Raw genomic sequence first — 47,595 nt, forward strand, 5'->3', positions numbered from 1 at the left:
GCCGCCATTTCCGCAGCAGCACCAAACGATGATCAGCAGGATGATGATCCAGCAGCAGTTGCCGCCACCAAAGCCATTATTGCACATATCGGGACCTCCTATGAAATGTAGACCGACCGGAGCGGTCTCAATCCATAGTATGCGGTCCTGTGCCGGGTGTGCGGGCGGATTTCACAAACGCCAGCCGGGGACCTGTCCCCGGGCCGCGTCCCACTCCGCCCGGGTGAAGACGCCCTTCTCCTCCAGGCGCTCCCCCAGGGTCCCGCCGTCGGGCAGGACGGCCTCCAGGGCGTAGTAGGAGAGATAGGCCAGCTCCGCCCGCAGGAAGGGGTCCCGCTGGAGCATGGCCACCTCCCCCTCCGTCAGCACGCCGCAGTCCCGGGCCCGGGTCAGAGTGTCCGCCAGGTTCGTATTGGCGGCGGAGCTGTACCCCATGGCCCGGAGGACGAACTCCGTGTACTGATAGGCATTCACCGCCCCGGCGGGGCGGAAGCTGGTGGCGCTGTACCCGTTGGTATAGCCCATGGCATAGGCGTAGCCCACGTACTTCTCCGCCTGGCTGCCCCGCTGGATGTCGGTGAAGGGGGTGGTCCCGGTCCAGGCCAGGGCCTGCTGTTCCTCCCCCAGCACCCGGATGAACATGATGAGGGCCTGGAGCCGGGTGGGCGCCGCCTCCAGGTCGAAGCCCTGGCCGTATCCAGTGAAGCTGCCCTGGAACAGGTGCAGTGTCTTCAGCGCGGCGGCGGCGGCGTTATAGTCCACCTCCCCGGAGTAGGTGAAGGCGTAGGGGCCCTGGTAGTCCACCACGGCGGTCTTGCTGGTGACGGTGAACACGGCGCTGGTGTCCTCCGCCGCCAGATAGCGGTGCCCGGTGGAGAGGGTGGCGCCGCTGGGCACCGTGGTCCCGGCGGAGACGTCCACCACCGTGCCCGTGGTGCAGTGGACCTGCACGCTGCCCGCCAGCACCAGCACCCCGGTGCCGGTGCTGCCCAGCAGGGCGTCTCCCGCCTTCAGGCGGGTCTCCGCCCAGACGGCGGCCGTCTCCCCGGCGCCGCCGCCGTCCGCCGCCCCCTCCAGCAGCGCCTGGTCGGACGCGTCCAGCCGCCGGTCGATCTGGCGGTCCAAGGTGTCCGAAAAGGTGCCCGCCAGGTAGGACAGGGAGGCCAGGGGGTCGCCGCTGCCGCCGGCGGCCAGGGCCGCCGCCCCAAGCACCAAGCACGCCAGCAGCAAAAGTGCGGTCTTTTTGATCATATGTATCCCAAATCCTTTCGTCAGCCCGGCGCCGCAGCGGCGGCGTCAGCGGTTGGCAATGCGGTAGCTGAGGGTGAGGAGGCTGTCCGCAAAGTGGATGTTCTCAAACTTCACGTCCGGCTCGCTGCTGGACAGCTCCACGTTCGTGAAGTTCCAGAACCCCCGGACCCCCAGGCTGATGAGGCGGTTGGCCGTCTCCTGGGCCACGGACTGGGGGATGGTCAGCACCACCACGTCCACGGGGTGCTCCCGGATGTAGCTCTCCAGATCCCGCATGGCGTAAATCGGCACGCCGTTCACCGTGGTCCCCGCCACCGTGGGGGCCACGTCGAAGGCGGCGTCCACGGTAAAGCCGCTCTGGGAAAACCGGAAGTTCTGCAACAGCGCGTGGCCCAGGTTGCCCACGCCGATCATGATGAGGTGGTGGTTGTTGTCCACGCCCAGAATGTGGCCGATCTCGGAGCGCAGCTCCTCCACATTATAGCCGTAGCCCTGCTGGCCAAACTCGCCGAAGCAGCTGAAATCCTGGCGAATCTGGGAGGCGGTGATGTTCATCTCCTGCCCCAGGGAATGGGAGGAAATGCGCACAACACCGCGGGCGCACAATTCCGTCAGCTGGCGGTAATAGCGGGGCAGGCGCCGAACCACAGCGTCGGAAATATTCTCTTTTTTCAAGTGACTCACTCCCGTTCAAAGGTTTCCCTCGGTTTTCCCCTAGTTTAGACCAAAAGTTTCGACTTGTCAAATTTTTTAACAATCTTCCGGGAGAAAATTTTTTGCAGCCCCTTCCACGGGAAAAAAGGACCGCCTACGGCGGTCCTTTTCGGGGCTTCGGTTCAGTTTTTCAGGCTGTGGAGCGGCGCGGGGATGCGGCCGCCCCGGGCGATGAAGGCGGCGCTGGACTCCCGGTGGACCGGCATCACCGGGGCACTGCCCAGCAGCCCGCCCATCTCGATGGTGTCCCCCACGGTCTTGCCGGGGGTGGGCAGCAGGCGCACGGCGGTGGTCTTGCAGTTCACCATGCCGATGGCCGCCTCGTCGGCGATGATGGCGGAGAGGGTCTCGGCCGGGGTGTCGCCGGGGACGGCGATCATGTCCAGCCCCACGGAGCACACGCAGGTCATGGCCTCCAGCTTGTCCAGGCACAGCGTCCCCGCCTTGGCGGCGGCGATCATGCCCTCGTCCTCGCTGACGGGGATGAAGGCGCCGGAGAGGCCGCCCACGCTGGACGACGCCATGACGCCCCCCTTCTTCACCGCATCGTTCAGCAGCGCCAGGGCCGCCGTGGTGCCGTGGGTGCCGCAGGTCTCCAGGCCCATCTCCTCCAGGATGCGGGCCACGCTGTCCCCGACGGCGGGGGTGGGGGCCAGGCTCAAATCCACGATGCCGAAGGGGGTGTCCAGCCGGCGGCTGGCCTCCTGGGCCACCAGCTGGCCCATGCGGGTGATCCGGAAGGCGGTCTTTTTCACCGTCTCCGCCACCACGTCGAAGGGCTGGCCCTTCACCGCCTGGAGGGCGTGGTACACCACGCCGGGGCCGGAGACCCCCACGTTGATGACCTTCTCCGCCTCGCCCACGCCGTGGAAGGCGCCGGCCATGAAGGGGTTGTCCTCCACGGCGTTGCAGAACACCACCAGCTTGGCGCAGCCCAGGCCGTCCCGGGACGCAGTGGCCCGGGCGGTCTCCTTGATGATCCGGCCCATGAGGGCCACGGCGTCCATGTTGATGCCCGCCTTGGTGGAGCCCACGTTGACAGAGGCGCACACCAGCTCCGTCCGGGCCATGGCCTCGGGAATGGAGCGGATCAGCCGCTCGTCCGCCGCCGTCAGCCCCTTCTGCACCAGGGCGGAGTAGCCGCCGATGAAGTTGACGCCGCAGGTCTTGGCCGCCCGGTCCAGGGCCTCGGCGAAGGGCACGTAGTCCTCCGTGTCGCTGGCCCCGGCCACCAGGGCCATGGGGGTGACGGAGATGCGCTTGTTGACGATGGGGATGCCGAACTCCTGCTCGATGTCCTCGCCGGTGCGCACCAGCTTTTCGGCATACCGGGTGATCTTCTCGTAAATCTTCTCACAGGCCCGCCGGGGGTTCGGGTCGCAGCAGCTGAGCAGGGAGATGCCCATGGTGATGGTGCGGATGTCCAGGTGCTGCTGGTCGATCATCTCAATGGTGGAGAGGATGTCCTTCTGACTGAGCATATCCACTCCTCCTCAAATGGCGTGCATGGCGTTGAAAATCTCCTCCCGCTGGATGCGGATGGAGAGCCCCATCTCCCCGCCCAGCTCCGCCAGGGCGGCGCTGAGGTCCCCGAAGGGGGCGCTGGCGGCGCTGAGGTCCACGGCCATGACCATGGTGAAGGAGCCTTGCAGGATGGTCTGGGAGATGTCCAGGATGTTGACGTTGAAGCCGGCCAGCCGGTTGCAGATGGCGGCGATGATGCCCACCCGGTCCTGGCCCACGACGGTAACGATGGCGTTCATAATGTTCCTCCTTAAAAAACGGGACGGAATGGCTGATGGTGTCACAATGCCCCCCGGGGGCGGGGGAAACGGCGCGCCTCCCCCGGGGAAGGGCCCGCCGGGCCGCGGAAATGCGCCCCCGGCGGGCCGCAGGGCGTCCGGGGGGCTTTGCCCCCCGGACGGTCTCATGCCTCGTCGAAGAACTTGGCGTGGATGGCCTTCACCGCCCGGTTCACGTCCTCCTCGTCCAGCAGGACGGAGACCCGGATTTCGGAGGTGTTGATCATCTGGATGTTGATGCCCGCCTCATAGAGGGCCTCGAACATCCGGGCGGCCACGCCGCAGTTGCTCATCAGCCCGGCGCCCACGATGGACACCTTGCCGATGCTGTCGTCGGATTCAATGTGGTCGAAGCGCAGAGCCTCCCGGTGCTCGTTGAGGATATCCTCCGTCTCCGCCAGGTCCTTTTTGTGGACGGTGAAGGTGATGTCCTTGGTCTCCTGACGGCCGATGGACTGCAAAATCACGTCCACATTGATGTTGTGCTTGCTCAAAAGATCGAACACCTGGAAGGCGACGCCGGGGTTGTGCTGCAGGCCGATCAGGGCGACCCGGGCAATGCTGGTATCCTTCGCCACACCGGCGATGTTGGTTTTCTCCACTTTGGTGACCTCCTTAACTTTCGTTCCAGGCTTCCGTTCCAGGCTGGAAACAACTTCCAAATTCACTCTGAACTTCTTGGCCAGCTCCACGCTGCGGTTGTGGAGCACCTGGGCGCCCTGGGACGCCAGCTCCAGCATCTCGTCGTAGGTGATCTCGTCCAGCTTGCGGGCGTTGGGCACGATGCGGGGATCGGTGGTGTACACGCCGTCCACGTCGGTGTAAATCTGGCACAGGTCCGCCCGGAAGGCGGCGGCCAGGGCCACGGCGCTGGTGTCGGACCCGCCCCGGCCCAGGGTGGTGACGTCGCCCTGCCGGTCCACGCCCTGGAAGCCGGTGACGATGACGATGCGGTGCTGATCCAGCTCCGCCTGGACCCGCTCGGAGTCGATTTTCCGGATGCGGGCGTCGGAGTGGATGTTGGTGGACTGAATGCCCACCTGCCAGGCCGCCAAAGATACGCAGGGCAGCCCCATGGCCTCCAGCGCCATGGCGCACAGGGATACGGAGATCTGCTCGCCGGTGGAGAGCAGCATATCCATCTCCCGCTTGGAGGCGTGGGGATTGATCTCCTCCGCCTTGGCGATGAGCTCGTCGGTGGTGTCGCCCTGGGCGGACAGCACCACGATCACATCGTTGCCCTCTAAGTAGGTCTCCGCAATGATACCGGCCACATTCCGGATGCGCTTGGCGTCTTTCACGGAGCTGCCGCCGAATTTTTGTACGATCAGACTCATAGTGTTTCCTTCTTTGCTTCAGATTGAGTACCCCTCCGCCCCATCATACGCGGGCCCGGAGCATTTGGGAATCAGGCCAGCACCCGCATACAGGCCAGCACGTTCAAAAAGCGGGACTGCTGCCGGGCCTCCAGGCCGCTGATGCGGTCCGTCAGGAAGGCGGTCTCGCCGTCCTCACTGAGGACCTCCACCTGGCCGAAGGCCATGGCGGCGTCGGTGAGGCTGCCCTCGATGCGGAAATAGTACCGGGTGTGGAGCTCCTGGGGACTCTGGAAGCCCTCGCCGTCCGCCGACCAGCCGATCTCCTCCCGCCGGGGGCTGGACTGAAGGCACTCCATCACGTCCGCCACGCAGGCGGAGGCGGTGGGCAGCTCCCCGGCGCCCTTGCCGTAAAACATCACGTCGCCGGTGGCGTTGCCCCGGACCATGACGGCGTTGAACACGTCCTCCACGCTGGCCAGCGGGTTGTCCTCGGGGATGAGGTGGGGCGCCACGTAGGCCGTCCGGCCCCCGCCGGGCAGCCGCACCGCCCGGCCCAGCAGCTTGATGCGGTATCCGGCCCGCTGGGCCACCTTCACGTCCCGGAGGGACAGCTTGGTGATGCCCTCCATGGGCACGGCGGCGGGGTCCACCTGGTGGCCGAAGGCCAGGTCCGCCAGGATGCAGATCTTCCGCCCGGCGTCGATGCCCTCCACGTCGGCGGTGGGGTCCGCCTCGGCGTAGCCCTTGGCCTGGGCCTCCCGCAGGGCGTCGGAGAAAAAGGCGCCGCTGCGGACCATACGGGTGAGGATATAGTTGGTGGTACCGTTCAAAATGCCGTACACCTCGTCGATGCGGTTGGCGGCCATGCACTGGGTCAGGGGGTGGAGGATGGGGATGCCGCCGCCCACGCTGGCCTCAAAGAGGTAGCTGACGCCCTTCTTCCTGGCCAGCTCCAACAGCTCGCAGCCCCGCTCCGCCACCAATTGCTTGTTGGCGGTGACCACGTGCTTGCCCGCCAGCAGCGCCCGCCTGGTGTACTCGTAGGCGGCGCCCACGCCGCCGATGGTCTCCACCACCACCCGGATGGCGTCGTCCTCCTCCACCTTCGTGAAGTCGTCTGTCATCAATTGGCGGTAGGGGCCGTCCTTGAAATGCCGCACCAGGACGGTCTTCACCTGGAGGGGCTCCCCCAGCTTCCGCTCAATCTGCTTGGCGTTTTCCGCCACCACCTTGGCAACCCCCGTTCCCACGGTGCCAAGGCCCAGGATCGCAATCTGTATCATCGCTCGTTTCCTCTTTCTCTCAGCCTGCCAGAATCTCGAATTTCACCACGCCGTCCAGTCCCCCCACGTCGGCCAGGAGCTGTTCCAGGGACTCCGCCATGTCGCTGGTCTCGGCGGAGATGGTCACCGCCGCGCAGCCGTTGGTGGGGATGCTCTGGTTGATGGTGAGGATGTTTGCCCCGGAGGTGGCGAACACCGACAGCACCCGGCTCAGCACGCCGGAGGTGTCCTTCAGCATGGCATAGAAGGTGATGATATGCTCCGACTTCATGTCGTTGAAGGGCTGCACGGCGTCCTTGTACTTGTAGAACGCGCTGCGGCTGATGCCCGCCAACCGGGTGGCCGCGCCCACGGTCTCCACCTCGCCGGTCTGCATCATCCGCTTGGCCTCCGCCACCTTGATGAAAATCTCCGGCAGCGCCTCCGCCGCCACAATGTAATACTTGATCGCCTTGCCCATTTCGTCCGCCTCCTACGGTCATTTGTCTTTACATGTTGCTCATAATACCATACTTTTCTCCCCGGCACAACCGAAGGCGCGCATTTTCTTTTGGAGAAAACGGGGAATCTGGCGGCGGAATGTCCGCCCCAGGTGGGCAAATTGACAGTCCGGGGGCCCGCGCCCCCTGCCGGGGACGAAGAGGACCGTCCCCGGGGCAAAATGAGAGGCCGCCCTCCGGCGGCCTCCCCCACGCTTATTGTTCCGCCCGGTAGACGGCCTTCATGCCCAGATACGTCTCGTAGCAGTCCAGCTTCGCCACCGTCTCAAAGGGCGCGTGCATGCTGAGCACCGGCACCCCGGCGTCCAGGGTGGTGATGTTCCGGTTGGCCATATACATGGCCACGGTCCCGCCGCCGCCGGCGTCCACCTTCCCCAGCTCCGCGATCTGCCAGAGGACGCCCGCCTCGTCAAACAGCCGCCGCACGTAGGCCACGGTCTCCGCGTCGGCGTCGGAGGCGCCGGACTTGCCCCGGGCGCCGGTGTACTTGCAAAGGCCGATGCCGTAGTTGAGATAGGCGGCGTTCCGCTTCTCGTACACCTCCCCGAAGTCCGGGTCGTAGGCCGCCGTCACGTCGGCGCTGAGGCAGAAGGACTGCTCAAAGCACACCCGCACCGGCACGTCCTGGGCGGCACACAGGTCCTCCATGAAGGTGTCGAAGGCGGCGGACTGCATTCCCGTCACGCCGTCGGAGCCGATCTCCTCCTTGTCCGCCAGGATGCACACGGCGGTCTTGGCGGGGGTCTCCTCCAGGTCCAGCAGGGCTTTCAGCGCGGCGTAGGCGCACACCCGGTCGTCGTGGCCGTAGGCGCCCAGCATGCTGCGGTCCAGGCCGATGTCGCAGGCCTTCACCGCGGGCACCGCCTCCAGCTCGGCGGAGGCGAAGTCGTCCTCCGTGATGCTGTACTTCTCGTGGAGCAGCTGCATCACCGCCAGCTTCACCCGGCCGGTGTCCTCCTCGTCCCCGATGGGGCGGCTGCCCAGCAGCAGGTTCAGCGTCTCGCCGGGGATGGCCTCTCCCAGGGGCTTCTTGTTCTGCTCCATCCCCAGGTGGGGCAGCAAATCCGTGATGACCAGCCGGGGGTCCCCCGGGTCGGCGCCGATGTTCACCTGCACGCTGCCGCCGTTTTTCAGCGCCACCACGCCGTGGAGCTCCAGGGGGATGGTGACCCACTGGTACTTGCGGATCCCGCCGTAGTAATGGGTTTTGAAATAGGCCAGCTCCCCCTCCTCATAGAGAGGGGTGGGCTTCAGGTCCAGCCGGGGGGAGTCGATGTGGGCGGCGGCGATCTGGGCGCCCTCCGCCAGGCTCTTGCGGCCGATATGGGCCAGCATCACCGCCTTGCCCCGGTTCAGGACATACAGCTTATCGCCGCTTTGGACCGCCATGCCCCGGACATAGGGCCGGTAGCCCGCCGCCTCCGCCAGACGGACGGTCTCAGCGGCGCACAGCCGCTCCGTCTTTCCGGCGTCCAGGAAGGCCGCGTAGCCGGCGCAGTAGGCCGCCGCGGCGTCCTGATCCTGCCGGCTCACCCGGTCATAGCCGTTTTTCCGGCTGGTGAGCAGCCGCTTTTTCAGTTCCTTGATCTCCTCAGACATTCCGTCGTTCCTCCTATAAGCTCTTGATTCAAACCGCCCCGTGGCGCTTCTCCTCCCGGATGGACTCCACCATCCGCTGGAAGTACAGCCGGGCGTCCGCCTGGAAGGCCTCCGCCGTGTCGGCGGCGTTGGCCAGCTCGCCGTCGCATTTGCCGCGGTAGTACTCGTCCGGCTTCTGGGCGGAGATCCGCAGCCGGGCGTACTGCTCGGTGATGCCGTCCCGGGCCATGATCCGCCGGACCCGCAGCTCCATGGGCGCCGTCACGGCGACGGTGCGGTCGCACAGCCGGTCCAGCCCGCTCTCCAGCAGGTTGATGGCGTCGATGGCGTAAAGGCCGTCCTCCAGCCCCTCCACCCGCCGCTCCAGCTCCGGCACCAGGAAACGGTACACAATGGCGTTGAGCTGCTCCAGCCGGTCCTTTTTGGCAAAGACCTCCTGGCCCAGCTTCTGCCGGTCCAGCTCCCCGCTGGCCCGGAACACACCAGGGAACTTCTCGTTGATGGCGTTGCGCAGTTCCTCGCTCTGGGCCAGCATCTCGTGATAAGCGGCATCGCAGTCGATGACGGTGCCGCCCAGCTCCCGGATGGCGTTGAGGGCGCTGGTCTTCCCCGCGCCGGTGCCGCCGGTGATGCCCAGCACCACCCGCTGGCTGTCCGCCTCCACCACCCGGAAGCCGGCGGCCTTTTTCAGCCGGTTGCCGATGGCCAGGCCCAGGCCCCGGTTGTCGGGGCACTGGGTGTAAATCTCCGTCACACCGCTGCCGTCAAAGGTCCTAAGGGCGTCGAACACCCGCTGGGCCTGCACCAGCTTGTCGCCGCTGGGGCCCAGGGTGTGGACCTCCCGCCCCTGGAACAAGTGGGCGTACTCCTCGAAGCAGATGACGCCGGAGGTGGGGCCCGCCCGCCGCTGAATCTCCCGGGCGGAGGCCGCCGGCGCGCCGGTGACCACTGTGACGGGGGCCTGGGGGGCGTAGTGGCGGTACTTCATGCCGGGGGCCTTGGGGGTCTCCCCCTCCGAGAGGGCGCCGGTCACCGCCTTGTCCACGGCCACGTGGCCGATCAGCCGCTCCAAATCCTCCAGCGGCAGCCCGCCGGGCCGCAGCAGCCGGGGGGGCTCGCAGGTCAAATCCAGGATGGTGGACTCCACCCCCACGGTGCAGGGGCCGCCGTCCACCACGCCCTCGATCTTGCCGTCCATGTCCTCCAGCACGTCCTGGGCCGTGGTGCAGCTGGGTCGGCCGGAGGTGTTGGCGCTGGGGGCGGCAATGGGGATGCCCGCCTCCCGGATGATGGCCAGCGTGACGGGGTGGTTGGGACAGCGCATGGCCACGGTGTCCAGCCCCGCCGTGGTCTCGTCGGGGACGATGGGCCTGCGCTTGAGGATCATCGTCAGGGGGCCGGGCCAGAACTTCCGGGCCAGCACGTAGGCGATGGGCGGGATGTCCGCGCAGTACCGGGGCAGCCACTGGGGCCCGGTGACGTGGAGGATCAGGGGGTTATCCTGGGGGCGGCCCTTGGCCTCAAAAATCCGCCGCACGGCGGCGCCGTCCAGGCCGTTGGCCCCCAGGCCGTAGACCGTCTCCGTGGGAATGCCCACCAAGCCCCCCTCCCGCAGAATCTTGGCGGCGGCGGAGATCTTGTCCTCAATCTCCTTTTGCTGCCCCTTGGTGTCCCGCAAGTCGTAATAGATCGTCTGCATCATAAGTTCTCGCCTCTATCTCTCTTCACCGGGCGCTCTGCCCGCCCGTTTTTTCCAATCGTCCTTCCATCGTCCCGTACCGTAAATCGCCCAGCACAGCGCCAGCGCAAACAGCGGCAGCAACAGCACGGCGAATAGGCCGGCATCCGCCGCATAGGGGTTCTCCGCCGCGCCGAACTGCGCCACGCACTGCGTCCCCTGCCGCCACAGCCACACCAGAACGGCCTCGCACCCGCCGATCAGCAGGGTGGGCCCCAGGCCAGCAGGCACAGCGCGGCGCGGACCCGGCGCCTCACTCCGGGGCCTCCGCCCCGTTTTGCAGCCGTTCCGCCTGGCTGGCCGTCACCAGGGCATCGATCAGCTCGTCCAGGGCGCCGTCCATCACGGCGTCGAGTTTGTAGAGCGTCAAGCCGATGCGGTGGTCCGTGACCCGCCCCTGGGGGAAGTTGTAGGTGCGAATGCGCTCCGAGCGGTCCCCGCTGCCCACTTGGCTCCGCCGCTGGGCGGCGGTGGCGGCGGCCTGCTTCTCCCGCTCCAGCTCGTAGAGCCGGGAGCGCAGCACCTTCATGGCCTTGTCCTTGTTCTTATACTGGCTCCGCTCGTCCTGGCACTCCACCACCAGCCCCGTGGGCAAATGGGTGATGCGGATGGCGGACTCCGTCTTGTTCACGTGCTGCCCGCCGGCGCCGGAGGCCCGGTAGGTGTCGATCTGGAGGTCCTTCGGGTCCACAGCGCACTCCACCTCCTCCGCCTCCGGCAGCACCGCCACCGTGGCGGCGCTGGTGTGGATGCGGCCGCCGGACTCCGTCTCCGGCACCCGCTGGACCCGGTGGACGCCGCTCTCGTATTTCAGCCGGGAGAAGGCGCCCTCCCCCTCGATGAGGAGGCTGCACTCCTTCACGCCGCCCAGCTCCGTCCCGTTCAGGGACACGATGTCCGCCTTCCAGCCCCGGTCCTGGGCGTACATGGTGTACATCCGCAGCAAGGACGCGGCAAACAGCGCCCCCTCCTCGCCGCCGACGCCGCTGCGCAGCTCCATGATGACGCTGCGGTGGTCGTCGGGGTCTCTGGGCAGCAGCAGGCGGCGCAGCTCCTGCTCCAGCCGCTCCTGCTCCTCCCGGGCCCGGGTCCACTCCTCCTGGGCCAGCTCCCGGAAGTCCGGATCCCGGAGCAGCGCCTCCGCCTCCGTCCGGGCCCGCTCCGCCTGTTCCCAGGCCCGCCAGGCCTCCGCCACGGGGGTCAGGTCTTTCAGCTCCCGGTTGATGCGCCGCAGACGCTCCGCGTCGCCGTACACCGCCGGGTCCGCCAATTGGGCCTCCAGGTCCTCATACCGCAGCGCCAGCGCCTTCAGTTTTTCCAGCATGGGCTCCCTCCTCTCCAAAATCTGCCGAAAAGGGGGCGGCGCCTACTGCTGGTCCAAAAAATCCCGCACCTGGCGGAGGAACTCCTCCCGCCAGAAGGCGTAGCCCACAGAGTCCACCCGCAGCGACACGGCGGCCGCGTGGCCGCAGGGGGCGTAAAGGTCCATCTGCTCGTAGACCTCCTCGCTCTTCTCCTCGCTGCCCCGGGTGACCACGTAGGCGGCGTTTTTCAGCTTTCCGCCGTGCTTTTTCAAAAAGGCCCTGGTCACGCTGCTGCACCGCCCGGCCCACACCGGGGTGGCCACGATCACCAGGCGGTACTCCCCCAGGGGCCGCGCCGTCTCAAAGGGCAGCAGGGGCGCCGTGGTGCGGCGCATGGCGTCCAGCCCGCAGCGGAGCCAGCCCTTCCACCCGCTCCGGTCCACCTCGTCCCGCAGCTCCACCAGCTCGGCGCCCAAATCCGCCGCGATCTCCTCCGCGGCCTTTTTGGTATTGCCCGTTCTGGAATAATACATACATAAGACGTCTTTCATCATGCGTTACCTCAATCAAACACCAGGGTCTTCCCCAGGGCGAAGAATTCTCTCACATAGTAGTTGACGGACAGCAGCCGCCAGGGGACCTGGGCGGGGAGGTCGAAGACGGAGAGCCCCGCCCGCTCCGCGATGAGGTGGGCCCGGAAGCAGTGGAAGTCGCTGGTGACCACGGCGATCACCGCCGTGTCCGTGTCCACCCCCGCCTCCTGCAGCAGGGCCTTGGAGTAGGCGAAGTTCTCCGCCGTGGAGGTGGAGCGGTCCTCCAGCAGCAGCCTGCCGCCGTCGATGCCCTGGGCCGTCAGCCCCCGGCGCATGGCCTCCGCCTCCGAGATGTCCTCCCCCGGCCCCTGGCCGCCGGACAGCACCGCCGGCACCTCCGGGTGCCGCGCCAGATAGGCCGCCGCCGCGTCGATGCGGGTCTGAAGAATCAGGGAGGGCGTCTGGCCGTTGACCCCCGCCCCCAGGACGATCACCGCGTCCGCCGGGAGGGCGGCGTTGTCCCGCTCCCCGTGGGAGAGCAGCATCCCCTCCACGAGCAAAAACAGCAGCAGTCCCGCCGCCAGCACGCCGCCAAACAGCCGCCGGACCAGTTTTCCCGTCCGGCTGCGGGCCGCCCAGCGGCCCAACCCCACCGCCGCGGCGCACACGCCCGCCAGCGCTAGGGACAGCCAGCCGGAAAACCGGGCCCCGGGGAACACCCACAGGCACAGCCCCGCCGACACCAGAAACAGCGCCGCCAGGGCCCACAGGCCCTGTTCTCCCCTATTCAGAAATATCCGCCGCCGGGCCGTCATTCCCCGGCCTCCTCGCTGAGCTGCTCCCACTTTCCGTACAGGGCGTCCAGCTCCTCCTGGGCAGCCTCCTTCTCCTGGACCAGGCCGCTCAGCTTCTCATAGTCGCAGGCGGCCGCCTCCATGTCCGCCTCCAGGGCGGCGATCCGCTCCTCCGCCCGGGCGATGTCCCGCTCGCAGATGGTCAGCTGCTTCCGGGCGGCCTGCTGGGCCTTGTTGCCCCGGGCGGGGCGCTCCGCCGCGGGCTTCTCCCTCGCGGGCTTCGGCACCTCGGCCCGCTCCGCCTCCTCCTGGGCCTTCATGGCCCGGTACTGGGCAAAGCCCATGGGGTAGTCGGTGATGGTGCCCTCCGACAGCTCCCAGATGCGGGTGGCGAAGCGGTTGATGAAATACCGGTCGTGGGAGACGAAGAGCAGCGTCCCATCGTAGGCCTCCACCGCCTCCTCGATCCACTCCCGGGAGTCGATGTCCAGGTGGTTGGTGGGCTCGTCCAGAATCAGGAAGTTGATCTCGTCGTCCATCAGCATGCACAGCCGCAGGCGGCTCTGTTCGCCGCCGGAGAGGACGGACACCGGCTTGAGCACGTCCTCCCCCCGGAAGTCGTAGGCCGCCAGCCGGTTCCGGGCGCTCTGGGCGGACAGGCCCTTTTTGGCGGCCATCATGTTCTCCACCAGGTTCCAGTCCGGGTGGTCGAAGTGCATGATCTGGGGCAGGTAGGCCAGGCGCACCTGGGGTCCGGTGCGGATGCGGCCATCGTCGGGATACAGCTCCCCCACGATCATCTTGATGAGGGTGGACTTGCCGGTGCCGTTGTCCCCGATGAGGGCGATGCGCTCCCCGCCCTCGATCTTGAGGCTGATGCCGTCGAACAGCCGCTTGTCCCCGTAGGACTTGGCCAGGCCCCGCAGCCCCAGCACCTCGTCCCCGTGGAACTCAGTGGTGGCGAAGCGGGCGTCCATCTTCCGGGCCTTGGTGGGCTTTTCCGTGGTCCGCATCCGCTGAATCCGCCGCTCCATGGAGATGGCCCGGCGGTAGGTCTTGTCCATGCCCTGGAAGGCCCACAGCCGCAGCTGCTCCGCCGCCTTCTCCAGCTGCTGGATTTTGGCCTGCTCCTTTTCAAACTGCTTCATCCGCTCCTGGAAACGGCGCTCCTTCTCCACGGCGTAAAAGCTGTAATTCCCGCTGTAGAACTCCGCCTTCCCGTCCTGAATCTCAATGACCCGGGTAACGGCGCGGTCCAGGAAATAGCGGTCGTGGGAGATGGTGACCACCGTCCCCTGGAAGCGCCGGATATACTCCTCCAGCCACTCCGTGGCGTGGAGGTCCAGGTGGTTGGTGGGCTCGTCCAGCAGCAGGATGTCCGTGTCCTCCAGGATGAGGCGGCCCAGGTTCACCCGGGTCTTCTCCCCGCCGGAGAGGCTGTCGAAGAGCTGGCGGCGCATCTCGGCGGAGATGGACAGGCCCTGGGCGATCTTGTTTACCGCCACGTCCGTGTCGTACCCGCCGAAGACCTCAAACTTCTCGCCCAGGGCGCCGTAGCGCCGCAGCAGCGCCGGGTCACTCTCCCCCGCCGCCATACGGCCCGCCAGGGCCTCCATCTCCTCCGCCAGGGCGTGGAGCCGGGCGAAGGCGGAGCGCAGCACGTCCTCCACGGTGTATCCCGCCGGATACACCGGAATCTGGGAGATCAGCCCCACCCGGCGCCCCTGGCCCAGGGAGACCTGGCCCTCGTCATAGTCCAGCTCCCCCGTCAATATTTTGAACAGGGTGGTCTTGCCGGCGCCGTTGCGGCCCAGCAGACCCACCCGCTCGCCCTGGTCAATCTGAAAGGTGAGGCCGTCCAGCACGTTGTGCCCCACCTCAAAGGATTTCACCAGGCCGTTTACCTGTATCTCAATCATAACGCTTCCGCAGTTGGTCCACCAGCGCGCCGAAGTGCATGGCGTGGGACGCCTTCACCAGCATGGCGGTACCGGGCAGCAGCTGTTCTCCCAGCTCTGCGGCGGCCTCCTCTTTCGTTGCAAAATGGAATACCTCGCCGCCGCTCTGGGCGGCGCCGTCGGCAATTTTCACGGCCTTGGCGCCGATGGCCACCACCAGGTCGATGCCCAGCATGGCCGCCAGGGCGCCCATGTTGTAGTGGGCCTGATCCGTCAGGTCGCCCAGCTCCCCCATGTCCCCCAGCACCGCCACCCGCCGCTCGCAGCCGGTTTTGGCCAGCACCTCCAGCGCCGCGGTGACGGACTGGGGGTTGGCGTTGTAGCAGTCGTCCAGCAGCACCCGGCCCTCCGGCAGGCGGACCACCCGCATCCGGGACCCCGCCGGCTCATAGGCCGCCGCGCCCCGCACGATCTCGTCGTGGCTCAGCCCCAGCTCCTCTCCCACCGCCACGGCGATGGAGGCGGAATAGGCCATGTAGGCCCCGGGGGCGGGGACGGACAGGGCGTAGGTGTCCCGCGGGGTGGCCACGGTGCAGGTGATGCCCTCCACGCCGTGGTCCGCGATCTCCACAATCCGGACCTGGCAGTGCTCCGACTGGCCGCAGCGGACGGTGCGGAAGGGCACCTTCACCGTGTCCAGCAGGGCGTCGTCCCCGTTGAGGATCGCCAGGCCCCCCTCCTTCAAATGCTGAAAGATCTCGCACTTGGCATGGAGGATGCCCTCCCGGCTGCCCAGGTGGGCGATGTGGGCGTCCCCGATGTTGGAGATCACCGCCACGTCCGGCCGCACCATCTCCCCCAGGTAGGCGATCTCCCCAGCGTGGTTCATGCCGGTCTCAATCACCGCCGCCTGGTGCTCCGGCGCCAGGCCCAGCAGCGTCAGGGGGGTACCGATGTCGTTGTTGAAGTTCTCCGGGGTCTTCAAAACCCGCAGCTTCGCCCCTAAGACGGCGGCGATCATCTCCTTCGTGGTGGTCTTGCCCACGCTGCCGGTGATCTGGACGAAGGGGATGGAGAATCGATTTCGGCAGGCGGCCGCCAGGTCCCGCAGGGCCAGCCGGGTGTCGTCCACCTTGATGTAAAATTTGTCCGCCCGCAGGTCCCGGGGCAGCCGGGCGCAGAGGCAGCCGGCTGCTCCGGCGTCCAGGGCGGCGTCGATGAAGTCGTGCCCGTCGAAAATCTCCCCCACCCAAGGCAAGAACAGGCACCCCGGTGTCAGCTTCCGGCTGTCGGTGCAAACGGCGCCGACGGCGGGCACCCCCTCCCGGGGATTCCACCACACGCCGTTCACGGCGGCGGCAATCTCTTTGACTGTCATGGGCTGCATCTCACGCCCTCCTCTTCAGCGCATAGGATTGGCGCACGATCTCCTCGCACAGCTCCCCGTAGCTCATGCCCACGGCGGCGGCCTCCTTGGGCACCAGGCTGGCGGCGGTCATCCCCGGCAGGGAGTTCACCTCCAGGCACCAAAAGCGCCCCTGGCCGTCCATCAGGAAGTCGGTGCGGGAGTATACCTCCAGCCCCAGCGTCCGGTGGAGCTTCAGCGCCAGCTCCCCCATGGCCGCCTGCTGCTCCGCCGTGATGGGGGCGGGGCACAGCTCCCGGGCGCCCCCGGCCTGGTACTTGGCGGCATAGTCGAACTCCCGCTCCGCCGGCACAATCTCCACCGCCGGCAGCGCCCGCTCGCCCAGGACGCCCACCGTCAGCTCCCGGCCGTAAATCCGCTCCTCCCAGAGCACCTTGCCCCCGAAGGCGCGCACCTGCTCCAGCGCCTGCGCCAGCGCCTCCCGGTCCTCCGGCAGGAAAACGCCCAGGGAGGAGCCGCCGCCGCTGGTCTTGATGACGCAGGGCATGGGCAGCTCCGCCGCCAGGCGCGGAATCTCGCCGGGGCCGTATTCCAGCAGCCGCCACCGGGGGGTGGGAATGCCGGCGGCGTCCATCATCCGCTTGGTCATCACCTTATCCATGGCCAGGCCGGAGCCCAGATACCCGCTGCCGGTGTACCGGATGCCCAGAAGATCAAAGGCGGCCTGAACCCGGCCGTCCTCGCCGTCCTGGCCGTGGAGGCCCAGGAACACCAGGTCCGCAAGGCCGCACAGCTCCAGCACGCGGGGGCCGAACAGCCCCGCGCCGCCGCCTCTGCGCCGGGCCCGCACTGCATCCAGATCCGGGGCCTGGGCCTCGATTTTGGCGTCGGGGCACAGGCCGTCCGCCGCGTCAAACAGGGACTCCAAATCCTCCGGCTCCTCCTCCGGCCCCAAAAACAGGTCCACCAGGATGGCCCGGTGGCCCCGCTCCCGCAGGGCCCGGCACACGGTGGCCCCCGTCACCAGGGAGACCGCCCGCTCCGTGGAGAGGCCCCCCGCCAATACAACGATCTTCATAGCTCACGATTCCTTCCGCAGCATGTTGCTATCCATACCGATCCTATTATAATCCGTATCAGTTTAGCACAAACCGCCTGGGAATACAACCGCAAAAGCAAGGGCCAGCCCTCCGAAAAAGCGCAGATGCTTTTTCAGAGGGCTGGCGAAATCCACCAATCAGCCCAGCCAGCCGAAGAGGCCCCCGGCCTCCTCCCCGTCCAGCAGGGTCTTGGCGGCGGAGAGCATCCGGGCCGCGTCCGCCCGAGTGACGGCGCTTCCCAGTTCCCCGCTGCCGAAGCTCCCGGCGGAGAGCACGCTCACCGCCTCCATGTTGCCCACGGCCTGGGCCGCCCAGGAGGGCACGGCCTCCCGGTCCGCGTACCACACGTCCAGCTCCACGTCTCCCAGGTTCAGCACCCGGTCCAGCACGGTGGCGGCCTCGTTGAAGGTGATGTCCTCCCCGCCCCGGAAGGCCACGCCCTCCGCGGTGGTCTTGCCCTGCACGATGCCGTCCGCCACACCGGCGGCGGCGTAGGCCTTGGCCCAGGTGGGGATGCTCTCGTCGTCGCAGAAGCCGGTCATGGTGACGCCGGTGACGTCCCGCCCGGCGGTCTCCATCACCATGGCCAAAAATTCGCTGCGGGACACCGCCTTCTCCGGCTCAAAGTAGTACTGCTCCCCGATCTTGGCGCCGGTGAAGATGCCCGCCTCCGCCAGGTGCTGGGCGGCGGCCGCGGCGGTGTTGCCCTCGGTGTCGGCGTAGGTGACACCGGACTTGGTCTTCTCAATGCTCACCGTCACGGTGGCGGGCAGGGAGACGTTTCCGGCGCTGTCGGTGGCGGCGTAGGTGAAGCTGTCGCCGCCGGAGGCCCCCTCCTTGGGGGTGTAGGTGAAGTTCACGCCGTCCACGGCGACGGTGCCCTTCTTGGGCTGGTCCACCACGGCGAAGGTCATGTCGTCCCCCTCGCTGTCGCTGGCCAGGAACTGTGCCTCATAGGGGATGCCGCGGTAGGTGCTGATCTCGATGTCCCGGGCCACGGGAGCGCCCTCGGCGGGCTGGGCAGCGGCGGGCTTCCTGCCGAACAGGGCCGAGGCGCTGCCGCTGAGGACCAGGACCGCCGCCAGGGCCAGGGCGGTCGTGCGTTTCATGGAAAGGTGTTTCAAGGCAATCGAACCTCCTGTATGATTTGGTACAGGAGTAGTGTTTTCCCACCCGTGGGAATTATGCAAAAAAGCGGCTGGTTTCAGCCGCTTTTTTCCGCCGCCTCACCGCAGGGGATGTCCCGGCCGCCGCATGGTGGGCGAGCGCTTCTTGATGCCGGACACCACCCCCATGGCCATATACAGCGTGACGATAGAGGACCCGCCGTAGCTGAAAAAGGGCAGGGTGATGCCGATGACCGGCATCACGAACAGGCACATGCCGATGTTGATGACGGTCTGAAAGATCAGCATGGCGGCCATGCCCACGCACACGTAGCAGTGGAAGAGGGTCTGGGCGTTCTTGGCCACCAGCAGCACCCGGAGGATGATGGCCGCCAGCAGCGCCATGATGGCGATGCAGCCGAACATCCCCAGCTCCTCCCCCGCCGCGGAGAAGATGAAGTCCGTCCACCGGGCGGGCAGGGAGCCGCTGTAGCTGCTCTGGGTCTGGGTGCCGTTCAGATACCCCTGGCCGAACAGGCCGCCGGAACCCAGGGTCAAAAGACTCCGGGTCTGCTGCCAGCCGGCGTCCAGGGGCTGGTAGGAGTGGTCGAAGAGCACCAGAAAACGGTTGCGCATGTGGGGGAGGATCAGATCCAGCTGCCACGCCACCGCCACCGCCGCCGTGCCGCCCCCCAGCAGCAGCACAAACCACCGGATGGCGTACCCCGCCACGAAGGCCATGCACATGAAGATGAAGAGAAAAACCAGCCCGTTCCCCATGTCGCTGGAGACGATAAAGTACAATCCGCACAGGCCGAAGGCGTGGGCCGCCGTGAACGCGGCGGAGCGGAAGGAGCGCAGGTCCCGCCGCTCCTCCCGCAGCCAGGCCAGCTGCCAGGCCAGCAGCAGCACAAAGGTGATCTTCACCACCTCCGCCGGGCCGATGCTGATGGGGATGCCGGGGAATTTCAGCCAGGCCCGGTTGCCGCCCACGGACCGGCCCAGCGGCGTCAGCAGCAGGAGGATGAAGCCCACGTTGAAGGCCAGAATCCACTTCCACTTCTTCATCAGGATGTCCAGGTTCACCATGGAAAATCCGATGTAGGCGCAGATGCCCAGCAGCAGCGCCGCCGTCTGCACAATGACGTAGCGGGGGTCGTTCTTGTACTGGGTGGCGCTGAAAATCAGCACGATGCCAAACACCGTGGCGACGCTGCAAAGCCCCAGCAGCATCAGGTCCGCCTGCTGGAAAAAGTCCGCCAGAACGCCTTTTAAACGATTCAACATAGGGAAAGCCTTTCTCAAAAGGGCGAATTTTAACGCTTATAGTATACCACAGGCAAAAACGCGTGTAAACGCCGCAAATTTGTTTTTACACTTTGTTCAAACTGTGATATACTATCTGCGGCAATTTGGAAACGGCGGAAAGGCGGTGTCATCCCATGGAATATCTCTCTCACAGCGAATCGGAGACGGAGGACTTGGGCGCCCGGCTGGCCGCCGTCCTCTCCCCCGGCGCCGTGGTGGCCTACCGGGGCGGACTGGGCATGGGCAAAACCGCCTTCACCCGGGGCCTCGCCAGGGGCCTGGGCTACGCCGGGCGGGTCACCAGCCCCACCTTCACCATCGTCAATGAGTACGAGGGCGGCCGCCTGCCCCTGTTCCACTTCGACATGTACCGCCTGGCGGATGCCGGCGCCCTGTTCGACATCGGCTGGGAGGACTACCTGGACCGGGGGGGCGTCTGCGCCGTGGAGTGGAGCGAGCAGACGGAGGAGGCCCTGCCCCCCGAGACCATCCGCGTCACCCTGGCCCGCTGTCCCGCGTCGGACGGCTGGCGCACCATCACCATTGAAGGAGCGGACCTCCCATGAGAATACTCGCCCTGGAGACCTCGGCCAAGGCCGTCTCCGCCGCTCTGGCAGAGGACGGCCGCATTCTCGCCAGCGGCTATCAGGACACCGGCCTCACCCACAGCCGCACCCTGATGCCCATCGTGGAGCACCTTTTCAAAAACACCGGCCTCACCCTGGCGGACTGCGGCGCCGTGGCCGTGGCCGCCGGCCCCGGGTCCTTTACCGGCATCCGCATCGGGGTGTCCGCCGCCAAGGGCCTGGCCTTCGCTGCGGACAAGCCCGTTGTGGCCGTCTCCACCCTGGCGGCCATGGCCCGGAACGTGGCCTTTGCCGGCGGACTGGTGATCTGCGCCATGGACGCCCGGCGCGGTCAGATTTACAACGCCCTTTTCTCCGCGGAGAAGGGCGTCCCCGCCCGGCTGACGCCGGACCGGGCCATCTCCCTTGCGGACCTGGCGGAGGAACTCCGCGCCGACCCCCGGCCCAAAACCGCGGTGGGCGACGGGGCCGCGCTGTGCCTGGACTTCCTGGCGCGGCAGGGCATCCCCTGCCGCCTGGCGCCGCCCCATCTGGTGATGCAGAGCGCCGCCTCTGTGGCTCTGGAGGCGGAGGCCCTGGCCGCCGCCGGCGGGCTGGTGAGCCCCCAGGCCCTGGAGCCGGTGTACCTCCGCCCCGCCCACGCCGTCCCCCTGCGCCAACGATAAGCTGTCTCATCATTTGACATAAAGGAGCGTAATTATGAACGGAAAAGTACACATCATGGACCACCCCCTGGTCGCCCACAAAATGACCATCCTGCGGGATAAGGAGACCAGCGTCAAGGACTTCCGGGAGCTCGTCTCCGAAATCGGCATGCTCATCACCTATGAGGCCACTCGGGACCTGCCCCTGACCACCAAGGAGGTGGAGACCCCTATCTGCAAGACCACCGCCCCCACCCTGAAGGGCAAGAAGTTCGCCGTGGTGCCCATTCTCCGGGCGGGCCTGGGCCTGGTGGACGGCGTTTTGCGGATGGTCCCCGGCGCCCGGGTGGGCCATATCGGCATGTACCGGGACGAGGAGACCCTGGAGCCCCATGTCTACTTCTGCAAGATGCCCAAGGACGTGGCGGAGCGGGACATCATGATTGTGGACCCCATGCTGGCCACGGGCGGCAGCGCCGAGGCCGCCATCTCCGAGATGAAGAAGCGGGGCTGCGTGAGCATCAAGCTGATGGTGCTGCTGGCGGCGCCGGAGGGCATTGAGCACATTCAGAAGACCCATCCCGATGTGGACATCTTCTGCGGCGCCGTGGACGACCACCTGAACGCCAACGGCTACATCGTCCCGGGCCTGGGCGACGCCGGCGACCGGATTTTCGGCACAAAGTAACCGCGCCCCGGGACGTGCTCTGAGAGGACAGGGCCGCAGGCCTCCTCCGGAGGAGGCGGTGAACGCCTGTGCGGATGGCAGCGAGGCTGCGGGACCCGCATCGGCGGGTCCCGCGGACGGTCTTCGTTGCTCGCTGCATATCCCTGCGCCCGGCATGCAGACGGAGGGGCGGGGCATCCCAGATGCGGAAACGGCCAGGCTGTGTGTTTGCGATCCGGAGAACCGCTGGGAAAACAAAAGAACACTCTTCCGAAGCGAAGCCCGTTTATCCGCCGGAGGAACCTGCCATTTGCGTGCGAAGCGGAAGTGCGCAGCGGAAAGCGGAGCGGTTCGCATGGGAAAACGGAGAACCGTTTTGCCGTACAGCGAAGGAAGCACGAGGCTTTCCAGGATGCATGGCGGAAGATATACCAAAGCTTATGGATACTACACAAAAACACGCTGGTGTTTTGTGTGTTTTTGCTGTTGCTCCCCCTCACGGGGAGCGTGGGTTGAAATTTCGCGCTCCCTGTGTAACGGAGCTTGAAGCCGTGTTGCTCCCCCTCACGGGGAGCGTGGGTTGAAATTCAATACCCTGCTCACCTGCCGTCATTATTACAGTTGCTCCCCCTCACGGGGAGCGTGGGTTGAAATACAAGAAGGAAAACCGCCACGGCGGGGACGAAGGGTTGCTCCCCCTCACGGGGAGCGTGGGTTGAAATATTACCTGGCTTACGGCCAAGATGCCGGAAATTGGTTGCTCCCCCTCACGGGGAGCGGGGGTTGAAATGTATTCCACCGGCTCCACCGATTCCAACGACTGGTTGCTCCCCCTCACGGGGAGCGGGGATTGAAATCCTGTCGGGATCGTGGCCTGGCCCAGCCCACACGGTCGCTTCCCTCGCGGGGCGCGACGCTTGACACACTTATCAAAACAGCACAACGCAAGTCAACCGTGCATCGAAATGCTTCGGCATTTCATCCCCCGGGGGCCTTTTTCGCATATTGCATAAAAATATCCTTTCCGCCGAGCTCTGCGCCACTGTGCGCACTGCCGAAGCGGAAAGGATATTTTTTGTTTGGTATTCCTTTTTCCCGGAAACTGCGCCGTGCCCTCAGTCCGCGTTGCGCGCTATGCCGGGGGCGGACCGTCCGATGGTACCGCATCGGGGCCGCAGAGCTCGGACAGCGTGGCGCAGAGCTGCTGATGTCCAGCGGCTTGCTGACGCGCATCCATGCCGGCCGTCGGCACCGCCGAGACGTCCTCCGCAAAGGCGTTGGCCGTAGTTGCGATGACGGGGATGCGCTTGGCGTCCGGCCGCCCGCAGGCGCGAATCTGTCTGGCCGCCTCGCAGCCGTCCATCACCGGCATCTGGACGTCCAGCAAAATGGCGTCGAAATGGCCCGGCTCCGTCTGCAAGAACCGGTCCACCGCGATCCGGCCATTCACCGCGCTCTCCACGGCGGCGCGGTTCAGCTCTAGCAGCGTCGCGGCGATCTCCCGGTTCAGCACATTGTCCTCCGCCAGCAGCAGCCGCTTGCCGCGCAGGGAGGTGCCCACGGGCTCCTCCTTTGCCCGGGACATGCCGAAGGCGCCGTTGGTGGCGTTAACCAGCACATTGTACAGGGAGAACTGGAACAGCGGCTTGGCGATGAACGCGTTGGCCCCCGCCCTGCGGGCCTCCTCCTCGATCTCCGACCAGTCGTAGGCGGAAATGATGATGGGGAGGTCCCGGCCCACCCGCTCCACCGCCTCCGTGCCGCTGAGGACCCATTCCGCGTGAATTTTCATCTTTTCCAGCAGAAGGGTCATGTGCTCGCAGAGGTCCTGCTCGTCGTCCGTCATCAAAACCCAGAGGGACTCCAAGACCCCCTCCCGGAGGGGCTGCAAATCCACATTGCTCTGTTCAAAGGGCAGCTCCACCGTGAAGGCGGTCCCCTGGTCCGGCTTGCTCCTGACGTCGATGTACCCGCCCATCAGGGACGCCAGGTTCTGCGTAATGGACATCCCCAGCCCCGCGCCGCCGTACTTTTGGGCGATGGAGGGGTCCGCCTGCTCAAACTGCGTATAGAGCCGGGCCAGCGCGTCCTCGTCCATGCTGATTCCGGTATCCGACACCACAAAGCGAATCCAGCACTTCCCGTCCTGGGTGGGCAGGTTGGTGACCTCCCGGCTGACCGTGCCGCCCTGGGGGGTAAATTTGATGGCATTGGAGGTCGGATTCAGCAGAATCCGGTTCAGGCGAAGGGAGTCGCCCACATAGGTGGTGTGCTCGGAGAAGCCGGCGGTCTTTTCGGTGAATTGCAGCCCCTTGCCGCTGGCCTGGGGATACACCACCGCCACGAAGCTGTTGAGGAACTGGTACAGCTCAAAGGGATCCGCCTCACCCGGTTGCTCTCAATGTGGGACATGTCCAGCACGCCGTTGATCAGCATCGGCAGGTGCTTGGAGGAACAGCCGATTTTCTCCAGGCAGTCCTCCACCCGGCTCTGGTCCTGGATGGAGGCCGCCGCAATGGCGGCCATGCCGATGACGGCGTTCATGGGGGTACGGATCTCGTGGCTCATGCGGGAGAGGAAGTCCTTCTTGGCGTTGTTGGCGTTCTGGGCGCTGGCCAGCGCATCCTGGAGCGCCAGGCTGCCCAGGCGCTCCAGGATGCGGTCGGTGAGCGTGATATGTACTTCTGATCCCCGTATTCGGAAATGCGGTAGGCGCGCAGCTGCAGCCACCGGGTCTCCGCGAACCGGGGGTACCGGTACGCAGCCGTGATGTCCAGCGGGACGCAGGGCTCCGCGTACAGCTCCCGGTGAATGGTCTCCGCGGTCTCCCGGTCCATCTGGCCGTAGATCAGCATCCGTTCCTCCTGCAACCGTCCGGCGGAGATGCCCAGCACCCGCTCGGCGCTGCCGGAGAGGAACTCGCACCGCTTCAGCTCCCGCCCGAAAATCAAGAACGTCTCATCCACGGTATCGGAGAGCATGGCGAAGTGCTGGTTTTTCCCGTAGAGCCGCTGGCTCATCCGGCGGATGAAGAACTGGAAGAAGAACAGCCCCATGGTCATGGCCGCGATAATGAGGAGCGACCGACCACCCCAGGAAGGATTTGCCCAGGTGGTCCGACGAGATGAAAATGCTCTGCTGGGTATTCCGGACATAGGCGAGAATCCGGTTGGCGGTTCCCTCAACCCGGTCGTAGAGCGGGCTGAGGTGCTCCTCCTCATACGCGGCGATCACATGGGTGGTGGAGGGGGGCAGCTTCGCAAAGTCGAGCAGCTGCTCCTGGGCGGAGTGAATCTCCTAATAGTCCTGCCGCAGCGCGTCCGTGTCCTCCGACGGGCCCAGGTACAGGGAGTCGATCTCGTCCAGCACGTCGATGTTGAGGTGGAGCGCATCCGGGGCGGAGCGGACCTTCTCCACGTCCTCGGGCTGGTTGTAGGACTGGGGCCGCTCCGTGCGCAGCCGCATCAGCGCCAGATCGGTTTTGATGTCGCCGATGCCCCCGTTCACCGTAAAGGGATGCTCCGTAATCAGCTTGACCTGGGAGGTCAGGCGGGTGGTGCTGAACAGCGTCACCCGCAAAAAAGAGGAAGCGCAGGATGAGCAGCGCCCCCATGCCGATTCAGGTGGTCCTTTTGATGGCCGCGTCTTCCTGCGCCGGCCTCCGTTTCATCACGATGCGTTCCGTCCTTACCGGCGCGGCGGAGGGCTTTTCAGACGCTCCGGCGCCGCGCTCTGTTCTTTGACCCATGCCGTCTCACCCAATCCACCGCCGCAGCACATCCATCAGATGGTCCACATCGATGGGCTTTGCAATGTGATCGTTCATCCCGGCCATCAGCGACTTTCCAAGATCAGACGCAAAGGCATTGGCCGTCAGCGCCAGAATGGGAATGCTGCGGGCGTCCCTCCGGGGCAGGGCGCGGATCTCCTCCGTGGCCTGGTAGCCGTTCATCACCGGCATCTGAATGTCCATCAAAATGCAGCAGTACCGCCCCGGCGGCGCGGCGCGGAAGGTCTCCACCGCCTGCCGCCCGTCCTCCGCCGTGTCCACCAGGAAGCCCCTCATTTGCAGCAGCTCCGCCGCGATCTCCCGGTTCAGCTCGTTGTCCTCCACCAGGAGGATGCGCTTGCCGGCGAAGGCGGCGGGGGCCCGCTCCGGCGCCTTCGCCGGCTCCGGATGGCCGTTCTGGCAGAACTGGTGGAAGGTGTGGGCCATCCGGGATTTGAACAGGGGTTTTGCGAGAAAGTCGTCCGCGCCCGCCTGCCGGAACTCTGCCTCGATGTCGGAGTAGTCGTAGGCAGAAATGACGATGATGGGGGTGTGGCGGCCCACCGCCCGCCGGATGGCCTTGACCGTCTCCAGCCCGTCCATCACCGGCATCTGCCAGTCCAGGATGACGGAGAAGAAGTCCTCGCCCCGGTCATGGGCGGCGACGACCCGCTCCAGGGCCTCCGGCCCGGACAGCACCCACTCACCCCGCATCCCCAGCTCGCTCAACAGCTCCGTCGCACTCTCGCACACCACCTGGTCGTCGTCCACCACCAGCACCGGAAGGCCCGCCAGCTCCTCGCCGTAGGTCTCCTCCCCGCCCAGCTCCAGGGAGAGGGCCACCACAAACTGGCTCCCCTCGCCCAGACGGCTCTTAACCTCAATCGTGCCGTTCATCATGTGCACGATGTTCTCCGTAATGGTCATGCCCAGCCCCGTCCCCTGGGTCTTGCTGATGCGGGAGTCCTCCGCCCGGGTAAAGGGCTCGAAGATGTGCCGCACAAACTCTTCGCTCATCCCGATGCCGTTGTCGGTGACGATGAATTCATACTGCCCCCGGCCCGGGGTGATGGACGTCCGCTCCCGCAGCCGCAGGCTGATGGTGCCGCCCTCCGGGGTGTACTTCACCGCATTGGAGAGCAGGTTCATCAGCACCTGCTGCATCCGGCCCATGTCCGTAATCACCGTCTCATGGCGCACGTGGTCGGCGCTCATTTGCAGCTCCTGGCGCTTCTGGCTCACCAGGGGGCGGCAGATGTCCATCACATCCTCCATCAGCTGCGGCAGGGACACCGCCTCGGCGGACAGGTCCACCCGCCCGCTCTCGATTTTGGACATGTCCAGCACCTCGTTAATCAGCCCCAGCAGATGCCGGCTGGAGGCACTGATCTTCCCAAGGCAGTCCCGCACCTTCTCCTGATTGTCCAGGTTCGCCTGGGCGATGACCGACATCCCCATGATGGCGTTCATGGGCGTGCGGATATCGTGGCTCATGGCGGAGAGGAAGTTGGTCTTGGCGTCGCTGGCCACCCGGGCGGCCTGATAGGCGTCCTCCAGCGCCCGGCGCTGCCGGGCCTGCTCCTCCCGCTCCCTGGTTACGTCGATGCCGACGCTGTAAAAGGAGGGAATGCCGTCCCAGCTGTCCTCCCCCCTAACATAGCTGAAGGTCATGGTCAGGATTTTTACCGCGCCGTCCCGGGTGACGATGCGGGACTCCGCCACCGCCTGCTTTCCGGCGTCCCTGGCGCTCCGCATCACCGCGGTGGCGCGGCCGATGTCCTCCGGATGGACGTAGCCGCACTGGCGGTGCAGCTCCTGCTCAAACTGCTCCTCGGTATAGCCGATCAGGTCCAAGAATCCGCCGCCGTACCAGAGCACCGTCCGCATGTCCCGGGCGTCCATCCGCGCAAAACCGCCGGGCACGGTCTGAATGAGGGCGTCCCGCTCCCGGTCCTTCTTGGCCAGCTTGTACTCCGCGCTCTGCATATCGTGGGACAGCTCGATGCGGGCCCGGCGGCCCTCCCAGTTGATCACCCGATTCTTGATCATAAACCGCCTCTCCAAAACCGGGTTGTCGAACTCCCACTCGTAGAAGGCGTCCTCCGTCAATTTGTCGTTGGTGCAGAAGGGGCAGGGGGAGGTTCTGCCCTGGATGACCTCGTAGCACTTCCGGCCCAGCATCTCGCAGGCAGGCCGGTGCATCACCTCGCAGGCGCTCTGGTTGAGGTAGAGCAGCTCGTAGGTCTCCATATCGCTGATGTACACATTGCCCACGTATGTATCCATCATCCAGTGGAAGTACTGCAGCTTCTGGCGGTAGAGGCGGTCCAGCTCCTCCCTCTCCGCCGCCAGGGCGCCCACGTCTGCAAACTCCGCCTGCAGCACGGGGCCGCCCTCCGGGCGGTCCAGAATGCTGCCGGAGAGCTGCGTCCACAAAAAGCCGCCCTCCGCCAGGGGAAGCCGGACCGTCAGACGGACGGCGCGGCTGCCGCCGGCTTCCGCCTGGGACAGCTCCCGCTGAAGCAGGGCGAAGTCCTCCGGATAGCCGGCATAGTACCCGCACAGCGATCCATAGCGGGCGGTGAAGTCCTCGCGGGAGGTATGAATCCGCCTAAAAAAGCCGGCGTTTCCCCATAGAAACGTCAGCTCCGCGTCCAACCGGCAGCAAATCACACCGGTCTCCAGCGCATTGAGGGCCTCCGGGCACGCCTGGGCAGCCCCGCCGCCCGGCCCGGTCAGATTCCGACGTTCCATACCTGCATCTCCTGTTTTCTTCAGCCGGCAGAGCACCCTCTGCCGCGCGCGTAGTCGCTCACATTCCATATTTAGAAAAGTATAGCAAAAGAAAAGAAAAATAGCAACTGTTTGCCGGCATTTGTGGCGAGCGGAAGGAAAATCTGGTGTCATTTTCCCAGAGGAGACAGAATGCCCAAAGGAGGACGGGACTTTGGAACAGGAAACGGAGCTGCATCGGGCCGTATACGCGTTCTTGCGGACGCAGATTGCGTTTGGATTCTACGGGTTTTCGGAGAGCCTGCCCACCATGGAGGAACTGAGCAGGCAGTCCCGCATCTCCCTGAATACCGTGAAAGCCGCCTACCACTCTATGCGGCGGGGGACTTCCCCTCCGGCGCGGAGACCGCCTTCCACTGGAGCGCCTATCGGAAATCCTCCCAGCGCTGCTACTCCCTCGCCATCGGGCTGCTCACCGGGAGCAGCCGCGGCGCATACCCGGCGGGGAGCTATCTGCCTCCGGCCGGACGGCTGGCCGGCGAAGCGGGCGTCTCCGTCAGCACCGTCCGGCGGACCGTCAGCCTGCTGAACAGCATTGGGGCGGTGAAGTCCTCCAGAACGCTAGGCGTATGCGTGCTGCCCCCCGAGCAGAGTGCGGAGAACTGCGATTTGACGCGGCCGGACATCCGGAGCCGCCTGCTGGATTTGACCGCGGGACTGCAACTATACGCCCTGTCCGCCCGGGCCGTGTCGGCGCTCACGCTGTCCGCCCTGGACGCAGACGCCCTCCGTCAGTGGAGCCGGCGCCTCTCGGGGCTGCAAAGCGGGCGGCGCTACGAGCTGGCCGCCTACGCGTCGTTGGAGCTGCTCTCCAAACAGACGCCCTACGGGACCATCCGGACGGTTTACACAGAGCTTTTGCAGCTGTTCTTCTGGGGAAACCCGCTGCGGGGAACGCGGGGCGCAACCGAGGAGAACCGGCGGTCTTTCGACCCGCTGTCCAGCCGGATGCATGGGGCGCTGGAAGCGCGGGACATCCCCCGCTTTTCCGCACTGCTGGAGGCGCTGCTGCTCCACGAGCTGCGGGTTACGGTGGACGCGCTTTTGGCCCTGGGAATCGGGGAGGCGCGCGCTCTCCTGATCCCGGACGAGGACGAATTCCAGGCGATCCCGTAGAGCGGCAGCCGACGCGCCGCGGCGGATGCCCTCGGCTTGGGACGGCGTAGGACACAGCAGAGGGCCCCGCAGGTGGCGCCACCGTTTACAGGAGACGAAGCGGGCGGAGGTCCTTTGCAGGACATGGACTGGCGGCGGTACAGGTCCCGCTGTTTGACGGAAACTGTGAGGCCGACGCCTTTTGGGCGTCGGCCTCACAGTTTTCGCAGAAGGTTGCGTGACAAGGATGATTTTGGGCGTATCCCCAGGGAATGTGCCATGACGGAGCGGGCGTACCCGACGCCGGAGGAGCCATTTTAAACCATGCACCCCTTGCGGGGCGCGACGAGATACTTTGCTACTTGAAGTACAGATACACCTCATCAATATTTCAACTCACGCGCCCTCGACAGGTACAATGACCTCATCCTCCGCGACGATCTTGAGAACGACGAATTTCAACCCACGCGCCCCTCGCGGGGCGCGACAGGACAACTGCAAGACCCGGAGCGAGTTTATCGAATTTCAATCCACGCGCCCCTCGCGGGGCGCGACGCATTATTGGCACTTTCGTCCATGCGCATCTCTATTTCAATCCACGCGCCCCTCGCGGGGCGCGACCCTTCACCAGATGGAGGCCGGGTTTCACGTCGTTATTTCAATCCACGCGCCCCTCGCGGGGCGCGACTGGCCTGGGCGTCGACGAGCTGCTTGAAAAATGGAGGTTTCAATTCACGCGCCCCTCGCGGGGCGCGACTTCATGGTGTCTTTCTCCTGACTGCCTGCTGTATGTTTCAATCCACGCGCCCCTCGCGGGGCGCGACCATGCCGGAGATTGTCTCACCCTTGTCCCCTTTGTTTCAATCCACGCGCCCCTCGCGGGGCGCGACTGCAAAAGTGCACAGAATCCCTGCGCGTTTCTATATAGCATTCACAAATTTGGGACACATTCCCCGTCATTTTCCCAGAAAAACCGCGTTTTCCCCTTGCTAAATGCCAAAACGGCCCCTTCCGCACTGTGCGAACCACTCCGCTTTCCGCTGTTTGCTTCCACTTCGCACTCAAATAATCATGGGTTCCTCCGGCAGATAGGCGGTCTTGGCTCCAAAATGCTCGATCTTGTTCTCATAGCGGTTTCCCAGGTAGTAAAAGCGCAGGCTGTCCTTCTCCGCATTCATGATGCCCAGCAACTTCGCCTGCAGCGCCCGGCACTGGGCGGGATCCAGCAGGCACTCAAACACCGAGCACTGGACCCGCTGGCCGTAGTTGACGCACTGCTTTGCGATTTGGCGCAGCCTCCTCCGGCCGGCGGCGTCCTCCGTATTGACGTCGTACGTGATCAGTACCAGCATGTTCTCACTTCCATAAAAACGGCGGATATGCGTCCAAATCCCCCCGCAGGTACCGGGCAAGCAGCAGCGCCTGCACGTAGGGCACCATCCCCCAGGGCAGCTTTTCTCCCAGGTACGGGTGGGTCAGCACGTCCTTTTTCCTCTCCTGCCAGCGCTGCAAAAAGGTCTTTCGCTCCGCCTCCGTCAACAGCACGGCGCCGTTTTCCGAAAAGGAGAAGTCCGTGCCCCCGACCATCCGGTTGTTGATCAGCGTCAGCACAAACCGGTCGGCCATGCACGGGCGCAGCTCCTCCATCAAGTCCAGGGCCAGGGAGCTCCTGCCGGGGCGGTCCCGGTGCAGAAACCCCACATAGGCGTCCAGGCCCACGCTCTCCAGCGCGGACGCGCAGTCGTGGGCCAGCAGGCTGTACGCAAAGGAGAGCAGGGCGTTGACGGCGTCCAGCGGCGGGCGGCGGCTTCTGCCGTGGAAGGAAAAGACCTCCCTGCCGCTGAGAATCCGGTCGTCGAAGACCGCAAAGTAGGCGGCGGCGCCAATCCCCTCCAGGCCCCGCAGCTCCTCCAGGGAGGCCGCCTCCCGGACCTGCGGCAAAAGCGCCCGGATCCGCTCCGCCGCGCCGGACAGCTTCTCCCCGTCCACCCGCAGACTGTGGTCCCGGCAGATCCGCAGGATGCTCCATCGGGCGTTATACAGCTTGCCGAAAATCATCGTCCGCGCAATCCGGCAGCTCTCCTCCTGGCTATCGGCAGCCCGGTACTGGGTGCGCCGCAGCAGCACGTTCCCGCCGCCGCGTCCGCCCACCCGGGCCAGAAACCGCCCCCGGGGCGTGCAGAAGGAAAGGCCGATCCCCCGTTCCGCACAGGCGCCCATCAGCGCCGGCGAGGCCCCCGCGTAGGAGAACACTACCATGCCCTGCAGCGCGTGCAGCGGATACCGGGCCACCGTCTCCCCGCCGCGGCTGGCCACCACGTTCTCCCCGTCCAGGGACAGATAGAGGTCCTCCGACGTCACAAAGAGGGTATTCAGCAGATGTCTCATTCCCGCTCCTCCATGGCCTCCCGCAGGTAGGCGGAGGCCGACTTCGCCCGCAGCAGTCCGGGCAGGCACAGGTCCTTCAAAGAACAGGCGTTACAGGCCTTCGTGGGCTTGACCCGGGGCGTGCGGCGCCTTTGGTACAGCCGGTGCATCTCCTCCAAGCAGTCCCGCACCTCCCGGCGCAGGTCCTCCGTCAGCGGTACCGCCGTCCGTCGGCGGGGCTCTCCGTAGTACAGCGCCCCCTCCGGGATGGAGCAGCAGAGCATCTCCTCCAGGCACATGGCCTGACCGCACAGCTGCAGCTCGTCCGCCAGGCCCTCCTTCGGCCTGCCCTTCTTATACTCCACGGGGTAGGGCTGCCACAGCCCCTCCCGGCCGTGCAGCGAAACGCCGGACGGGTCCCGGCGGAACTCCACCACGTCGCACTGGCCGGACACTCCCAGGGACGGGGAAAAGACGGACAGGCCCCGGGTGATGAGCAGGTCTCCCCGGCTCTCCTGAAACCCCTTGTCATGGGCGGCCTGGTGCATCAGGGCGCCGTCCACCGTCCGGAGATTCTCCGCCCATTGGTTTTCAATGTGGATGAGGGCCCACTGGCGGCGGCAGAACCGAAAATGCTGGAAGCCGGAGAGGAGGAGGTAGTCCTCCTCCTGATCAATCACCCCATCCGCGTGCAGGTGACGCCCTCCGGCAGGGAATCTTCGTCCACGGTCACGATGTAGTCCTGATAGGAGCGGGCCGGGGCCGGGTCGTCCGGCACTCTGCGCCGCACCCGGACGCACTCGAAGAGCTTGTGGGCCGGGGCGCAGCCCAGCTCGCTGTCGTGCTTGAACACAATCAGCTCCCGCACGGCCATCTTTCCCCGGGCGGCGGAGTGGTCGTGCTCGAACATGTTGAGGATGGCCTCCCACAAGAGCGCCAGGTCCTCCTCCGAAAAGCCGGTGGTCTTGCGGGCCAGGTTGGCGGAGATATAGCCCTCGCACCGGTAGAGGCCGTAGGGCACGATGTACTTCCGGCCTATCTCCGTCCCCTTCGTCTCCGCGTCCGCCTCGGTGGTGATGGCCACGCGGGTGATGGTGACCTCCTGGGGCAGGATGGGCTCCACGCTGCGGGCAAAGCCCAGCTGCACGGGGCCGCGGACCTGGCCGCAGTTCAGGGCGGCCTTCATAAAGGTGGTCATCACGGCGCCGAAGGTGCGGATATCGTAGAAATTCCGGCACATCCAGTCCCGCACCTTCCGGTCCAGCTCCGGGTCGGCCTTCTTTTTCTCCCTGGCGGTCTTCTCCGTCACCTCCAGCTCGGCGAAGGCCTCCGCGTCGCTGCGGTTCAGGGGAACGCCCTCCTTCACATAGATGCGGTAGCCGGTGGCGTCCTCCTTTACCGTCTCCACATAGTTGCGGATCTTCCGCTTCAGGCACACGTCCGTGACGAGGCCGAGATCGGTCTCCGGGTCCACCCGGGGCATGTTGCCCGCGTCGGGGTCGCCGTTGGGATTTCCGTTCTCCACGTCGAACAGGATGACAAACTCATAGCGATTGCGAATCACGTCAGACATGTCCGTTCTCCTCCTTTTTTGCATACCGCTTCTGTGTCTGGTGATAGTAGCCCAGCTGGAACGCGCCCTGCTGGGGCAGGTTCAGGCGGGGCGGAAGCTCCTGGGCGAGAATGCCCAGCAACTCCGTGATCTTCTTTTGGTAGAAAACTCTTCCGCCGGGCCCCAGCTTCCGCAGGTGCTTTTGCGTCAGGCTCAGCAGAACCGGGAAGATGCGGCCGGGGGTGGACGCCGCGGTGTTGAAGTACCGATCCACGATGGTGGTGTTGATCCGGGGATTGGCGGCGGACTGAACCGCCTCCAACACGGAGAACAGCCGGCCCAGCGTATAGGGGACGTCGGTGCACTCTGGGTTCAGGGACACGGTCAAAACCTCCTTTGGAACATCCCGGTGGGTGTTCTGCAAATAATACGCCTTGAGGATGGCGGCACGGCCACGGGTGACCGCGTGCTCGGCGCGGATGCGGAGCACCGCGCCGTTCAAAAGGGTGGCGGGGTACGGCGCGTCCAGCAGGACGGACCGGAGCAGCTCCCCGGACATGCCGGGGACGGGGGCCTTGTCCCGGGTGTTTTGGTTGACGGTCTCCCCCAGCACCTTCCAGATGGGAAGGGTCTCAAACTTGTCGTAGGCGGGCCGTTCGATCTCCAGGCGGTCGTAATGCGCCTGGACATGATGCAAAAATCCGCCGAAGGAGTCTCGCAGGAAGAAGCGGACGGACAGCCGGGCGGCGTTGGGGGCCAGGCCCAGGACGTAAAAGGGCTTTTTGTCATCCAGCAGCGTCCCTTCCCATTGGACGGGGCTTCCCCGGAGCAGACGCTGCACCGTCTCCCGCAGCTCCCGCTCCGTATAGAGGCCGGACCGGGCGCCGAAGGCGAAGGCCCCGAACACCGACGGATAGGCGTCCTCGCCCCCCTCGGACCAGCAGAGTACCGTGGTGTCCCCCACGCGGATCACGTGCTCCCGGTCGGCCAGCAGGTGGTTCAGCGCCGCCGTGTAGGCGAAGGCCGCGTATTTGCCCACCGGCGCGTTGTAGTTCTGCTCCTTTCCGTAGGAGCAGAACGCCGGGGCGTTGAAGGACACCAGGGCGGCGCCGCTGGACTGGGCCCCCTGGACGCCGCGGATGGCCGGATGGACGGCCTCCGCCACGGCCTCCCTCCCCGTCACCAGGCAGGTCATCCGGGGACCGTCCTCCGCCTCGTCGTAGGCGGCCTGCCAGGCCTCCCGCACGGCGGGGTCCTCATGGACAAAGGCGCCGTCGTACCGGAAGACCAGATTGGCCCCGGAGGAGACGGCCTCCGGCGCATCCAGCAGCGCCGGGTGGGCGGCGGCCGCCTCCGGCTCCCAGGTCTGAAAGAAGGCCAGCACCGCCCGGGCCGCCGGGGAATCCACCCCGGTGAGCAGCCGCTCATGGAGGGCCTTGCCGGCGGCAAAGCACTTGCGCGTCCGCTGGGGGTTGCCCTTGCCGTCGATGCCCAGCAGGTAGCCGGAGTTATCGCACAGGAAGTTGGCCGTCACGTCCACACTCCGCTTCACCGGCGCGGGCAGCCGCTCCATCGCCCGGGGGACCGGCTTCTTCCCCTTGGCCGGCTCCGTCAGCAGCGACGCGACCTGCACCAGCCGCCCCTGATCGTCCAGGCAGAGGGCGTAGGCGGCCTTGCCCCGGGTCCAGCCGGGCTGGGCGATCTCTCCCCGGGCCACCAGGTCCTCATAGTGCCCCACCAAGGCCTGCAAAATCATCCGACCACCTCCCCGCTGTCCCAGGGCGGCACCGTCAGCACACCGTCTCGGAGGATCGCGTGGAAAAACCGGGGACGGATGTTCTCCGGGTCGCTGTAGTCCATGTCGTAGAGCAGGTAGCCCAGGTCCCGCTCCCCCTTCAGCTCCTCCGGGCAGGGGGGAATCTCCGCGCAGGGGGCAAACGCCGCCGGAAACTCCCGGCAGCCCAGATACGGTTCGCTGTACGCCTGCCCCTTCCGCAGCCGCCGCTGGACGATCTCCTGGAACTTCCCCGGGTTATCGCCGGGGGCGGCCCGGTCCGTCGTGTCGAAATGGGCCTCGATCACATACCGCACGTCCCGCAGCAGCAGCGAGGCCCGCTGCTGGATGTCCTCCGCCGTCACCAGGTACAGCTCCCCCCGCCCCCGCTCCATGGCCGTCCTGGCGGTGCGGGCGCTGACGGTGGATTTGACCTCGTTGCGGCGCAGGTTTGTGAAGCGGATCGGCCGGAGCACGTGGATGCGGTCAATGGACCACCGCAGCCCCGGATGCCAAAACACGCTCTCAATCAGGCCCCGGGCGGCGGACGGCGTCATCACGTCGTAGCTCACCCGCTCCACCTTCATCTCCGGCCGGGTGAAGCAGGCAAAGTCCCCCCAGACCTCTACACAGATGGGCACACTCTCAACTCCTTTCCTTTTTGAGGGACTGGAACCACCGGGCGGCTCTTCCGGCCCCCTGTCTGCGCTACCAGAAAAAACCACCCCCTTTTAACAAGATTTTACACCCGTCGCCATCTTTCGACAAGCAGAACTTCCCCTCTGCCGCTTTGAAAACGATTCCATCCAAAGGGTTCCGGTTCCGCGCCGGAAATCTTCCGGGAGGTTCCTCCGGGAAGGGACATGCACGGCGGTTTTGTCTGCAAAAACGGGCGAAAGCGGAACAGATCTGTTCCGCTTTCGCCCGTTTCTCACCACAGCAGCGCCTGTCCGCCCACCGGCTCCAAAGTCAGGCCGGTCCTGCGGTCGTACAGCGCCGGGTCCGTCAGCACCGCGCTGCCGTCCTCCAGCAGCTCCAGGCCGCCCACTTCGTCCAGCGCCTGGAAATGCCGGGCGTAGACGGACACGCCGTACAGCCCCAGCTCCCGGAACAGCTCCCTGGAGCGCTCCCCCTGCCGCAGCCGCGCCACCGGCACCTCGCCGCCGTCCAGGGGAATGTACACCGTGCGAGTGTCGGTCTCTATGAGGCGGAACCGCTCCGCCACCGTCCGGAAGGGGAAATCCCCCTCCCCGATGCGCGGGAGGATGCCCTTTTTGTCCTGGGCCTCCGGGCCCCGGAGGTCCAGCAGCTCGGAGAAGTAGCAGTTCACCGCCTCCGGACTCGCCAGGTCCTCGTGCCGCTCCATGGCCGTCCGCGCCGCGGCAATGGCCGGGGAAAACAGGGGCGGAGGCGGCTCCTCCGGCTGGAAGATGACGACGACGCTCTCCCCGGCGGGGCGGTTTCCCTCCCGGTTGCACCGCCCGGCGGCCTGGAGCAGGGAATCCAGCCCCGCCATCTCCCGCAGCTCCGTGGGAAAGTCCACGTCCACCCCGGCCTCGATCAGCGAGGTGGAGACGACCCGGCAGGGCAGCCCCGCTTTCAGCCGCCGGCGCACCTCCGCCAGCACCCGCTGCCAGTGGACCGGCGTCATCAGCGTGGAGAGATGGAAGAGGCCCTCGCCGGTGAGGCCGCCGTACACGGTCCTGGCGGCCTTCCGGCTGTTGACGATGCACAGCACCTGCTTCTCCCGGTCCATCCGCTCCGCCGCCTCCGCCCAGCCCAGCGTCCCCGCCCACTGAAAGACGGTGCGCCGGAACACCGGGCTGCGGAAAAGGGCCTCCGGGCACAGCTCGGGGATGGAGACGCCGGGCAAAAACTCCTGGAACAGCGGCAAAAGGGCGGGCTGCGTAGCCGTGCACAATACCGCCGAGACGTTGTAGTGGGCCGTCAGCTGGGAGATGGCCGAAACGCAGGGCCGCAAGTAGGGCAGCGGCAGCATCTGCGCCTCGTCGAAAATGACCACGCTGCCCGCCAGGCGGTGGAGCTTCCGGCACTTGGAGGCCCGGTTTGCGTAGAGGGATTCAAAGAACTGGACCGCCGTCGTCACAATCACGGGCATGTCCCAATTCTCGGTGGCGCGCGCCAGCCTGGCGGCCTCCGGCGTCAGCTCCTCCTCCCCGCCGGTGTCGTACAGCACATTGGAGTGGTGCTCCAGCACGTTCTCGGGCCCCAGGATCTCCCGGAACACCTGGGCGGTCTGCTCGATGATGGACAGGTAGGGAATCACGTAGACCACCCGCCGCAGCCCGTGGGCGCGGGCGTGGCGCAGGGCGAAGGCCAGGGACGCTACGGTTTTGCCCCCGCCGGTGGGGACCGTCAGGGTGAACAGCCCCTGCGCCCGCTCCTCCCCCTGGGTCAGGCACGCCTCCAGCACCTGGCAGCGCAGGGCGTTCAGCTCGTTCTTCGGCGGAAACCAATCGGAGATGTGCCGCTTCAGGCGGTCGCACAGCGCCGGGATGTCCCCGCCGCCGCCCCGGGGCAACGGTGCCCCCTCCATAAACCGCTCCGTGTCCAGAAAGTCCGCGTCCACCAGGCAGGCGTACAGCATCCGGATGAAGAAATCTGCCGTGAGCCGGTCCTTTTCGCAAAAGGCGGGCAGACGGGCGGGCGGCAGGGAGAGCTCCTCCGCCCAGGCCTCGTACGGCGCCACCCCCGCCCCCTCGGCGCGGCGCATCCGCCCCAGCAGCGTGGCATCGTCCGGCCCGTCGGTGCGGCTGCCGCCGTCCGGCAGGCCGCCATGATGCCCCGCCGCGCAGAACGCGGCGGGCACCTGCCCCCTTTGGAAACACTCCCACGCGCCGGCGGTGGCGTGATCCACCTTCGGCCCGCCCCGCAGCCGCTTTTGAAAGGCGGCGGAATACTTTCCCAGGTCGTGGGCCAGTCCGGCAAGCCGCCCCTGCTCCTCCGCGCCGAAGGCGGCCGCAAAGTCCCGGCACAGCGCCGCCGTGCCCTCCAGATGGTCCAGGACGGTCTGTTCCCGATGGTCCTCGGAGAGATGTGCGAGATAGTCCATGCCGCAGCGCCCCCTTCACAAACTACGCCCGGAGCACCGGGGCCGGGCGCCTGACGGAGATGGTTCCATTGTAGCACACCCGGGCGCCGGATTCCAGGGGGCGCGGCCTCCGGGTCCCTCTTTCAAGGTCCGCCGCCGGGTTTCCAAATGGGCCCGGTTGTAGACAAGCGTTTCATTCCAAAAACTCCGTCAGCTTCACCAAACAGCCTTGAGAGGAACAGGTTCATATGATAAAATATAAAAAAGTAAGTGGTATGAGGCGGGGAGGGCGCAGCACGACAAATTCCAGTTTGCGGGGTAAATATGGTTGAAATAAGAGAAATGCAAAAGAAGGATTATAAAAAGGCGCAGAAGTTTGCAATTCAAGGAATGCACTTGGATTGGTATATGGACAACGAAACCATTCTTTCTCTGTATAGCAAATATTTCTGGCACATGGAGTTGAATCGGTCAACGAAAGCCTACGGTGCGTATGTGAACGATTGTTTTGTTGGCGTGTTGCTTGCTGATATGAAGGGGGAGAAAAAACGACACCATAGCTTTTGGCGAACAATCTTTGTGAAAGCATTTGATATTATGCAAAACATCGTTGCAGGGGAAGGTGTTGGCGCATATGACACAGCGAATAAAGAGATGTTTGCGTCTTTCCGCAAAAAGCAGGAACCTGATGGGGAAATAGTTTTCCTTGCTGCCGACCCGGAATGTAAAGTCAAGGGGGTTGGCACAGCCCTGCTTTCCGCATTTGAAGCGGAAGAACCGGGGAAACTGGTTTATCTCTACACCGACAGTGCCTGCACCTATCAGTTTTATGAACACCGAGGATTTACGAAATCAGAAGCAAAAGATGTAGTAATTGACTTGAAAGATAAAAAAGTACCGCTACAATGTTTGTTGTATAGCAAAACAATTCATTAAGGTTTGTAGGGCTGATTTAAGTGTGTCCTATTGGTAAAGTACGCCTTTTTGGCAGAAAAGGCGTACTCGACAAATCGAAAGGAGATTGGAATATGGAAAAATCAATGTATATGATGATGATTGAGAAAAGTAAGACCTACAATAGAATCACAAAGAAAGTGGTAGAAGAACACGTTGCAAACATAAAAAAATTAGATGATGAGAATAAGCTGGAAATCTGCGGCGTGTTTAAAGGTTATCCAGGGGTGGCAGGTATGTATATCTTAAAAGTAGAAAGCCGTGAGGAAGCAAAGGAACTTTGTGATAGTGAGCCATTGGTTGCTGGGGGATATGCAACATATAAACTGATAGATTTTTTTGTTGCAAATCGGGATAACAATTATCTGCTCTAATAGAATACAATCAACTTCTGGTTTGTCTGGCTGATTTAAGTACGCCTTATTGGGTATCAGGCGCAATAATAGCCCCAAAATCACGACACATCTTCAGTGTAGGGATTTTGGGGCTATTGCGACATAGGACCGGTTCGCCGCACCTGATCGCTACACATATCTGCAACAGGGACTTCAAATACACCCGATTGCATGTCCGCTCCTCCTGTGCTATCATGGACAAAAAACGGATGTCGGAGCGGGGGGAATCGGTGTGAAAAAGGCTGCTTTTTGTGGTACCTCCCCGCGCTCTGTTTCGGCGCCGCCGGATTTCTGGGGCATTCTTCGGCGTGGGCTGCCGCCGCCCTGTGTTTCTTTGGGGCCGCCATGCCCCAGATTGCCCGGCGGAAGCAGGGGTAAAACCGCTCCGGCGGAGGATTTTGGAAGACAAAAGGGGGCCGGGAACAGAAGTTCCCGGCCCCCTCGGCCTGTCCAAGCAGCCGCCCGGCGCCTCACGGCGGAGCAGCCAGCGCACGGTTCCGGCCCACAGGTGCATGAGCCGCTCAGCGGGCCCCGGCCTCCCCGAATAAGCGCCGCGGACGCTTGCCCGGCGGCCTCAGTAGATGCGCGTATAGACGCCCACCCACTGGAGGGCCGCGGCGGCCAGCACGAAGACGTGCCAGATGCAGTGGTTGTACTTCCCCTTCCGGGCGAAGGGAATCATCCCCAGGGTGTAGACCAGCCCGCCCAGCAGGATGAAGGACAGCAGCGGCAGGTCGTTGCGGTAGAAGTCCGGCAAAAACAGCAGCCCGCTCCAGCCGATGAGGAAATACAGCGTGAAGTGCAGCGGCCGCCAGCGGCCCGGGCCGAACACCGCCACCATAGTCACGCCGAAGAGGATGACCCCCCACTGCAAGCAGAACAGCGCCACACCCAGGGCGCCCCCCACGTAGACCAGCAAAATGGGGGCGAAGGTGCCGCCGATGAGCAGGTAGATGGAGGTGTAGTCAAACCGCCGCAGCACCCGCTTGGCCTTAGAGCCGGCGGGCATGGCGTGGTACACGCAGCTGGCCAGCATCATGAAGATCATGCTGACGCCGTACACCCAGGCGGCCAGCACCTCCAGCGGCCCCTGGGACTTCCCCAGCAGCGCCGCCATGGCCGCCGCGCCCAGCAGGGCTCCCGCCCCGTGGCTGGCGGCGTTGAAGGCCTCCTCCCCCACCGTCAGCCGGGGCGGCTCGTTCAGCGCCCGGGTTCTGGCCCGCCGGACCACCTTGGCCCGCAGGGCGGCATATTGTCTCGAAGAAATTGCAGCTTCCATAGATACCCTCTCTTTTACAGTACGCAGAAGTACACGGCCAGATAGTGAAAAAAGGAGCCCGCCAGGATCAACAGGTGGAACAGCTCGTGAAAGGTCCACTCCGCCGACAGATTGGGCCGTTTCACGGCATAGATCACGGCCCCCACGGAGTAGCACACGCCCCCCAGGGTCACCAGCAGCAGACAGGGCCGGCTCAGGGCCGCAAAGTCCCGCCACACGAACAGCACCGCCCAGCCCATGGCCAGATAGGCCGCAGTGGACAGCACCCGGGGCGCATGCATCCACAGCAGTTTCACCAGCGTCCCCGCAATGGCCACCGCCCACAGCGCCAGGCAGAACCACAGCCCTTTGGGCCGGGGCAGCAGCACCAGGGAAAAGGGGGTGTAGCTCCCGGCAATCAGCACGTAGATCATGCTGTGGTCCAGCTTCCGCAGCCGCAGCTTCACGCCGCCGCTGTCGGCGTCCCCCGGATAGAAGTGGTAGAGGGCGCTGGCGGCGTACAGCGCCACCATAGACAGGCAAAAGCACATGGCGGCGGCCAGGGCCACCACCGGCGCCCCGTCCCGCACCGCCCGGATCAAAAACAGCACGCCGCCGCCAAAGGCCGCCGCCGCGCCGATGGCGTGGGTCCCGCAGCTCACCGGGTCCTGGGCGTGGGTGAAAAAGTTCCGCATGAAGTCCTCTCCTTGATTGCAGCTTACGGTATGCAATTACCTTGTAATATAGTTTGTGAAACTATATTACACGATGTCGCATCGTTTTTCAAGTATCTTTTGTAAAATTTCGGCGCCGTATCCCTGGAAAATTTGCCAAAAAAGGAGGGCGCCTCGGCGCCCTCCTTTGTCAATTCCAAAATTCCGTCCGGTCCCGGAGTCCGATGTCCGCCGCCCGGAACACCGGGTCCCGCCCCAGCCGCTTCTGGCGCGTGTAATCCTCCAGCGCCAGCAGGGCGGGCTTTGCCAGCAGCAAAATGGCGGGCAGGTTGATCAGGGCCATGAGGCCCATGGTCACGTCCGCCGTGTCCCACACCAGGGAGAAGTCCATCCGTGCTCCCTGGAACACGATGGCCGCCGCCACCAGCCGGAACACCGCCATCTCCCACCGCCGGGCGTCCCGGCGCAGCAGGTACTGGAGGTTGCTCTCGCAGTAATAGTAGTTACCCAGGATGGTGGTGAAGGCGAAGAGCAGCGTGGTGACGGTGATGAACCAGTGCCCGGCCTCGCCGAAGGTCCCCGCCAGAGCCGCCTGGACGTAGGGCACACCCTTGAGGGCCGGGTCCGGCGCCACGCCGGAGCACAGGCACAAAAAGGCGGTGGCGGTGCAGATCACCAGGGTGTCCAAAAACACGGAGAGCATCTGGGCCAGCCCCTGCTTCACCGGGTGGGACACCGACGCAGCCGCCGCCGCGTTGGGGGCGGAGCCCACACCCGCCTCGTTGGAGAACAGCCCCCGCTTGATGCCGTGCATCATGGCGGAGCCGGTGAAGCCGCCGAAGATGGCCTGGAAGTCGAAGGCGTTTTGGAAGATGGCCGCCAGCACCCCCGGCACCAACTGGATATGCGCCAGGGTCATTCCCAAGGCCACCAGCACGTAGGCCCCGCCCATCAGCGGCACCAGCACCCCCGTCACCCGGGAGAGCCGCTTCCCGCCGCCGAAGATGCACACCGCCGTGACCGCCGCCAGCACCGCCCCCACCACCGTGGGGGCGCCCTCGGTGAAGAAGGCGTAGCCGGAGAAGGCGTCCATCAGGTTGTAGGAGGCCACCATGTTGAAGCCCACCAGATAGGTCAGCAGCAGGCACACGGAGAAGGCCGCCGCCACCTTCCGGCTGCCCAGCACCCGCTCGATGTAATAGGCGGGGCCGCCCCGGCTGCCCCCCTGGCCGTCGCGGACCTTGTAAATCTGGGCCAGGGTGCTCTCGATGAAGGCGGAGGCGCCGCCCAACAGGGCCACCACCCACATCCAGAACACCGCCCCCACGCCGCCCACGCAGATGGCGATGGACACCCCGGCGATGTTGCCGGTGCCCACCCGGGAGGCGGTGGAGATCATCAGCGCCTGGAAGGAGGACACGCCGTCCCCGTGGGTCTTCTCCCGCAGGACCCGAAAGGCCTCGACGAAGAGCCGCACCTGCACAAAGCGGGTGCGGAGGGTGAAATACAGCCCCGCCGCCAGCAGTAGGGCCACCAGCACATAGGTGTAGAGCCAATCGCTCAGGGTGGAGATGATGTTTGCCAGCATAAGCAATCCCTTTCCATTTCAAATAAAGCCTGTCCAGAATACCAAAGGATATGCCCTTTTGTCAATTCCCCCCTCCTCCGGCGTTCTGTACAAAATCAGGCAAAAAATTTTTCAGACCGCCTTCTTGCAATTCAGCCCCCCATCCGGTACAATAAAGCCATAAGCAAAGATGGATGGCTGGAACGAAGTGCTGCGCGCACGGGCTGACACCTGTCTTCCTTTGCCGTCGATAGGTGTTTCAAGCCATTGCCGGTTTGAGACGCCTTTTCTTTATCTCCGGGAGACCAACACAAGGAGGTTTTTGATATGATCCTACTGGCAAACGGCAAAGTCATCACCCGGGACCCCGCCGGCCCCGGCTACCTGCCCGACGGCGGCGTGGTCACCGACGGCGGCGCCATCCTGGAGGTGGGCGCCACCGAAGAATTGCGGGCTAAGTACCCCCAGGCGGAGTTTGTGGACGCCCGCGGCGGCGTCATCATGCCCGGCCTCATCAACGCCCACACCCACATCTACTCCGCCCTGGCCCGGGGCCTCAGCATCCGCGGCTTCGCCCCCACCAATTTCTACGAGGTGCTGGACGGCCAGTGGTGGTACATCGACCGCCACCTAGACCTGGCGGCCACCCGGGCCTCCGCCCAGGCCCTGGTGATGGACAGCATCAAGCAGGGCGTCACCACCCTCTTCGACCACCACGCCTCCTTCTGTGAAATCCCCGGCTCCCTCATGCAGATCGCGGAGGTGACCCGGGAGATGGGGGTGCGGGCCAGCCTGTGCTACGAGGTCAGCGACCGGGACGGGGAGGAGAAGTCGATCCAGGCCGTCCAGGAGAACCGGGACTTCATCGACTGGTGCGAGAAAAACCCCAGCGACATGCTCAAGCCCATGTTCGGCGGCCACGCCCTCTTCACCATCTCGGACAAGACCTTCGAGCGGATGGCCGCCGCCAACGGCGGCCGGGTGGGCTACCACATCCACGTCTCCGAGGGCATGAACGACGTGTACGACAGCCTCCAGACCTACGGCCGCCGCCCGGTCCAGCGGCTCCAGGACCACGGCATTCTGGGGGAGAAGACCATCCTGGGCCACTGCATCCACGTGAACACCGCCGAGATGGAGCTCATCCGGGCTACAAACACCATGTGCGTCAACAACCCGGAGAGCAACATGGGCAATGCCGTGGGCATCTCCCCGGTGCTCCAGCTCTACCAGCGGGGCATTCTCATCGGCCTGGGCACCGACGCCTACACCAACGACATGCTGGAGAGCCTCAAGGTGGCCCTGTGCGCCCAGCGGCACAACGCCTGCCTCCCCGGCGTGGGCTGGCAGGAGGTGACGGGGATGCTCTTCCAAAACAACGCCAAAATGGCGGCCCGCTGCGGCTTCCCCACTCTGGGGGTGCTGAAGCCCGGCGCGGCGGCGGACGTCATCGTGATGGACTACAAGCCCTTCACCCCCTTCTCCGACGCCAACATCGACGGCCACATGCTCTTCGGCATGACCGGCCGCCAGTGCCAGACCACCATGGTGGGCGGCAGGGTCCTGATGCGGGACCGCCAGCTGACGGACATCGACGAGGAGGCCGTCAACGCCCACATTCTGGAGGTCTCCACCAAGCTCTGGAACCGGCTGAACCCCTGAGGGCGAAAGGGGGATCCCTCCCCCGCCGCTCTCCCGACTCATACTTACAAGGAGGATTCGCCCCATGTCTGAACTGATGACCCCCATCCCCTTCCGGGAGCTGCTGAACTGGATCACCACGGAGTACCGGCGGGAGGGCGCCGTCTTCGGGGTCCACCGGCCCTACCGGGCAGGTGTGAAAAAGCTGCCCATCTTCGGCGAGACCATCGAGACCCCCTTCGGCCCCGCCGCCGGGCCCAACACCCAGCTGGCCCAGAACATCGTGGCGGGCTACTTCGCCGGCGCCCGGTTCTTCGAGCTGAAAACCGTCCAGAAGATGGACGGCGCGGAGCTGGCCGCCTGCATCAACCGCCCCTGCATTCTGGCGGAGGACGAGTGCTACAACTGCGAGTGGTCCACGGAGCTCACCGTCCAGCAGGCCTTTGAGGAGTACGTAAAGGCGTGGTGCGCCCTCAAGCTCCTCTCCAAGGTCTACGGCCTGGGCAACCCGGAGGGCTTCGTCTTCAATATGAGCGTGGGCTACGACCTGGCGGGCATCCAGGGGGAGAAGATCGATGGCTTCCTCAACGGCATGGCCGACGCCTCCGCCACCCCCGTCTTCCAAGAGTGCCTGCGGGTGATGAAGGAGTTCTTCCCCAGCGAGGCCGCCTATATCGACGCCATCTCCCCCCGGGTCTCCGGCTCCGTCACGGTGTCCACCCTCCACGGCTGCCCGCCGGAGGAGATTGAGCGCATCGCCGGCTACCTGCTGGAGAAAAAGCACCTCCACACCTTCGTCAAGTGCAACCCCACCCTCCTGGGCTACGACACCGCCCGCTCCATTCTGGACGGCATGGGCTACGACTACATCGCCTTCGACGAGCACCACTTCCGGGAGGACCTCCAGTACGGCGACGCGGTGCCCATGTTCCGCCGCCTCCTGGTGCTGGCCCGGGCCCAGGGCCTGGAGTTCGGGCTGAAGCTCTCCAACACCTTCCCCGTGGACGTGAAGGCCGGGGAGCTGCCCAGCGAGGAGATGTACATGGCGGGCAAGTCCCTCTTCCCCCTCACCACCGCCATGGCCGCCCGGCTGGCCCGGGAGTTTGACGGCAGGCTCCGCATCTCCTACGCCGGCGGCGCCGACGCCTTCAACATCGGCGAGCTGTTCGCCTGCGGCATCTGGCCCATCACCATGGCCACCACGGAGCTCAAGCCCGGCGGCTACCAGCGCTTCACCCAGATCGGCGACCTCCTGGACCGCCAGCCCTTCCAGCCCTTTACCGGGGTGGACGTGGAGGGGATCGAGGCCCTGGCCCGGGCGGCCCGCACCGACCCCGGCCACGTGAAGGCCGTCAAGCCCCTGCCCCGGCGCAAGCTCTATGAGAAGGTGCCCCTGCTGGACTGCTACACCGCCCCCTGCAAGGGCGGCTGCCCCATCCAGCAGGACATTCCGGAGTACATCGAGCTGTGCCGCAAGGGGCGGTACGCCGACGCCCTCCGGCTCATCACGGAGAAAAACCCCCTGCCCTTCATCACCGGCACCATCTGCGCCCACCGCTGCCAGACCAAGTGCACTCGGAATTTCTATGAGGAGTCCGTCCAGATCCGCTCCACCAAGCTGGTGGCGGCGGAGCGGGGGTACGACGCCCTCCTGTCCGGCATGCGGCCTCCCGTCCCCGCCGGCGGCACCGTGAAGGCGGCCGTCATCGGCGGCGGTCCCACCGGCATCGCCGCCGCCTACTTCCTGGGCCGGGCGGGCATCCCCGTCACCCTCTTCGAGCGCTCCGGCAGCCTGGGCGGCATCGTCCGCCAGGTGATCCCCGCCTTCCGCATCAGCGATGCGGCCATCGACAGGGACATCGCCCTGATGGAGCGGATGGGGGCGGAGGTCCGCCTGCACACGGAGGGTCCCTCCGTGGCGGAGCTGAAGGCCCAGGGCTACACCCATATTCTCTTCGCCGTGGGCGCCTGGAAGGCGGGAAAGCTGGACATCCCCGGCAACGTGGTGCCCGTCATCGGCTGGCTGAAGGACCTGAAGGCCGGCGCGGAGGTGCCCCTGGGCCACGTGGCAGTGGTGGGCGGCGGCAACACCGCCATGGACGCCGCCCGGGCGGCCCTGCGGGCGGGGGCCAAGTCCTCCACCCTGGTCTACCGCCGCAGCCGGAAGTACATGCCCGCCGACGCCGAGGAGCTGGAGCTGGCCATGCGGGACGGCGTCCGCTTTTTGGAGCTGGTGGCTCCTGTGGAGCAGAAGGACGGCAAGCTGGTGTGCGAAACCATGCGCCTGGGGGCGCCGGACGCCCGGGGCCGCCGGACGCCGGAGCCCACCGGCGAGTACGTCTCCATCGACTGCGACACCGTGCTCTCCGCCGTGGGCGAGCGGGTGGACAGCGACCTCTTCACCCGAAACGGCATCCAGGTGGACCAGCGGGGCATCCCCGATTTCCAGACCAACCTCCCCGGTGTCTACGCCGGCGGCGACGCCATGCGGGGCCCCGCCACGGTGGTGGAGGGCATCGCCGACGCCCAGGGCTTCGCCAACGCCGTCATCGGCGCGGCCCACCGATTCTCCATCCCCGAGGAGGCCCGGCCCTCCCGGGAGGCGGCCCTGGCCAAGAAGGGCACCCTCTGCCGCTCCGCCAAGTGCGAGGGGGACCGGTGCCTCTCCTGCAACACGGTGTGCGAGGTCTGCGTCGACGTGTGCCCCAACCGGGCCAACGTGGTCATTGAGCTGCCGGACGGCCGCCGCCAGATCCTCCACGTGGACCGGATGTGCAACGAGTGCGGCAACTGCGCCGTGTTCTGCCCCTACGACTCCGCCCCCTACCGGGACAAATTCACCCTGTTCCTGGACGGCAACGGTTTCTCCGAGAGCGAGAAAAACGCCGGTTTCCTGCCGCTGGGCGGAAACAAGGTGCTGGTCCGCCTCCAGGGCAAGGTGCAGAACGTGGATCTGGACCAGCCCAACGACCTGCCGCCGGACATCGAGGTTCTCATCCTGACCGTCCTGACGAAATACCGCTACCTGCTGGGCTGAGCCCGGCGGAAAACCACCGGGGGCGCAATCGCGCCCCCGGTCTCCGTCTGTCGAAACGGCCCCGCGGCGGTCCGCCGCCGCAGGCGCCGCAAAAGGGCAAATAGGCGTTCCCCAGTGGGTACGCCGCAAAGCCGCAAAGGGGCGTTCCCCGGCG

General features: G+C 65.5%; 42 protein-coding genes and 2 CRISPR repeat arrays (1 of these 44 cut by a window edge). Of the genes, 8 read left to right on the forward strand and 34 right to left on the reverse strand.

Annotated elements, in window-relative coordinates; translation table 11 throughout:
• The 19 genes from QZS21_RS01065 to QZS21_RS01155 form a co-directional block, all read right to left on the reverse strand.
• Positions 1 to 87, reverse strand: partial view of a hypothetical protein gene (locus QZS21_RS01065; RefSeq protein ID WP_295579182.1) — the start only. The gene continues 87 nt to the left of window position 1, outside the view; 87 of the gene's 174 nt are visible here — the first part of the coding sequence; the start codon lies at positions 85 to 87; the stop codon falls past the left edge of the window.
• A gap of 84 nt (positions 88 to 171) precedes the next feature.
• The gene (locus QZS21_RS01070) at positions 172 to 1,251 is read right to left on the reverse strand and encodes an S-layer homology domain-containing protein (RefSeq protein WP_295579185.1); all 1,080 of its coding nucleotides are present in this window, start codon (positions 1,249 to 1,251) and stop codon (positions 172 to 174) included.
• 45 nt (positions 1,252 to 1,296) lie between these two features.
• Positions 1,297 to 1,935 (reverse strand): redox-sensing transcriptional repressor Rex, encoded by a 639-nt coding sequence (locus tag QZS21_RS01075; protein ID WP_366557565.1) that lies wholly within the window; start codon positions 1,933 to 1,935, stop codon positions 1,297 to 1,299.
• A gap of 152 nt (positions 1,936 to 2,087) precedes the next feature.
• Positions 2,088 to 3,446 carry a PFL family protein gene (locus tag QZS21_RS01080; RefSeq protein WP_295579192.1) on the reverse strand — a complete coding sequence of 453 codons (1,359 nt, stop codon included), beginning with the start codon at positions 3,444 to 3,446 and terminating at the stop codon, positions 2,088 to 2,090.
• A 12-nt stretch (positions 3,447 to 3,458) separates the two neighbouring features.
• Positions 3,459 to 3,728: an ACT domain-containing protein gene (locus QZS21_RS01085; RefSeq protein WP_295579195.1), complete on the reverse strand. Its 270-nt coding sequence runs from the start codon at positions 3,726 to 3,728 to the stop codon at positions 3,459 to 3,461.
• Between the two features lie 164 nt (positions 3,729 to 3,892).
• Positions 3,893 to 5,104 (reverse strand): aspartate kinase, encoded by a 1,212-nt coding sequence (locus QZS21_RS01090; RefSeq protein WP_295579198.1) that lies wholly within the window; start codon positions 5,102 to 5,104, stop codon positions 3,893 to 3,895.
• Positions 5,105 to 5,175: 71 nt separating this feature from the next.
• Positions 5,176 to 6,369 carry a homoserine dehydrogenase gene (locus QZS21_RS01095; protein ID WP_295579200.1) on the reverse strand — a complete coding sequence of 398 codons (1,194 nt, stop codon included), beginning with the start codon at positions 6,367 to 6,369 and terminating at the stop codon, positions 5,176 to 5,178.
• A gap of 19 nt (positions 6,370 to 6,388) precedes the next feature.
• Positions 6,389 to 6,829 (reverse strand): ACT domain-containing protein, encoded by a 441-nt coding sequence (locus tag QZS21_RS01100; RefSeq protein ID WP_295579203.1) that lies wholly within the window; start codon positions 6,827 to 6,829, stop codon positions 6,389 to 6,391.
• A 235-nt stretch (positions 6,830 to 7,064) separates the two neighbouring features.
• The gene (locus QZS21_RS01105; protein ID WP_295579205.1) at positions 7,065 to 8,468 is read right to left on the reverse strand and encodes an aminopeptidase; all 1,404 of its coding nucleotides are present in this window, start codon (positions 8,466 to 8,468) and stop codon (positions 7,065 to 7,067) included.
• 28 nt (positions 8,469 to 8,496) lie between these two features.
• The gene (locus tag QZS21_RS01110) at positions 8,497 to 10,170 is read right to left on the reverse strand and encodes an L-threonylcarbamoyladenylate synthase (RefSeq protein ID WP_295579208.1); all 1,674 of its coding nucleotides are present in this window, start codon (positions 10,168 to 10,170) and stop codon (positions 8,497 to 8,499) included.
• 12 nt (positions 10,171 to 10,182) lie between these two features.
• Complete coding sequence (locus tag QZS21_RS01115) at positions 10,183 to 10,437, reverse strand: hypothetical protein (protein WP_295579211.1); 255 nt, start codon at positions 10,435 to 10,437, stop codon at positions 10,183 to 10,185.
• Positions 10,438 to 10,459: 22 nt separating this feature from the next.
• Positions 10,460 to 11,530 carry a peptide chain release factor 1 gene (gene prfA, locus QZS21_RS01120; RefSeq protein ID WP_295579214.1) on the reverse strand — a complete coding sequence of 357 codons (1,071 nt, stop codon included), beginning with the start codon at positions 11,528 to 11,530 and terminating at the stop codon, positions 10,460 to 10,462.
• A gap of 42 nt (positions 11,531 to 11,572) precedes the next feature.
• Complete coding sequence (locus QZS21_RS01125; protein ID WP_295579217.1) at positions 11,573 to 12,043, reverse strand: hypothetical protein; 471 nt, start codon at positions 12,041 to 12,043, stop codon at positions 11,573 to 11,575.
• A gap of 29 nt (positions 12,044 to 12,072) precedes the next feature.
• Positions 12,073 to 12,858, reverse strand: coding sequence for a YdcF family protein (locus tag QZS21_RS01130; protein ID WP_295579219.1), 786 nt, complete (start codon positions 12,856 to 12,858; stop codon positions 12,073 to 12,075).
• Complete coding sequence (gene abc-f, locus QZS21_RS01135; RefSeq protein ID WP_295579221.1) at positions 12,855 to 14,756, reverse strand: ribosomal protection-like ABC-F family protein; 1,902 nt, start codon at positions 14,754 to 14,756, stop codon at positions 12,855 to 12,857. Before abc-f ends, QZS21_RS01130 begins: the two co-directional genes overlap by 4 nt.
• Positions 14,749 to 16,122, reverse strand: coding sequence for a UDP-N-acetylmuramoyl-tripeptide--D-alanyl-D-alanine ligase (gene murF, locus QZS21_RS01140; protein ID WP_295579223.1), 1,374 nt, complete (start codon positions 16,120 to 16,122; stop codon positions 14,749 to 14,751). The genes abc-f and murF overlap by 8 nt, the downstream gene beginning before the upstream one ends.
• Position 16,123: 1 nt before the next feature.
• A complete protein-coding gene (locus QZS21_RS01145) occupies positions 16,124 to 17,179 on the reverse strand; it encodes a D-alanine--D-alanine ligase (protein ID WP_295579225.1) in 1,056 nt (351 codons plus the stop codon).
• A 159-nt stretch (positions 17,180 to 17,338) separates the two neighbouring features.
• Complete coding sequence (locus QZS21_RS01150) at positions 17,339 to 18,310, reverse strand: Ig-like domain-containing protein (RefSeq protein WP_295579228.1); 972 nt, start codon at positions 18,308 to 18,310, stop codon at positions 17,339 to 17,341.
• A gap of 117 nt (positions 18,311 to 18,427) precedes the next feature.
• Positions 18,428 to 19,594, reverse strand: a complete 1,167-nt coding sequence (locus QZS21_RS01155) for an FtsW/RodA/SpoVE family cell cycle protein (RefSeq protein ID WP_295579230.1) — start codon at positions 19,592 to 19,594, stop codon at positions 18,428 to 18,430.
• A 155-nt stretch (positions 19,595 to 19,749) separates the two neighbouring features.
• On the opposite strand from QZS21_RS01155, the gene tsaE reads away from it, so the two are divergent.
• Genes tsaE through upp form a run of 3 tightly spaced genes read left to right on the forward strand, consistent with a single transcriptional unit; the run spans position 19,750 to position 21,534 of the window.
• Positions 19,750 to 20,181, forward strand: a complete 432-nt coding sequence (tsaE, locus tag QZS21_RS01160; protein ID WP_295579232.1) for a tRNA (adenosine(37)-N6)-threonylcarbamoyltransferase complex ATPase subunit type 1 TsaE — start codon at positions 19,750 to 19,752, stop codon at positions 20,179 to 20,181.
• Entirely contained in the window at positions 20,178 to 20,867 is a 690-nt protein-coding gene (gene tsaB / locus QZS21_RS01165; protein ID WP_295579233.1) for a tRNA (adenosine(37)-N6)-threonylcarbamoyltransferase complex dimerization subunit type 1 TsaB, read from the forward strand. The genes tsaE and tsaB overlap by 4 nt, the downstream gene beginning before the upstream one ends.
• Before the next feature lie 34 nt (positions 20,868 to 20,901).
• Positions 20,902 to 21,534: a uracil phosphoribosyltransferase gene (gene upp / locus QZS21_RS01170; RefSeq protein WP_295579235.1), complete on the forward strand. Its 633-nt coding sequence runs from the start codon at positions 20,902 to 20,904 to the stop codon at positions 21,532 to 21,534.
• Between the two features lie 464 nt (positions 21,535 to 21,998).
• A CRISPR array of direct repeats spans positions 21,999 to 22,426; the repeat unit is 23 nt; unit sequence GTTGCTCCCCCTCACGGGGAGCG.
• Positions 22,427 to 22,645: 219 nt separating this feature from the next.
• On the opposite strand, the gene QZS21_RS01175 is transcribed toward upp, so the two are convergent.
• From QZS21_RS01175 to QZS21_RS01190, 5 genes are all read right to left on the reverse strand, one after another.
• Positions 22,646 to 23,857, reverse strand: a complete 1,212-nt coding sequence (locus QZS21_RS01175) for an ATP-binding protein (RefSeq protein ID WP_295579237.1) — start codon at positions 23,855 to 23,857, stop codon at positions 22,646 to 22,648.
• Positions 23,752 to 24,081, reverse strand: coding sequence for a histidine kinase dimerization/phospho-acceptor domain-containing protein (locus QZS21_RS11635; protein WP_366557567.1), 330 nt, complete (start codon positions 24,079 to 24,081; stop codon positions 23,752 to 23,754). The genes QZS21_RS01175 and QZS21_RS11635 overlap by 106 nt, the downstream gene beginning before the upstream one ends.
• Entirely contained in the window at positions 24,078 to 24,575 is a 498-nt protein-coding gene (locus tag QZS21_RS01180; protein ID WP_295579240.1) for a hypothetical protein, read from the reverse strand. Before QZS21_RS01180 ends, QZS21_RS11635 begins: the two co-directional genes overlap by 4 nt.
• A gap of 235 nt (positions 24,576 to 24,810) precedes the next feature.
• Positions 24,811 to 25,086, reverse strand: coding sequence for a hypothetical protein (locus QZS21_RS01185; RefSeq protein ID WP_295579242.1), 276 nt, complete (start codon positions 25,084 to 25,086; stop codon positions 24,811 to 24,813).
• Between the two features lie 181 nt (positions 25,087 to 25,267).
• Positions 25,268 to 28,036 (reverse strand): response regulator, encoded by a 2,769-nt coding sequence (locus QZS21_RS01190; RefSeq protein ID WP_295579244.1) that lies wholly within the window; start codon positions 28,034 to 28,036, stop codon positions 25,268 to 25,270.
• 612 nt (positions 28,037 to 28,648) lie between these two features.
• Here QZS21_RS01190 and QZS21_RS01195 point away from each other — a divergent pair.
• On the forward strand, positions 28,649 to 29,191 hold the full coding sequence (locus QZS21_RS01195; RefSeq protein WP_295579246.1) for a hypothetical protein: 543 nt from the start codon (positions 28,649 to 28,651) through the stop codon (positions 29,189 to 29,191).
• Between the two features lie 435 nt (positions 29,192 to 29,626).
• Positions 29,627 to 30,060: a CRISPR direct-repeat array (repeat unit 32 nt; unit sequence TTTCAATCCACGCGCCCCTCGCGGGGCGCGAC).
• 171 nt (positions 30,061 to 30,231) lie between these two features.
• Here the strand turns inward: QZS21_RS01195 and cas2 are convergent.
• From cas2 to cas3, 7 genes are all read right to left on the reverse strand, one after another.
• Positions 30,232 to 30,522: a CRISPR-associated endonuclease Cas2 gene (gene cas2, locus QZS21_RS01200; protein ID WP_295579248.1), complete on the reverse strand. Its 291-nt coding sequence runs from the start codon at positions 30,520 to 30,522 to the stop codon at positions 30,232 to 30,234.
• Between the two features lie 4 nt (positions 30,523 to 30,526).
• Positions 30,527 to 31,558 (reverse strand): type I-C CRISPR-associated endonuclease Cas1c, encoded by a 1,032-nt coding sequence (cas1c, locus tag QZS21_RS01205; RefSeq protein ID WP_295579250.1) that lies wholly within the window; start codon positions 31,556 to 31,558, stop codon positions 30,527 to 30,529.
• A complete protein-coding gene (cas4, locus tag QZS21_RS01210; RefSeq protein WP_295579253.1) occupies positions 31,555 to 32,217 on the reverse strand; it encodes a CRISPR-associated protein Cas4 in 663 nt (220 codons plus the stop codon). Before cas4 ends, cas1c begins: the two co-directional genes overlap by 4 nt.
• Entirely contained in the window at positions 32,214 to 33,110 is an 897-nt protein-coding gene (gene cas7c / locus QZS21_RS01215) for a type I-C CRISPR-associated protein Cas7/Csd2 (protein ID WP_295579255.1), read from the reverse strand. Before cas7c ends, cas4 begins: the two co-directional genes overlap by 4 nt.
• Entirely contained in the window at positions 33,103 to 34,845 is a 1,743-nt protein-coding gene (gene cas8c, locus QZS21_RS01220; RefSeq protein ID WP_295579257.1) for a type I-C CRISPR-associated protein Cas8c/Csd1, read from the reverse strand. The genes cas7c and cas8c overlap by 8 nt, the downstream gene beginning before the upstream one ends.
• A complete protein-coding gene (gene cas5c, locus QZS21_RS01225) occupies positions 34,842 to 35,504 on the reverse strand; it encodes a type I-C CRISPR-associated protein Cas5c (protein WP_295579259.1) in 663 nt (220 codons plus the stop codon). Before cas5c ends, cas8c begins: the two co-directional genes overlap by 4 nt.
• A gap of 290 nt (positions 35,505 to 35,794) precedes the next feature.
• The gene (cas3, locus tag QZS21_RS01230; RefSeq protein ID WP_295579261.1) at positions 35,795 to 37,936 is read right to left on the reverse strand and encodes a CRISPR-associated helicase Cas3'; all 2,142 of its coding nucleotides are present in this window, start codon (positions 37,934 to 37,936) and stop codon (positions 35,795 to 35,797) included.
• 303 nt (positions 37,937 to 38,239) lie between these two features.
• Between cas3 and QZS21_RS01235 the strand changes: the two genes are divergently transcribed.
• Together QZS21_RS01235 and QZS21_RS01240 are read left to right on the forward strand one after the other, a co-directional pair.
• On the forward strand, positions 38,240 to 38,851 hold the full coding sequence (locus QZS21_RS01235) for a GNAT family N-acetyltransferase (protein WP_295579263.1): 612 nt from the start codon (positions 38,240 to 38,242) through the stop codon (positions 38,849 to 38,851).
• A 92-nt stretch (positions 38,852 to 38,943) separates the two neighbouring features.
• The gene (locus tag QZS21_RS01240) at positions 38,944 to 39,243 is read left to right on the forward strand and encodes a YciI family protein (protein WP_295579265.1); all 300 of its coding nucleotides are present in this window, start codon (positions 38,944 to 38,946) and stop codon (positions 39,241 to 39,243) included.
• A gap of 595 nt (positions 39,244 to 39,838) precedes the next feature.
• On the opposite strand, the gene QZS21_RS01245 is transcribed toward QZS21_RS01240, so the two are convergent.
• The 3 genes from QZS21_RS01245 to QZS21_RS01255 all read right to left on the reverse strand — a co-directional run bounded on the left by QZS21_RS01245 (position 39,839) and on the right by QZS21_RS01255 (position 42,784).
• Entirely contained in the window at positions 39,839 to 40,543 is a 705-nt protein-coding gene (locus QZS21_RS01245; RefSeq protein WP_295579267.1) for a hemolysin III family protein, read from the reverse strand.
• 14 nt (positions 40,544 to 40,557) lie between these two features.
• Positions 40,558 to 41,217, reverse strand: a complete 660-nt coding sequence (locus QZS21_RS01250; RefSeq protein ID WP_295579269.1) for a hemolysin III family protein — start codon at positions 41,215 to 41,217, stop codon at positions 40,558 to 40,560.
• Positions 41,218 to 41,386: 169 nt separating this feature from the next.
• The gene (locus QZS21_RS01255; protein ID WP_295579271.1) at positions 41,387 to 42,784 is read right to left on the reverse strand and encodes a sodium:alanine symporter family protein; all 1,398 of its coding nucleotides are present in this window, start codon (positions 42,782 to 42,784) and stop codon (positions 41,387 to 41,389) included.
• A 306-nt stretch (positions 42,785 to 43,090) separates the two neighbouring features.
• Here QZS21_RS01255 and ssnA point away from each other — a divergent pair, with 306 nt between their 5' ends.
• Positions 43,091 to 44,425 (forward strand): putative aminohydrolase SsnA, encoded by a 1,335-nt coding sequence (ssnA, locus tag QZS21_RS01260; RefSeq protein WP_295579273.1) that lies wholly within the window; start codon positions 43,091 to 43,093, stop codon positions 44,423 to 44,425.
• A gap of 64 nt (positions 44,426 to 44,489) precedes the next feature.
• On the forward strand, positions 44,490 to 47,441 hold the full coding sequence (gene ygfK / locus QZS21_RS01265; RefSeq protein ID WP_295579275.1) for a putative selenate reductase subunit YgfK: 2,952 nt from the start codon (positions 44,490 to 44,492) through the stop codon (positions 47,439 to 47,441).
• The last annotated feature ends 154 nt before the right edge of the window (positions 47,442 to 47,595 follow it).

Origin of the sequence: uncultured Oscillibacter sp., from assembly GCF_900544955.1 — a bacterium.
GTDB lineage: Bacteria > Bacillota > Clostridia > Oscillospirales > Oscillospiraceae > Oscillibacter.

Coding starts and splice junctions, on each gene's coding strand:
- prfA (WP_295579214.1), bottom strand. CDS start 11,530: ATGCTGGAAAAACTGAAGGCGCTGGCGCTGCGGTATGAGGACCTGGAG.
- QZS21_RS01190 (WP_295579244.1), bottom strand. CDS start 28,036: ATGGAACGTCGGAATCTGACCGGGCCGGGCGGCGGGGCTGCCCAGGCG.
- QZS21_RS01110 (WP_295579208.1), bottom strand. CDS start 10,170: ATGATGCAGACGATCTATTACGACTTGCGGGACACCAAGGGGCAGCAA.
- tsaE (WP_295579232.1), top strand. CDS start 19,750: ATGGAATATCTCTCTCACAGCGAATCGGAGACGGAGGACTTGGGCGCC.
- cas2 (WP_295579248.1), bottom strand. CDS start 30,522: ATGCTGGTACTGATCACGTACGACGTCAATACGGAGGACGCCGCCGGC.
- cas1c (WP_295579250.1), bottom strand. CDS start 31,558: ATGAGACATCTGCTGAATACCCTCTTTGTGACGTCGGAGGACCTCTAT.
- upp (WP_295579235.1), top strand. CDS start 20,902: ATGAACGGAAAAGTACACATCATGGACCACCCCCTGGTCGCCCACAAA.
- QZS21_RS01080 (WP_295579192.1), bottom strand. CDS start 3,446: ATGCTCAGTCAGAAGGACATCCTCTCCACCATTGAGATGATCGACCAG.
- QZS21_RS01145 (WP_295579225.1), bottom strand. CDS start 17,179: ATGAAGATCGTTGTATTGGCGGGGGGCCTCTCCACGGAGCGGGCGGTC.
- QZS21_RS01150 (WP_295579228.1), bottom strand. CDS start 18,310: ATGAAACGCACGACCGCCCTGGCCCTGGCGGCGGTCCTGGTCCTCAGC.
- QZS21_RS01130 (WP_295579219.1), bottom strand. CDS start 12,858: ATGACGGCCCGGCGGCGGATATTTCTGAATAGGGGAGAACAGGGCCTG.
- QZS21_RS01255 (WP_295579271.1), bottom strand. CDS start 42,784: ATGCTGGCAAACATCATCTCCACCCTGAGCGATTGGCTCTACACCTAT.
- QZS21_RS01155 (WP_295579230.1), bottom strand. CDS start 19,594: ATGTTGAATCGTTTAAAAGGCGTTCTGGCGGACTTTTTCCAGCAGGCG.
- ssnA (WP_295579273.1), top strand. CDS start 43,091: ATGATCCTACTGGCAAACGGCAAAGTCATCACCCGGGACCCCGCCGGC.
- QZS21_RS01100 (WP_295579203.1), bottom strand. CDS start 6,829: ATGGGCAAGGCGATCAAGTATTACATTGTGGCGGCGGAGGCGCTGCCG.
- murF (WP_295579223.1), bottom strand. CDS start 16,122: ATGCAGCCCATGACAGTCAAAGAGATTGCCGCCGCCGTGAACGGCGTG.
- QZS21_RS01090 (WP_295579198.1), bottom strand. CDS start 5,104: ATGAGTCTGATCGTACAAAAATTCGGCGGCAGCTCCGTGAAAGACGCC.
- tsaB (WP_295579233.1), top strand. CDS start 20,178: ATGAGAATACTCGCCCTGGAGACCTCGGCCAAGGCCGTCTCCGCCGCT.
- cas7c (WP_295579255.1), bottom strand. CDS start 33,110: ATGTCTGACGTGATTCGCAATCGCTATGAGTTTGTCATCCTGTTCGAC.
- QZS21_RS01240 (WP_295579265.1), top strand. CDS start 38,944: ATGGAAAAATCAATGTATATGATGATGATTGAGAAAAGTAAGACCTAC.
- QZS21_RS01235 (WP_295579263.1), top strand. CDS start 38,240: ATGGTTGAAATAAGAGAAATGCAAAAGAAGGATTATAAAAAGGCGCAG.
- cas8c (WP_295579257.1), bottom strand. CDS start 34,845: ATGATTTTGCAGGCCTTGGTGGGGCACTATGAGGACCTGGTGGCCCGG.
- QZS21_RS01095 (WP_295579200.1), bottom strand. CDS start 6,369: ATGATACAGATTGCGATCCTGGGCCTTGGCACCGTGGGAACGGGGGTT.
- QZS21_RS01245 (WP_295579267.1), bottom strand. CDS start 40,543: ATGGAAGCTGCAATTTCTTCGAGACAATATGCCGCCCTGCGGGCCAAG.
- QZS21_RS01105 (WP_295579205.1), bottom strand. CDS start 8,468: ATGTCTGAGGAGATCAAGGAACTGAAAAAGCGGCTGCTCACCAGCCGG.
- abc-f (WP_295579221.1), bottom strand. CDS start 14,756: ATGATTGAGATACAGGTAAACGGCCTGGTGAAATCCTTTGAGGTGGGG.
- cas3 (WP_295579261.1), bottom strand. CDS start 37,936: ATGGACTATCTCGCACATCTCTCCGAGGACCATCGGGAACAGACCGTC.
- QZS21_RS01250 (WP_295579269.1), bottom strand. CDS start 41,217: ATGCGGAACTTTTTCACCCACGCCCAGGACCCGGTGAGCTGCGGGACC.
- QZS21_RS01070 (WP_295579185.1), bottom strand. CDS start 1,251: ATGATCAAAAAGACCGCACTTTTGCTGCTGGCGTGCTTGGTGCTTGGG.
- ygfK (WP_295579275.1), top strand. CDS start 44,490: ATGTCTGAACTGATGACCCCCATCCCCTTCCGGGAGCTGCTGAACTGG.
- QZS21_RS01125 (WP_295579217.1), bottom strand. CDS start 12,043: ATGTATTATTCCAGAACGGGCAATACCAAAAAGGCCGCGGAGGAGATC.
- QZS21_RS01085 (WP_295579195.1), bottom strand. CDS start 3,728: ATGAACGCCATCGTTACCGTCGTGGGCCAGGACCGGGTGGGCATCATC.
- QZS21_RS11635 (WP_366557567.1), bottom strand. CDS start 24,081: ATGAGCCACGAGATCCGTACCCCCATGAACGCCGTCATCGGCATGGCC.
- QZS21_RS01180 (WP_295579240.1), bottom strand. CDS start 24,575: ATGACCATGGGGCTGTTCTTCTTCCAGTTCTTCATCCGCCGGATGAGC.